The organism is Sporosarcina sp. 179-K 3D1 HS, from assembly GCF_047228905.1.
Lineage (GTDB): Bacteria > Bacillota > Bacilli > Bacillales_A > Planococcaceae > Sporosarcina.
In genome coordinates this window covers 1-49,911 of record NZ_JBFEGI010000019.1, presented here as the reverse complement: position 1 = coordinate 49,911, position 49,911 = coordinate 1, and the positions used below count along the sequence as shown (strand labels likewise).

Here is a 49,911-nt window from a genome sequence, read left to right as displayed (position 1 = left end):
TTTCCGGATTAAAATCTATCCCCATTATTTCACGAGGCAGACATAGAAAGGAGGTGTTGTTCTATTGACGCTTACGAGTTATAAGCGCTCGCGGGAAGTTATGAGCGGTTCTCCGGAGTTATGAGCGCCAGCGGGAAGTTATGGGCGGTTCTCCGGAGTTATAAGCGCTCGCAGGAAATTATGGGCGGTGCTCCGGAGTTATGAGCGTTAGCAGGAATTTATGAGCGGTGCTCCGGAGTTATAAGCGCCCGCAGGAAATTATGGGCGGTGCTCCGGAGTTATAAGCGCACGCGGGAAGTTATGAGCGGTTCTCTAGAGTTATAAGCGCTCGCGGGAAGTTATGAGCGGTGCTCCGGAGTTATAAGCGCACGCGGGAAGTTATGGGCGTTGCTCCGGAGTTATAAGCGCACGCGGGAAGTTATGAGCGGTTCTTCACATTTATGGGCGCACGCGGAAAGTTATGAAGGGGGCTACCTTTTTTGGATAGCCCATTCACATCTTAATTTTCACTATTCTTCTAGAAAAATAAAAACCAGTCCTCGAAAGAAGACCGGTTTCGCTTTTCATTCCAATTCCATCTGTTTCGTTTCAGTTCCCAACAACACGACGGCCAAGACGCCAATGACGATAGCTCCGCAGAAGATGCCGAAGATAATGCCAAAGCCATAATCCGCCGCAAGCATCCAACCGACGAGCAGCGGTCCGAAGATACCGCCGATCCGACCGACGGCAGCCGCCATGCCGGAGCCTGTCGCACGAATAGCGGTTGGGTATTGTTCTGGAGAGTACGCATAAAGTGCGCCCCAGGCTCCCAAGTTAAAGAAGGAGAGCAATGCCCCAGACAACATTAGCATGGCGAGGGTATCCGCGTTCCCGAAAGCGAGCGCGCTCGCTGCCGTCCCAAGCAAATAAGTCGCCAAGACGAATTTCCGGCCAACTTTCTCGATAAGCCAGGCGGCGGTGAAGTAACCCGGCAACTGGGCGAGCGTCATCAGCAAGACGTAGCCGAAGCTTTTGATCATGCTGAAACCTTTTAGTACCATGACGCTTGGCAACCAGAGGAACATACCGTAATAGGAAAAAACGACCGTGAACCAGACAATCCACAGCATCAATGTCCGGCGCGCATATTTTTTCGACCAGAGACCGCGCATTTTGGAACCAATCGTTTCCTTCGGCTTCCCCTCTTGTACAAATTTAGGAGAATCGGGCAAGTTACGCCGAATATAAATGGCATAGAATGCAGGCAGGGCGGTGAGAACCAACGCAATCCGCCAACCGTAATCCGGAATGATGAAATATGCAATCAACGCAGCTAGCAGCCAGCCAGCCGCCCAAAAGCTCTCCAACAGAACGACGACACGCCCTCGCTCTTTCGCGGAGACGCTCTCTGATACTAACGTGGAAGCAACCGGCAATTCACCACCGAGTCCCGCACCTACTAAAAACCGTAAAGCAAGGAATGCGGCCAATGTGGTAGTAGCCGCTGATAATCCACTCGCTACCGAGAATAGAACGAGCGTCAGCATGAATACCTGTTTTCTTCCGATGCGGTCGGCCAGCAAGCCGAAACCGAATGCGCCGACCGCCATCCCGATTGAGTTGACACTGCCGATCCAGCCCATTTCGGAAGGCGACAATTGCCAATCCACGGCAATGGCTGCAATGACGAATGACAATATCCCGACATCCATCGCATCGAACATCCAGCCTGTCCCGGCAATGCCTAATAATTTATTTCGAGAAATCCTTTGTGTTCCTGTTGTCATATAGTATCTGCCTCTCATTGTATAGTCTGGTGTAAAGACACCCTTAACTATACGACAATTGTTGTTTTTGTACAATGATTGTTTAATATTGTCGAGGATTAATTTGGGGTGGGAAATGTTGGGAGAGAAAATGTTGTGATGTTGGGCGAGAGCGTTGAGAGTTTTATTGGAAACGTTGTGAAGTCCCTGATACTCGGGATTTAGGGGTAATGTTGTTAGGTTTGGCCAAAACGTTGGGAAGTATACCGTAAGCGCAAAGTCACGCCAAAATATTGGGAGATATCACATAACCATCGGCCTTTTTCTTCTAATGAAAAAGCGTCCGACAAATCGGACGCTTCCCACCAAATCTTATGCAACGAGCACTAGGCTGATGGCCATGACCGCCATGCCAGCCATCATCCCGTAAATGGACAAATGGGCTTCATCGTATTTTTGGGCTGCCGGCAACAATTCATCAATGGAAATAAAAACCATGATTCCCGCAACGGCTGCAAAGATGACACCGAACATAATGCCATTCAAAAAAGGCATCAATATTAGAAACGCCACAACCGCCCCAACCGGTTCCGCCAGTCCCGATAAGAAAGACAGCTTAAACGCCTGCTTTCGATTGCCGGTCGCGTAATAGATCGGGATGGCCACTGCGATTCCCTCCGGTACATTATGGATGGCGACCGCAATGGCAATCGCTACACCGAGCGTCGGATCTTGCAAGGCTGAAGTAAATGTCGCGATTCCTTCCGGAAAGTTGTGGATAGCAATCGCCAACGCTGTGAACATGCCCATCTTCTTCAGTTTGGCATATTCATCATTTGTCGGTCCGGCGTCAACATCCTCTACGCTTTTCACTTCATGGGGATTACCCATGGCTGGAATGAAATGATCAATGAGCGCAATGAGCAGCATTCCACCGAAAAAGCCGGCGATTGTCATCCAATACCCATTTGTCAATCCTAGTTCCGCAACCAGCTCATCTTTCGCTTTGACAAAGATCTCGACGAGCGAGACATAAATCATCACCCCGGCGGAAAAACCCAAGGCAACTGATAAAAACTTCGTATTCGTCCGCTTCGTAAAAAAAGCAAGCAAACTGCCGATGCCCGTCGATAACCCAGCGAACAGCGTGAGGGCGAAGGCAAAGATAATCGTTCCGTCCATACATCCAACATCCTTCTACTTCTAGATAGTATTATTGTATGCCGAAAGTTTCCTTTATACAAGATTTCGGTGACAATATTGATGTTCCTATAGTATGACCGTACCCATCCTGAAGTTCGGGTTAATCGACTACTAATTCCCCCGCTTCGTCCAGTCTTGCAAATACCCCTAATTTCGGATGCATAAAACGATGTCTTTTGACCCCTATTTGGATTTCCGTTCCGGCATATGCCGTTCCGATCGTGATACTGCCCGCTGGTCCCGTCTTAATAAGGGTTTTTACATTATTTTTGGATCCTGTCTCCAACAAGGACACTTTGCCCCGGGCATTGATTTCCCCGCCCCGGCACAGCCCTTGTACGATGACATTTCCTCCTGCCGTTACCGAGCAATGATACAGGCCTTTGGATATGACTTCGATGTCGCCATTGCAATGCAGGACACTGTTAATGGCGTAGGGAATCGTCAAAACAGAGGCCGGTTCCGGCGTTTCCCCATATAATTCCACAAGTGTCCGCGCCTCCAGAATTAGCTGCTCAAAGCCCGCCATATCCTGCACTTCCTGATTCAATGAGCTAATAAACGTGCCGTAACATTTCTGCGCAAACTCCGACCATTCCGGAGTCAGATCCTGTGTATGATTCTTTACATTTTGAATAAACGTCCGGTTTACTTCTTGAAAGGATGTGTACTTCTTCTCCAACAGCAGGCGGATGAGCAAATTCAATTCGGCTTCCGGCACTTCTTTGTCTATTTCCCCACGGACGAGAAGAACTTGCCCGATGGCGGACCGGATCTGCTCCATATAGAGTAATATTTCTTTTAACTGGGCTACAAGCTCTCCGATGATCAATTCCTGTTGACCAACGACGACGGTAGAGGAAAAGACATTCCCTTTAATAAATGTGGACTTCATGGCATGGACGGTGGCCTTTGTCACGGTCCCTCCGACGTGCAGATTGCCTGATGCCCGGACATACATGGATGGGTGGACATTGCCGTCAATCCGGACATCCCCCTCGAACCGGATATTGCCGCTCTCCAAGTTGATTTCTCCACGATGATGCAACTCATGGTTCACGTCAATGTTCACGAATTTCCCTCTCCTATCCATTGTTGGTCTTCCCGAAATGACCGCCACGATGTCCAGATCGATTTGCATCGCATTTTTTCCGGTACGAATGATCACATCCTTCACCGGCTTCACCGGTATCACTTCGCCAAAGAGGCTCTTCCCTTCCTTGCCAGGAACCGCTGCGATTTTCGTTGCGATGACTTGCCCCGCTTCCACATTTAGAATGGGGTTCGTTTCACGGAAATCGACTCGCTCCATGTCCTCCGGCACCTTTTCTTCATAGCGGATATGCACTTCCAAATCGCCATCGAGCCCGGGAACAGGGGGCTCCCCTTTCGCAATAATCGCCTCGAATGGTTCCAGCTCCTCCGTCGCTTTTTTGATCGCTGAAAAGATGAGTCCTTGCTTCACGCCCATATCCTTTAATCGATCCACGATCTTTTGGGGATCCAAATCATTATAAGGCTCTACTTCCTCCTCGGCCTCGATCCGCAGCACCGCCTCATATCCAGTATCGGCTAAAGTCCGTTTAATCTTTTTTCCAGGTGTCAGCAAAAGCAAGGCCAACATATCATGCTCGATCAACTGGATGGAGAACCTCGGCGGAATCCATTCATCATTGACCTTCACTTTCACTTCGTCACCAGGCGTTATAATAACGCGATCCGTCACCCGCTTTTCATTGACATAAAGCCGGACATTGGATGCTGGCCATAGGATGGGGTACGTACCACCAGTAAAAATCGTTTCAATCTGCTTTTGCTTAATCCGTGACGCGGATTCCGCTTTTTCAGTCGCTACGGGTATTCCGATGTGACGAGGACCTTCTTCTGATAGCAGGACTCGGTCCAGATTGTCTTCTATGTTCATGTAGGCGTTTGGAGCAGAAGGATGTTCTACAATTTGTGACACATTCACCTCCGCCAGTGTTTTCCGAAGACCAAATAGGGTTCTGCCTGGATTGGACAATACTTCAATATGTACATCCTCCATTTGCAGTTCCAAGATGGATAGCGCTAGTTGTACGGCTTCATCAATCGTTTCCGCCTTGACTATAATGGACTTCCCCATGTCTTCCCACCTCACTTAGACGCTAATCTGAACACACCTTCCATTCTTTTCTATATATCTTCATTTTATCATACCTTATGCTTTTTTCTAATTATTAGCACAACTTTCAGACTAAAAAAAGAACCATTCCGCATAGTCGCGAAATAGTTCTTTTTCCTTACTTATAGTCCAGCTTCGACTTCTTTGACCATTTCTTTCATAGATTGTAATCCACCGCCGGATAGATACCAATACTCGCCGTTCAGGTAGATCATTTTATCGTTTTGGAATGCGTTTGTTTTCTTCACTAGGTCATTTTCGATAGAATCTTTGGCACTGGCTCCTTGGCCAATTGCAGCATCCCGGTCAATAACGAATAGGACATCAGGATTTTGTTCCAAAATGTATTCAAACGAAATGTTTTGTCCGTGAGTGGAAACCTCAATTTTCTCGTCGGCCGGTTTGAATCCAAATACATCATGGATAATGCCGAAACGGGAATTCGGTCCGTACGCGCTCACTTTTCCTTCGCTGCCAAGAATGACTAATGATTTTGCATCTGTATCTTTAGCTTTGCCCTGGATCGCCTCAATTTGTTCATCGATTTCCGCAAGCTCCGCTTTCATTTCCTCTTCTTTATTAAAGATTTCACCGATCATTTCCATATTATGCTTGAACGAGTCCATATAATGCGCATAGTCAATTCCAACAAAGACTGTTGGCGCAATTTCAGCAAACTGGTCGTACAGATCGGCCTGACGCGAAGAAATGAAAATTAAATCCGGCTTCAAGGCATGGATTGCTTCAAAATCAGGCTCTTTTAAGCTGCCAAGGTTTGTATATTTGTCATCATCATATTTCGAAAGATATCCAGGAACGTTCGCTCGTGGCAAGCCAACTACTTCCACTCCAAGTTCATCCAATGTATCAAGTGTTCCAAAATCAAATACAACTACTTTTTCAGGATTTTTTGTAACCGTTGCTTCCCCAAGTTCGTGAGTGATCGTCAATGTTTCACTTTGTTCAGCAGGTTCGCTTTGTTCAGTAGATTCATTGGAAGGAGTCTCTTCTGACGTGCTTCCGGATGTTTTTTCTTCATTCGACCCACAAGCTACGAGTAAAGCCATGAGGGCGAACATCATTAAGGCGATTGAAAATTTCTTCATTCGATTTCCATCCTTTTCCTTTAAGAATTAAAATACACACAAATTCTGCAGTTGTTCATTTGCTTAATCGGAATGTCCATGTCGTAAATCTCTTTCAAGGCATCCGAGTTGATGATGTCGTTGGTCGGTCCATCTTTCACGACGCGCCCCTCTTTCAACGCGACAATCCGGTCCGAATAGACGGAAGCGAAATTGATGTCGTGAAGGACGATGACGACGGTTTTCCCGAGGTCATCGACGAGCCTTCTTAAAATCTTCATGATCTGGACGGAATGCTTCATATCCAGATTGTTGAGCGGTTCATCCAACAGGATATAATCGGTGTCCTGAGCGATTGTCATGGCGATGAATGCGCGTTGACGCTGCCCGCCCGATAATTCATCCAGATAACGGTCCTGCATATCCATCAATTCCATATAGTCCATCGCCTGCTCGACAATGCGGATATCCTCCGCCGTCAATCTCCCCTTCGAGTGTGGGAAGCGCCCGAAGGAAACGAGTTCCCGGATCGTCAGACGGACATTCATGAAGTTCGACTGCTTTAATATCGAGACCCGTTTGGAGAAGTCGTTCGATTTCATCTTGTGGACGTGATCATTGTCCACCAGTACTTCCCCAGTATCTGCATCGAGGAGGCGGCTTACCATTGATAGGAGTGTCGACTTCCCGGCACCGTTCGGCCCGATGAAAGACGTAATCTTTCCTCGGTGAATATTAACGGTCACCTTTTCAACGACCGCTTTTTTCCCATAAAACTTGGACAGTTCACGGACTTGGATCATGTGGATCGACTCTCCTTCAATAATAAGTAGATGAAATAGACACCGCCGATGAAGTTGATGATGACACTGAGCGTCGTGGAGAAGGTAAATACCCGTTCAACGACCCACTGCCCACCGACCAGGGCAATGACACTCATGACAGATGCACCGATAATCAGAATGGAATGCTTATATGTTTTGAAAAATTGATAAGATAGATTTGCGACAATCAAACCGAAAAACGTAATCGGCCCAACTAGCGCGGTGGATACCGAGATGAGCACCGCCGATAAGACAAGCATCCGCTTGACAATCTTGTCATAGGAAACGCCGAGATTAATAGCCGTATCCCTTCCAAGCGAAAGTACATCGAGTTCATCGATCGAGCGCCATCCGATAATCAGCGCGATTGCGACAAAGCCGAGCGCCCACCAGACGAGTTCCCCGCTGACGTTGTTAAAGCTGGCAAACATTTTATCTTGTACGCGCAAAAACTCATTCGGGTCGATCAATACTTGCAAGAACGTCGAGATGCTTCCGAAAAACGTTCCGACGATGATGCCGACGAGCAATAAGAAATAGATCGGCTGTTTGCCCGACTTGAACAGGAAGCGGTACAAGAGGAGCGCAAACACGACCATTGTTGCGACGGACAAGATGAAATTCACATGTTTATTGACGACCGTCACATGCCCCGAACCGAGGAAGAAGATGACCATGGTCTGCAATAGCAGATAGAGCGAATCAAGACCCATGATGCTCGGAGTCAAAATCCGATTATGGGTGATCGTCTGGAAGATGACCGTCGAATAGGCAATCGCAACACCCGTAATGACCATAGCCAATACTTTGATGCCCCGACGCGGCAACGCATAGTCGAAACTTCCGTTCAATCCATGGAATAGGTACAAACCACAGAAGACGGCCGCGAGCACTGTCAGAATTAGTAATTTAGTTGAGTTACGCATACGCCTTCCTCCTAAACAACAAGTAGAGGAAGATTCCGCTGCCAATGACGCCGACCATCAAACTGATGGAGATTTCGTACGGATAAATGAGAATCCGTCCGAGAATATCGCAAACCAGCAAGAAAATCGAACCGAGCAACGCCGTATGCGGCAGTGTTTTCTGTAAATGGTCCCCTTTGAAAATTGAAACGATATTCGGGATGATCAATCCTAAAAACGGAATCATGCCGACGGTCAACACCACGGTTGTCGTAATGAGCGCCACGAGGATCAATCCGATATTGACAATCCGTTTATAGGCAAGACCGAGGTTTTTGGAGAAATCCTCCCCCATCCCCGCAACCGTAAAACGGTTTGCATACAAATAGGTAATGATTAGCACCGGTATGCTTATGTATAGAAGTTCGTAACGTCCTTTCATGATCATCGAGAAGTCACCTTGCAACCAAGCTGCCATGTTTTGGATCACGTTTGATTTGTAAGCAAAGAACGTGGTGATCGACGACAAAATATTGCCGAACATTAACCCGACGAGTGGAATGAAAATCGCGTCCTTGAACTTGATACGGTCCAAGATTTGCATGAACAAAAGCGTGCCGGCAAGCGCAAATGCAAAGGCGACAATCATTTTCTCAATTGTCGAAGCGTTCGTAAACAATAGCATCGAAACCAAAATTCCGAGCCGCGTCGCATCCAAAGTTCCTGCTGTCGTCGGTGAAACGAATTTATTCCGGCTCAACTGCTGCATAATGAGACCCGCGATGCTCATCCCCGCTCCAGCGAGCAGAATGGCAACAAGCCTCGGCAAACGGCTGATTAAAAAAATCTCCGTCTCCTCCGAACGGAAATCCAGCAGATCCATCGGTGAAATATGGCTCACTCCTACGAAAAGTGACAGGAATGATAGAATGAGTAATGCAATGACCAAATAACGTTTCTTCATAAGATCCCCGGTATCGTTTATTTGCATCCAACATTATCTAATTGAAAATGATTATCAGTTGGTTGCAAACTTATTATAGCATGTGAGAAGAGCGTGTCAATCCTTAATTGAAAATGATTATCAGTGAAGACGGCAACGATTTTGGATGTGGCGGCGGGGTGATGGAGCGAGGGTATGAGCATTGGCGGAGAGCACTGGCGGATGAAAGGTATACACCAATCCATTGAAAAACGCCGGCGCAGTTGGCTGGCGTTCCTTCATTCATTTATTGATTCATACCTTGTTCATTCATCGCGTTTGTGATGTCTACGGCGTTATCCAAAACGTCTTGTGGGACTTCAATTTCTTCAATTTCATTGATTTTGCTAATGATTGATTTCATTTTTTGGATAATGTGCATTTCCTGACCTTCCACAGCCATGGTCATATCCATATCCATGTTGAACGCATTTGTTTGGAAGGTTTCTTTATCAATGAAAATCTCGAACTTTAGGCTTTTAACGTTCATGTTTTCCATCATTTCGGCTTCTTCCTCGCCCATTTCCATTCCTGCTGGCATATTGTCCGCAATCGCTTGTTTCATTAAGCTATTGAACTTTTCACCCTCTGCCGTCAATGTGAGGATGAACTCATCATCGGTCTGCTCGAATTGGAAGTCATCCGCGAACTCTTTGAACATCTCCATATCTGGCGTCGGATCCGCACCGCCACCCATTTGAGCCATCATATCGTCCGACATTTCTTGCGGGAATTTCAACCATTGTTCAGATTCCGGATCAAACATGAAAAATCCATCTTCTGTCATGTAGATCTCCGTATCCATGGAACCCTGCTCTCCCATATCCATGTTCATCTTTTGATACATGGCGACCGGTTCTATGATCATGTCCAAATCCATTTTAATCTTGCTATCCATCTTCATGTCTTCACTCGGTACTTCGATTTTTTGCTGGATGTCCATCTTGGCATGCATGCTCTTCATATCTTCCGAAGCTTCCATCGCCTTCTGGTACACTTCCATTGCCGTCAAGTCACTCTGCTGATCGACCTCTTCATTTTTCGTGTCAGTTTCCTCATTTGTATTCGGCTCCGAATCCGCAGGGGTCTCCGTTTTCGGCGTCGCAGTCGAATTACATGCACTTAAAGCTAGAGCCAACATGACGATGGCTAGCCCTTTCAACCAATTTTTCAAATCTACTCCACCCTTTCAAAACTATTTACAGCTCACTCATTCATACGGTCCAGCCGGCAAAGAGTTCCATCTTTTTAGTCGATTTTCATTTTTGAACCAAATGTCTTATCTCTATTTCTTAAGCCATTCGGCATGCTTAATCATTTAATTGGAAAGATTGGTTTAATTCCAAAAAGAGCAGGGTATACTTCTAACATCCCACCACCTTTCTCTTAAATTGAAAACTGCACCCCATCCAGAATGGGGTGCAGCTTTTTTTAATGACTGACGATGAACTCCTCGAATCGATCTCGTTCCACAATATCCATCTCCACTGTCAATAATGTGCCGTTTTCTTCATATTCCGTGTTTTTCACATTCGCTTTATCATTCAAATAGGCGACGATATCTCCCCGATCGAAAGGGACGAGCAATTTACACGTGACATATTGTTCGAAAATCTTTTTCTTGATCAACCCGACCAGTTCGTCGAGGCCGGCTTCCTCTTTCGCAGAGATCCACACACTATTGTCCCGGACGGCTGGATAAGGAATGCCGGCCAGATCCGCTTTATTATACACGTTCAGCGTTTCCACATTTTCTACTCCAACGTCATGAAGTGTGTCGTTGGTCACATCCATCATGAATTGGTACTCCTCATTCGAGACATCAACCACATGTAATAGCAAGTCGGCGTTCCGGGCTTCTTCCAACGTTGAACGGAACGCTTTCACTAGATGGGTGGGCAACTTCGATACAAAACCGACCGTGTCCGTCAAGATGAATTCTTTATTATCAATCAGCTTCACTTTCCGGATGGACGTATCCAATGTAGCGAAGAGCATATCTTCCTCGAATACTTGTTTCGCATGATCCGGATCCATCTTGGCAAGCAATTTATTCATCAGCGTGGATTTCCCCGCGTTCGTATAGCCAACAATAGAAACAACCGGTGTTCCGCTCTTTTTCCGTTGCTTGCGCTGTGTTTCGCGCTGATCCTTCACCTGTTCCAAATCCCGGCGTAGCTTGGCAATCTGGTCTTCAATTTTCCTGCGGTCGAGCTCGAGTTTCGTTTCCCCGGCCCCTTTGTTTTGGAAACCGCCGCCCGTTCCGCCTCCTTGACGGCTTAGAGAAGCGCGTAATCCAACCAACCGTGGCAATGTGTATTGCAATTGTGCCAGTTCCACCTGCATCCGGGCTTCCCGTGTCCGTGCCCGTCGCGCGAAAATATCCAGAATGAGCATCGTCCGGTCAATCACTTTACATTCCAGTTCCTGCTCCATATTGCGGATTTGGGACGGCGTCAGTTCATCGTTGAAGATGACGAGATTGGCATCCGTTTCCTCATACATTCGACGAATTTCCTCGACTTTCCCTTTCCCAACGTACGTAGAAGGATGACGTCTCTCCAAGTTTTGGATGACCATTCCAACCACTTCCACATCAATCGCTTCCGCCAAGCTTTTCAATTCTTCCATTGTATAATCGAAATGCTCGTCCGTTTGTTCATGAACACCAACAAGTACGGCATGTTCCACTAAAATATCCATTCAACGACCCCTTTCGAAAAAACCACTTATTTAATATCTTACCATATAGGCACTTCTCTCCTAGCCGTATACGACCTCTCTCAAGCGCTCTTTGCCTTCCGTTTGTTCGACAAACTTCAGCACAGCGTTTGGCAAGCGGATGTCATGAGCATCCCCGACTTTTCGGGATAATAAAATCGCCCATTCGCCCGTCTCTTTCAAAGGGTCTCTCACGCCAAAGACACATTCCTTAATTTCCAATTCCTCATTTGGCGGAGCGATCGTTCCATCTTTCCGCAGCTTGGCGAAACGGATATCTTCCGGCTCTTCCCATTCAATAAAAAACGGATACGGCAATTCGTCTGAAATCGGTTGGTCGATAAACAGCATTTTCCATTTCCGCAATTGCCCGTCTGTCGTACGGCGTTCCGCGTCCAACACGCCGGATGTGGTGAACCCTTTATTTTGCACTTCTTCGTTAAACGCCTCAATACCTTCAACCGATAGGCATAGCGTCCCCCAACCTTCCCCTTTCTCCAAATCATGGAGCATCAGTTTCGTCAGCGGATGATTGACCGATGATGCAATGTCCATCCGATTGACGGAAAGCCATTCCACATAGGCATTTCTTACATACCGTAGCGCGTTATGGGTCCCCCATTTTTCATGTCGGCCACCGACAACAGCCGGGCGACCCGTCTCTGCTTGTTCCTCCACGACTTGTTCCGGGGGTTTATTTGTAAAATACACGACGTGGTCCAATTTCATGAGATGGAAACCTCCTAAATAATTAGAATTCTAATGACTCAAATGATAGCATGATTCTAATCTAAACGCTTTCAAATGAAAGAAGAGGCCACCCGGATTTCCGGATGACCTCTTTTACTTATGATCTTTCCTTCTCCAACAATTCCATCGTCTCATTGAACTCCCTTTCAATTTCGGGGTCAGGGCGATACGTTGCCAAACTAACTAGGTAGGTGACGACAAGACAGACGAGAAACCCTGGGACAATTTCATACAGATTATCGGTTAAAACTTTAATATTACCCCACACACCGACCGTGACGGCGCCTGCCACCATTCCCCAAAGGGCTCCTTTGGCCGTGATTTTATTCCAGTACAGAGAAAGGAGGATGATAGGTCCAAACGCGCCGCCGAATCCAGCCCAAGCAAAGGAAACCAATTTCAAGATAGATTCTTTATTCGGCCAAGCCAAGATGAGCGCAACAATGGAAACAATCAGCACGGCCATCCTCCCTAAAAAGACGTACTGCTGGTCCGATGCGTCTGACTTATAAATCGCTTTGTATAAGTCTTCAATCAAAGCGGACGAGGTGACGATCAACTGGGAAGAAATCGTACTCATAACGGCTGCCAAGACAGCTGCCAACATGATTCCCGCGATGAACGGGTGGAAAATGATTTGGCCGAGCGCGATGAATACCGTCTCGCTATCCACTAATGTCGCACCTGGATTTTGGCGGTAATAGGCGATACCAACAAGCGCTGTCGCAATCGCTCCGGCAAGACTGAGGAACATCCAGCCAATGCCGATTCGACGTGCACTCTTCGTCTCTTTAACGGAACTGATCGCCATGAAACGGACGATGATATGTGGTTGTCCAAAATACCCGAGCCCCCAGGCAACTGAAGATAAAATACCGAAAAACGTTGCTCCGGACACCAGATTTAATAATTGCGGGTTCACTTCCCGAATAGTGGCTGCCGTTTCCGAAAGGCCACCTGTTATAAAGACTCCGACAATCGGAACGAGTATTAATGCAAAAAACATGATGAATCCTTGAACAGCATCGGTATAACTGACCGCCAAAAACCCTCCGAACAGCGTATAAGCGATTACAACAGCTGATACGATCAGGACCCCTGCATGATAGCTCAAACCGAAAGAACTAAGAAAAAATTTCCCGCCCGCCACCATGCCGGATGATACATAGAACGTAAAGAAAACGAGGATAATAATGCCTGAAGCTATGCGCAATAAACGCGATTTGTCCTTAAGTCGATTCTCCAAAAAACTTGGTATTGTGATGGAGTCATTGGACACTTGCGTATAGACACGGAGTCGTGGTGCAACAAGCAACCAGTTTAAATAGGCTCCGACCGTCAGCCCGATTGCAATCCAAGCTCCGACCAGGCCCTTAGCATAAATGGCCCCCGGCAGCCCCATCAATAGCCAGCCCGACATATCCGCTGCCCCTGCACTAAGTGCCGTGACGGCAGGACCGAGTGAACGTCCTCCCAGCATGTAGTCCGTCAAGTTGGATGTTTGTCTAAAAGCATACCAACCGATGAGTAGCATTAAGGCCATGTATAAAATAATAGCAATTAATTGATATAAATCGTCATTCAAAGTTTGTCTCCTCCTTTAGCTATCTAATCATAACAATCTATACCCCAATCGACTATACCAGAATTACATTTATCTTTTAACATGTTGTATGATGGACACGAAGCGACAAATTGATTCCCACCCTATTATATTTCCCGGGAAATGAACCTTATTCGACAAGGAGGAGATGTCGTTGAATCATGAAAATTTTTTAAACGAAACAATTGAAATGGCTTTGGATAATGTGCAGAAAGGTGGTGGTCCTTTTGCGGCGATTGTTGTGAAAAAAGGACAAATCATTGGCCGGGGAACCAATCGGGTCCATATTGATAACGACCCATCAGCTCATGCCGAACTGCTCGCAATCCGGGAGGCCTGTTCTTTTCTCGGCACCATCGACTTATCCGACTGTGTCCTATATGCCAGCGGCGAGCCATGCCCGATGTGTCTCGGAGCCGCTTACTGGTCCACCGTCGGCACCATTTATTATGCATGCAGCAAAGCGGAAGCATTAGAGGAAGCCCAATTCACGAATCCACTCGCCGCTTATTTTCCTGATCAATCAAAAGCACCGGAAGACCGCCAAGTCCCGTTTATCCAAATAAAAACTAGCGATGCCCTCTCCCCATTTCATGAATGGAATCGACTTCACGAGAATTTGGACGTTTAATTTGGAAAGGCGAGGGGAAATAGAACGGTAAGGAGGCGATGCGGCATGCCTTGGAACAAACAGGACTATCCGGCTTCCTTGAAAAACCTGGAATCGGAAGTCAGGGAAAAGGCCATAGAAATTGCCAATGCCTTGTTAGAGGAAAATTATGAGGATAGCCGCGCAATCGCGATTGCCACGGCCAAAGCTAGAGAATATGTTCACGGCGAAAATGGCGACCGTCCAGAATACGAAGTGAAACCACGGCAAAATGAATGGATTTTAATGAAAGCCGACGGGGAACGTGCCATTTTCAAAGAGGACACCAAGCACGAGTTATTGGAAAAAGCGAAGCCATACGTCAATGATCAGAATGGCGTGTTATCCATTTACCATGAAGACGGCTCATTCGAAAATAGGCTATATGAATGAGAAAGAGCGTATTCCTTGAGGTTGGCAAGGAATACGCTACTTTATCGTTATGATTGATGTTGTACCGCTTTTTCTTCGGACATCTCCCGAAGCTTGAACTTCTGGATTTTTCCCGAAGCGGTCATTGGATAGGCGTCAGTAAATTCAATGTATCTCGGGATTTTGTGGTAGGAAATATTCCCTTTACAGAACTCGCGGACAGATTCTTCATCAATGTCTGCACCTTCTTTTGGAATAATCCACGCCATCATTTCCTCCCCGTACTTCGGATCTGGCACGCCGACGATTTGGACGTCCAAAATGCCTGGGTGCTTATAGAGGAACTCTTCTACTTCACGCGGGTAGATGTTTTCCCCTCCCCGGATGACCATGTCTTTAATCCGACCGGTAATATCGATATAGCCGTCTTCGTCCAAGATGGCGATATCGCCCGTATGGAGCCAACCTTCCGAATCAATCGCCTGGCGTGTCGCTTCTTCGTTATTGTAATAGCCCTTCATGACATGATAGCCACGTGTGCACAGTTCGCCTGGTTCTCCAACAGGTACTTCCTCTCCCGTTTCCGGATCGATGATTTTCACTTCCACGTGAGGATGCGGCTTTCCAACAGTTGAAGTCCGTTTTTCAATGGAATCATCGGTACGAGTTTGCGTAATAACGGGAGATGACTCGGTCTGACCATAACAGATGGTGATTTCATCTGCCCCCATCTCTTCCATGACACTCTTCATCACTTCAATCGGACAAGTCGTTCCTGCCATGATGCCAGTCCGCAATGTGGAAGTGTCGAAGTTTTTGAATTCCGGATGGTTTAATTCTGCGATAAACATCGTCGGTACGCCGAGAAGAGCCGTACATTTCTCGTCCTGAACCGCCCGGAGAACACGTAGCGCTTCAAACTGCTCCACTAAGACCATTGTCGATGCGTGGGTAACGGCTGAAAGCGTTCCCAAAACACAACCGAAACAATGGAAGAACGGTACTGGAATACAGACCCGGTCCTTTTCAGTTAATTTTTGGAAGTCACCGATCAGCTTTCCGTTGTTCACCACGTTATTATGTGTCAGCATGACACCTTTCGGAAAACCGGTCGTACCGGAAGTATATTGGATATTGATGACATCTTCGGGATCCAGGGAGTTAAATCGCTCCTCTAACTGCTCATCCGTCACGGCTTCCCCATGCGCCATGAATTCCGACCATTTGTACATTCCTTTTTCTTCTTTTTCGGTCATCAGGATAACCCGTTTAAAATGCGGAAGTTTTTCACAGGAGATCTCTCCGCCTTGCGCATTCACTAACTCCGGGCAAACTTTTTGTATGATATCTATATAACTAGTACCTTTAAATCCTTCATCTAAAATAAGCGTTGTCGAATCGGATTGTTTTAGCAAATACTCCAATTCAGCAGCCTGATAATTCGTATTGACGGTTACAAGGACAGCCCCCATTTTCCCTGTTGCATATTGGCTTAAGAGCCATTGTCTTTTATTATCCGACCAAATGGCGACATGTTCCCCTTTTTGAATGCCCATTCCCATGAATGCTTTTGCCAATTGATCCGTCTCTTCGTCAAACTCTTTGTACGTTTTTCGGATGCCGTGTTCCGGGTAGACGTAGGCTTCTATTTCAGGAAAACGTGATGCCTGCTCTCTTACTATTTCCCCAACTGTTTTGTTCAGTAATGCCATTTCACAAATCCCCTTCCCCTGAAAATTCATACTCTCCAAACTATTTTATCATAAAATTCAAAACAACGTACAGTAGTTTTTAATTTTTCTGGAGAAAAAGCCCAGTTAATTAGCAATTATTTCACAATTTTTTCATAGATTAAGCATGCTATTAGTGACCGTTCTCTAAAATTTGGTACGCTGAAGTTAGTTGTTATTTCATAAAGGAGGATTTCATGGTAATCGAATTATTGACATCGCATGCTTCCGTCCGGAAATACAAGGATGTCCAAATCTCAAAAGAAGCGGTGCACGAACTAATTCGTGCCGGGCAACATGCAGCGAGCTCCCATTTTGTTCAAGCCTATTCCGTCATTCACGTCACAGATGAAGAAAAACGGAAGAAATTGGCCGAGCTCACGAAAAATCCAAAGCAATTTTCGACAGCAGGCGCGGCGCTTGTCTTTTGCACGGATTATTGCCGACTTGAAAAAGCGGCTGCATTGGCAGGTAAGGAAATCGAATATGCCTATGCAGAAAACATGCTGGTTGGCGCCATTGACGTCGCTCTTTTTGCGCAAAATGTTGTCATTGCCGCCGAGTCCAAAGGCTATGGTATTTGCTATATCGGCGGAGTCCGTAATGCTCCCCAGGAAATCAGCGAGCTGCTCGAATTGCCGGCTGGCGTTGCCCCGCTGTTCGCTGTCACGATCGGCGTACCCGACGAAGCCAATGAAGTTAAACCACGCTTGCCCGTCGAAGCAATCATTCATGAAAATGCGTATGATGCTGGTAAATACGACGAGCTGCTCCCCGCTTATGATGAGACGATGAATGAGTATTACCAACACCGCGGGTCCAACCAAAAAGACGTCAAATGGTCTAACCAAATGGCCGACTTTCTATCCACCCCTCGACGTACGTACATGAAAGGCTTTTTGGAGAAACGCGGGTTCAAGTTTAATTAAATCTGTACTTTGGAAGCCAGCCGGTACGCTGGCTTCTTTTTCATGCCAAAATCGGGAGCTTTTTGATATATTATAAGGAACACAAAAAGGAGCGATTGTCATGCAATTTGAAGAATTAGTGGACGAACTGGCGCGGCGGATGACCGATAGTTCATTCATCAGCGGGACGATTAGCCAATCCCGCACGAAATCGGATGAAGTCAAGCGAGTCAAGGTAAAGCCGATTGAGTTAAAAGGCCATCTGCATTTACAGTTTGAATATCAATTTGAACGCATCTTGCAGCATGAAAACGTGCCCGCGAGCGAAGTTCACGGCAAGCTCTCCGAACTGCTGGAACGGTATAAACAAGTCCATGCCGAGTTCGCGGATGAAAAAATACATGTGCAACTTTCCAAGAAGTTCAAGGTGATGTGGAAGTCCGATCAAATTCATTCCAAAAAAGTTGTCGATTTGTCCCATAATCGAAAAAAACAATATTTGCTTGATGACACCACACCGTACCCTTTCCTCATCCGGTTAGGCGTCCAGTCCCCCGACGGCAAAGTGAAAAAGCAGAAGTATGACAAGTTTCGGCAAATCAATCGGTTCATCGAATTCATCGACGATTCGCTTACCCACTTGCCAAAAGACCGGACCATCCGCATTCTGGACTTCGGTTCCGGGAAGTCCTATTTGACGTTTGCCCTCTATCATTATTTGCGGATTGAAAAAGGGCTGGACATTAATGTGACCGGACTTGATTTAAAAAAAGAAGTCATTGAGGAATGCAGGCAAATCGCACAGGACTTGAACTATGACAACTTGGAATTTCTCGTCGGGGACATCAATGATTATAATGAGGAAACGGCTGTTGACATGGTCGTCACTCTTCACGCTTGTGACGTTGCAACCGACATGGCGCTCGCCCGTGCGGTTCGATGGGGAGCCCGCGTAATCTTGAGTGTGCCTTGCTGCCAGCATGAACTGTTCGGCCAAATTCAATCACCTGAACTACAAGTTCTATTGAAACATGGGTTGATCAAAGAACGCTTCTCCGCTCTTGCGACAGATTCAATCCGGGCAGAGTTGCTATCACTTGTCGGATACGAAAGCCAGTTATTGGAATTTATAGATATGGAACATACCCCGAAGAATATTTTAATCCGAGCGTACCGAACGGAAAAGCGACATTCAACGGAAACCATTCAACAATATAAAGCCTTTCGGGACATGCTCGGTGCGAAGCCTTTTTTGGAGAAGGAACTTTTGCAAAGTAATCACTTGTTTCTTAGCGAATAAACCGGTAATCCTACAGGCTTTCTAACATATTTTTAATTTCATATAAATTTAGTATGTATTATCAGGATTGTATCTGTTATAATCAATTCATCGCAATTACGTCGAGGCGTAATGGATTAGGAAAGGATGAAACGTTTTGCGTGTAGTGAACAACATTGCGGACCTGATCGGTGACACGCCGTTAGTGAAGATAAATCGGTTAGCTGATTCGAACGGTGCGCAAGTTTATGTGAAACTTGAATATTTCAACCCCAGCCGGAGTGTAAAAGACCGTGCTGCTTATAATATGATCGTCGAAGCGGAGAAAGCGGGTTTGTTGAGTCCAGGGGCTACAATCATTGAGCCGACATCCGGCAATACAGGGATCGGCTTAGCAATGACTGCTGCAGCCCGTGGCTATCAAACAATCATCGTCATGCCGGATTCTTCTACAATGGAACGGATCAATGTTTTAAAAGCATATGGAGCGGAAGTCGTGCTGACGCCGAGCGACGAGAAAATGCCCGGTGCCATTCAAAAAGCAGAAGAAATCGCGAAGGAAATCCCCAATAGTTTCATACCGATGCAGTTTGAAAATGAAGCCAATTCGGACATCCACCGGACAACGACTGCACCAGAAATCATTTCAGCCTTGGAATCTATCGGCCGGAAACTTTCCGCATTCGTGGGAACGGCGGGAACGGGCGGAACGATAACGGGAACAGGTGAAACGTTGAAGGAATATGATGAAACCATAACGGTTCATGTTGTCGAACCCGCAGGCTCCCCTGTCCTATCGGGCGGAAAACCTGGAAAGCACAAACTGGTCGGCACAAGTCCCGGATTCATTCCTCCGATTTTAAATACTTCCGTCTACGATGAGATATTTAAAATAGAAGATGAAGAAGCTTATGAAACTGTTCGAAATTTAGCTGCTCGTGAAGGAATCCTGCTTGGACCAAGTGGCGGGGCTTCAGTCTACGCAGCATTACAAGTAGCGAAACGACTAACTCCGGAACAAACAGTTGTCTGTATTGCGCCAGATACCGGGGAACGCTATTTATCCAGTGACTTATTTAACTATTGACGGGGTGGTACAAACGCTGTACTTCCCTTAAATGAATTCCGACTAAATTGATTAGAAAAGTTTGAGGTGAGGAAATGTATTTAGAAATTGACGGCATCGAAAAAAGCTTTATGAACGAAAGCAAAGAACGAGTCAAAGTACTTGATCATATTGACCTTGAAATTGAAAAAGGAAGTTTTGTCTCGATCGTCGGACCTTCGGGATGCGGGAAATCGACCCTTCTATATATGATTGCAGGGTTGGAAAAACCGGATGCAGGCAGTATCCGCATTTCAGGGAAACCAGTTGAAAAACCGGGACCTGACCGTGTCGTTGTGTTCCAGGAAGCCGGTTTATTCCCTTGGCTGACCGTCTTGGAAAACGTCACCTATGGTTTGTTGCTTAAAAAGATGCCGAAACAAGAGGCCGAAGCAAAAGCGATCGATATTTTGAAGATGGTCCATCTCAGCAAGTATATTCACTCCTATCCACATCAGCTTTCAGGAGGAATGAAGCAAAGGGTGTCCATTGCTAGAGCCTTGGTGATGGAGCCAGATATTTTATTAATGGATGAACCTTTCTCTGCATTGGATGAGCAAACGAGAATGGTTCTGCATAAAGAACTAATTGAAATTTGGAAGAAAACAAAAGTAACCATTTTTTTCGTCACCCATAACATTCGGGAAGCCGTTCTTCTATCCGAAAAAGTCGTTGTTTTTGCTACAAGACCTGGGAAAATTAAAGAAATTATCCCGGTTCCGACCTCGACGGACGGAGTGTTACCGGATAGTGTGACGCTTCATACCGAACAAAAAATATTATCTATTTTAGAAGAAGAAATTGAGAAAGTGTTGAAGGAGGAGATGGGCGATGACTACAGCTTTAAGACGAATCATCTTCATCGCAATGATAGCGGCGATATGGGAAGTCACATCTAGATTTTCGGGACTGCCGGATTTCATGTTTCCTCGTTTGACACAAGTCATCGAAACATTGTTTAACGGTATCGTCAACGGACAAATTTTAGCGGCGATCGGAAAAAGTATGAGTCGTTTGCTCATCGGTTTTGCGATAGCCATTGTGTTAGGTTTGATCATGGGCTATCTCATTTGGCGGTTTAAACTGGTGGAAGATACGCTCGGTTTCTTGGTCACTGCCTTGCAATCTATTCCAAGTATCGTCTGGTTCCCTCTTGCGATTATTTGGTTTGGTTTAAATGATTTTTCCATTCTATTCATTGTTACGATCGGAGCCACTTGGACGATGACCGTCAGCGCAACGAGCGGTTTCCGGAATGTGCCGACGCTTTACCAGCGGGTCGCGAAGACATTCGGTTCAACGGGACTGCACTTCATTCGCACCGTCATATTACCGGCGTCCGTCCCACAATTGCTTTCCGGATTACGCATCGCTTGGGCATTTTCATGGCGCGCGTTGATGGCAGGGGAACTTTTAGGTTCCGGCGGCGGGCTTGGGCAGCTGTTGGAAACCGGAAGATCACTTGGACAAATGGACCTTGTCATTTCCGTCATGATTATTATTGCGATCATCGGAACGATTATGGATAACGTTGTATTTTTACGCTTGGAGCGGTCGGTTCAGAAAAAATGGGGTCTCGCTTGATCCACAAAAAAGGAGAATTTCAAATGAAAAAAACATGGATTTTCACAATCATTTCCGTTTTATTGCTAGGCGTCTTAAGTGCTTGCTCGGGTGGCGGGGAGAAATCCTCCTCTTCGTCTAATGCCAACACGGTGAAAATCGGGTACTTCCCGAACTTGACTCATATCGCTACGATTGTCGGACTTGAACAAGGCTATTTCCAAGAAGAATTTGGCGATGATATCACAATTGAAACGAAAACAGTCAGCAATGGCGGCCTCTTCATGGAAGCGATGACGACGAAATCGATTGATGTTGGAACAGTTGGGCCGGGTCCGTTGCTAAACTTCTACGTGAAGAATCCGACATTCCGCCTAATTTCGGGCGCGGTCAATGGAGGCGCGGTGCTCGTTGCAAGTGAAGGAGGCGGCGTATCCGAGCTGGCCGATCTAGATGGCAAAAAAGTAGCAATCCCCGTAATCGGTAGTACACAAGATGTCATGCTTCGAAAAGCGTTGCAAGAAGTAAACTTAAAAACAACGAATAACGGCGGAACAGTTGAATTATTTGCGGCAGCTCCAGCCGATACCGCTACCCTATTCGTTCAAAACTCCGTGGACGCCGCAGCCACTCAGGAACCTTGGGGCAATATTTTGGAATCACAAGCCAACGGCAAACTGATTCTCGACTGGGATGAATTTGCTTGGGGTAAAGACTCCACGAATACTGTGGTAGCAGCTAGCGATGAGTTTCTGAAAAACAAAGAATTGGCGGCAGCCTACTTGCAAGCTCATAAAAAAGCAGTTGAATTCATCCAGCAAAACCCGGAAGAAGCACAAGATTTGGTCATCAAACATATTAAAGATTTGACTGGCAAGGAAATCAATAAAGATGAAACAGCCGCTGCGTTCCAACGTCTGGAAGTCACGACAGAGGTGAACGAACAAGTCATTCAGGAGATGGCTGATATTAGTAAAGAAGCGGGTTATATCGACAGCAATGATATCGATGGATTGATCGACCTTTCCTTACTTCAATAATAGAACGAGTTGCATTCCCCCACGCTGCCCATCGTAATAACGGGATTACCGGCACGTGGGTTTTTTCTTCTAATTGTAATTCAGAAAATAGGGACAATGGAGAGGGCAAATGTTATGAAAAAACTAAAACTGGTTGTTTTAATTCTACTGATCACCGTAGTCGGGGCCTGCTCCAATGAATCCAAAGCAAGCGGAAATTCAACTGTAAAAATCGGATACTTCCCAAACTTAACCCATCTCCCCACCATAGTCGGGCTAGAAAAGGGCTATTTCCAAGAGGCTTTCGGAGATGAAGTGACAATTGAAACGAAAACGGTCAGCTTTGGAGGATTGTTCATGGAAGCGATGGCCACCAAAGCTATTGATATTGGAACAGTCGGCCCTAGCCCCGTCCTTAATTTTTATGTCAAAAACCCCGCCTACCATATACTCTCCGGTGCAGTTAATGGAGGTTCCGTAGTTGTCGCTAGAGAAGATAGCGGCATTGCAACGTTCCGTGATCTGGACGGTAAGAAAGTTGCCATTCCGGGAATCGGGGGTACCCAAGACATCATGATCCGAAAAGCGCTTAAAGATGCCAATTTAGGAACGACAACGAATGGCGGTACCGTTGAACTGTTTGCATCCGCCCCGGCAGAGACCACCACCTTGTTTGTCCAAAAGTCTGTGGATGCCGCCGCTTCCCCTGAACCATGGGGTCATATTTTGGAATCACAAGTAAACGGCAAACTGATTCTCGACTGGGACGAATTTGCTTGGGGCAAAGACTCGACGAATACGGTGGTTGCGGCGAGTGACGAGTTTCTGAAAAACAAAGAATTAGTGGCGGCCTACTTGCAAGCCCATAAAAAAGCAGTCGAATTCATCCAGCAAAACCCGGAAGAAGCACAAGCACTGGTTATTAAACATATTAAAGATCTGACAGGTATGGAGCTCAACAACGAAGAAATAGCAGCCGCGTTCCAGAGACTGGTAGTCACGACAGACGTCAACGAACAAGTAATTCAGGAAATGGCGGATATTAGCAAAGAGGCTGGCTATATTAATAGTAATGACATCGAAGGTTTGATTGATTTGTCGTTATTGAAATGAGAAAAGCACGTGGCGGAAGACTTTTGGCCTTCCGTCACGTGCTTATTATCTTTCACAAGCGATTAAGTCTTTATCCCGATCGCTCTTTGCATTAGCCTTGTATAATGCCTCAGATACAAATGGCTTGTATTTCGTTTTACCGCCTTTATTTTTCACGGAAGCAGATTTCGCTACGCCTCCCCGATACACCTTATTGAGCTCTTTGCAGTTCGCGAATTCTACAATTTTTGGTCCGGCCGCCTCTACATCTGCAGCACTGAATGAAAAACTGATGGCTAGGCAAAAAGCGATCACCAGAACCCCTACTTTTCTCATACACTCACCTCTATGTGAATCATAAACCGCTTTTCCAAACTTTTCAAGGTTAAATTTGGGCAATCAGGTAAATACGGTTAAACGGCCTGACGATGATGAGTTGTTCCTTTGCGAGCAATTAAACAGGGCTTATGCGACTGAACAGCGAGGGACTGCCCCTCTTCGGGCGATTAAACACTCGTTATATGCCCGAACAGCGAGGGACTGCTACTCTTCGGACGATTAAACACTCGTTATATGCCCGAACAGCGAGGAACCACTTCGCTTCGGGCGATTAAACACCCGTTATGCGACCAAACAGCGAGGGACTGCTACTCTTCGGGCGATTAAACACTCGTTATATGCCCGAACAGCGAGGGACCGCTCCACTTCGGGCGATTAAACACCCGTCATACGACCAAACAGCGAGATACCGCTCCGCTGCGTACGATTAAACGGTGATTATAGCTTCTTCACAAACTCCGATTTCAGCTGCATGGCGCCAAACCCGTCGATTTTGCAATCGATGTCATGGTCGCCTTCCACCAACTTGATATTTTTCACTCTTGTCCCCATTTTGACGGGATTCGAGCTACCTTTCACTTTCAAGTCTTTGATAACTGTAACCGTATCCCCATCACTTAATATATTGCCGTTCGCGTCAATCCAGACTCTCTCCTCTTCGACCGCTTCCTCCTGTGGATTCCACTCATGCGCACACTCTGGGCACACGAGCATATTCCCGTCTTCATACGTATATTCTGAATTACATTTTGGGCAATTTGGTAGTGCCATTGTTCCATTTCCTCCTTTTTATTTCATCCAATAGTTAGCTACTCTCCGCCTCTATACTGGCATAGTCTTGCATTATTGACAAGTCGGCCTAATTTTCTTCCGGTGTGTAGATGGCCAGTAAGCTTACAGTAAGGCAGGCATTCTACAATGAAATCGTTAACAGTTGTTAACCAATTAAAAGGAGGGAATAGTACATGTCTGAATTAACAAACAGCGCAAAACAATTTTCACCTGTCTTCTGGATGAAAAATCCTGGCCTCACGCCAAAAATGAATGAAAACCGTCGTGATTTTATTAATCCCGATTGGATTGAATGGACCGATTGGTTGATGCCTGGAACTTATTTTAAACTGTTGTACTGCGATCTGGTCTCCGGAAACTTCACTTTGCTACTTAAAGTGGATCCGAACACGAAAGCAGCCGTCCATTGGCATCTCCAAAATTCGGAAGCCTATATCATAGACGGGACTTTCTACTATGATGAAGAAGGTGATGATCGTGGACATCCTGGGTATTATACTTGTGAACCTGCAGGGCATGTCCATGAACCGTTCACTTCACCTGAAGGATGCACGATGCTCGCGATTTCGCATGGTCCGATAGGCGGTTACGACGATGACGGAAATCTTGCTGTGATGGCTGATGCCCGACTGCACTATTATATGGCGAAAGAAAACAATGCACTCCAACATACGACGGTAGTCGATTACACCTTTGGGACGACCGAATTGCAAGATTGAATCTCCTTGTTCTTAGGCTATTCAGAAAGTGCTTCCCGCTTTCTGAACAGCCTTTTACTTAATGCAAAAAACACTCCCGTATCGCTCTTTAGAGTTGTACGAGGAGTGTTTTTTGCTGTTTTTATTCAGTCGCCGCCGTCGCAGCTACCATATCAATCATGACCTTGTCCATTTCATTCACAAGCCTAAAGCCACCATCCACGATGATCGAAATTCCTGTTAGGAAACCGCTATCAGGCGAGGCTAGAAATGCCGCAGCTGCAGCTACATCGTCCGGCGAACCGACTGTCCCGGTCGGTGTCGAAGTTGCCAGTCTTTCTTCTGCCACATCCAGAAGATCACCCGTCAATGCGGATCGGATAATGCCAGGCTTTAATGCGTTTACCGTAATCCCGAATAACCCTAATTCTTTTGCGCTACTTTCGGTCAGTCCGAGCAACGCATATTTGGCCGTCGCATAATGGGCAAAATATTGAAGCGCCGTTTCCGATGCCAAGGAAGACATATTAATAATCCTCCCGTATCTCTGTTTTTTCATATGAGACGCAGCTGCACGTAAACAATAAAATGATCCATTCACGTGAATGTCTAACATTGTTTGCCATTCCACATCGCTCATCTGCTCAATAGGCGCTGGATTTCCAGGTATTCCCGCATTGTTAACGAGAATTTCCAAAGTTCCATTTTGTGCAACTATATGGTCAATCACGCTCGTCACATTTTCCGCAGAGCGAACATCCAGCGGAAGAAATTCCGCTTTGCCACCCTCTTGCCTAATCTCTTGAGCTGCAGCCTGTCCCGCCTTTTCGTTAATATCCGTAATCCAAACAAATGCACCCTCGCACCCCAACTTTTTGGCAATCGCTTTTCCGATACCGCTGGCTGCTCCTGTCACTAGTGCAGTCTGACCTGTAAACTTTTTCATACACTTCTCCCCCTCCCCAATGTAGTGATTGTAACGCTTTCATTGTAAGGAGAGAATCTTACTGGAACCTTACATCGACAACACTTTACTAAATTCGGGCCTAATGTTTATTCCCAATTCTTTTTTAAATAAATCTACCGCCCATTCTATCGCTTTATGTGCCTTTCCACTTTTTCCAGTTTTGTGAAGAAGCAGAGCATAATCCAAATGGATCTGTTCTTCTAATGGCTCCAACTTTAAAACAATCTCCAATATCTCAATCGCTTCTTCAAATTTTTCATTCTGCCGGCACTGGACAGCCCACTGTCGAAGGGCACGTAAATAACTTTCCCGAAGAGACAATCGACTTTCAAACAGCCATTCCTCGTGAGGATATTCGGTCAATAAATCACCCTGATATAATGTAATTGCTTTTCGAAGTAATTCGTAACTATACGGCTGCTCCAATACTCTTTTTAAACATTCCGTATCCATCTCGACCTCTTCGAAATGGAAATAGTAATGCGAACCGTCGTATGTGATATAGTTCGACATTCTCCCACTCTTGAGGTCCGGCTCCAAATGCTTCCGTAAGACAGACAGCGCAACATATAGTTGGTTTGACGCTGCATCTTCCTCTTCTTCGGGAAATAAAGCACCAATCAATTCATTTTTCGACCACCTTCTTCCTGGATTGGTCGCTAATAATAGCAAGAGATGCAGGCTTGCCCGCCGCTTAACCTGAATTTTGTTATCCCCCAATTGAATCGACAAAGGACCTAGCAAATTGATACACAGTTTTGGTGTGTTACTAATTGGTAATTCCTCGAGCAGCCATGAATATCCTAATTCCGAAGCAGTTTGATGTATCTTTCCTTGCAGTCGCTCCGACTCCTCGATATTACCCTGGTCCCTTAATATAAGAACATGCTTTTGTCGTATAACGCAAAGATGATGGCGGAACTGCCGAAAAAAGCCAGCAGCCTCTTCTATTCTTTGATTCGCTTCATTGAACTGCCCGTTAGCATGGAAACATAGAGCTGATTCTACGAGCGCCCAGCCCTTATCGACTTGCACCCCAATACGATTCGCTTGATCGATTGCTTGATTGGCCCAATGGAATGCCTCCGCCATTTGCCCGCTCTTCCGATGATAGCGACTCATTGTACATAATGGGTATACGATTGATGTTTCATCGATTTCCTGCGAAACATTCATCGCTTGTTCTGCAAATCTTTTGGCTTTGGACAAGTCACCTTCTTCAATTAGCAGCTCGGCCATCGTCCAAAGGGCATGCATCTGTGAGTGCTTAAACCCTTTTATTTCGGACATGGCTAAAGCCCGACGACAAAGCACTAACGCGGTTTCCATATCATTCATAAAGCGGTGGGTTTGGGCGAGCATGCTCATATTGAGCGCAGTCAGGGATTCGATTTCATTCAACTCTGAGTAATGAAGGCTTTTTTCATAATCCTTTACCGCTTGCTTCAACTCTCCTTGGTAAAATGAAATATTCGCCAGACGATGAAAAAAGTCTGCACATACAGGTGCACTTTCTTCCTCATAGCGTTCTGCAATTGATCGCAATGGCTTTCTTAACTGGCTTGCCAGTTCAACAGGGATGCAACGAAACAAAAATAAGCTCATACTCGATAATTCAAGTGACGGAGAAAGCTGTTCTAACCATCCATCCAGCAGACGAAGGAATTCAATCGGTTCATACCGCTCTAATAATTCTACAAAAATCTCAGTAATGAATTCCTCATCCCAGGCGGCAAAAGCTTGTGACAATGATTCAAAAAATTGATATTGTCCCTTATATAAATGGGCAATTTTCAGGTGGTTAGCTCGCATCGTCTCGCTGCCCCATCTTTGCTCGGCAAGTTTATAAAAATATTTTCGGAATAAAGGATGCAGCTGAAGGGCATCCCCTGGCTTTGTTGATAACAATAAATGAGTGCGTTCCATTTCTTTTATATATTCATCTATCGGGATTTCAGGTAAATAACTTTGCAGGAAAGACGCTTGTAAGGTACGGAATAACGATATCCGCATAAGAAATAATTGAAAATCCTCCGGCATGTTACGATTAACTTCAGTAGTTACATAATGATATAGATCAGATGCCGTGTCTTCAATCGCAAACGATAAACCTTTCATTTTACTTTCATGAAATAAAGTAAATCCAGCAGGCCAGCCTTCTAAATCAGCATGTAATTTTTCAATTTCATAGCGGCTGAGCGATATTTGATAAAATTGCCTCAACACTTCTTCCGCTTCTTCAACTGTGTATGCCAATTCATTTTTATATATCGTTGAAGCAAAACGTTGCACTTTCCACCGGCTTACCGGAAGATCCTCGGGAAGTTTTCGACCAGATAAAATAATGGAATAAACAGAAGGTAATTGTTCAATCCACGCAATAAACTTTCCCGTTTCCTCCGCATCGAACAACAGATTTTCCGACTGATCTACAACAATCCAGGAAGACTGTTCTATAGAACCTACTGGTATAAGCTGCTGAAACGAAGCAAAGTCGGATATTGGTTCCGATAAATTTACCCAGCAGACCTGTTGGGGATATTCATGAAAAAAAGAGACTAGTAAAGATGTTTTCCCGTACCCGGCTCCCGCCGTAAGGAGAAAAATATGTTTCGAAGAGCGCGACGATAGCAATGAAAATAATTGATTCCGTGGCAAAAGCTGATCGCCGTGCAATGCGTTCGTTGCTACCTGGTACATGACTCTCTCCCCCTAAACTAATTTTTCTAACTATATTTTTAATGTTAGCAATAGACAGATAAAATCGCAATGTAGCAAAACGAATGGTCTGGTATGTATTTCAAATAAATAGTTGAATCGTTTCACGCTCCTATTTGCTCTAATAGGTGAGCGGGAAAGGAGGAGGGTCGATTGACCACGAAGTTGAAGTTGGTGGCACGGGCGAAGAAAGGCGATACAGAGGCTTTTCAGGCAATCATTCATGAAGAGAAAGAGAAGTTGTACAAGATGGCGTACGTGTATATGAAAAATGAGGAAGATGCGCTGGAAGTATTCCAGGAGACGGTTTATAAATCATTGACGGCCATAGCTTCATTAAAACAGGATGAGTATTTCTCGACTTGGATCACCCGGATTTTGATTAACACAGCGCTTGCTTCATTGAAAAAGAAGCAAAAAGTTGTTCCGTTGAGTTCAGAGATTTTGGAGAACTGGGAAGAGGCCGATGAGGTGGCTCACGAAGATCAGTTGGACTTGCTGCAAGCGATGGAGGAAATCGAGGAGAAATATAAAACCGTGTTGCTCTTGCGATATTATCAGGATTATACGATCGGCCAGATTGCAGCGTTTCTCAGTTGTCCGGAAGGAACGGTGAAAACGAATATTCGGCGCGGACTTGCCATATTGCGGACGAAGTTGAAAGGGGCGTATTTGGATGACAGACAACATTCCAACATTTAAAGAGGAAATCGACGAAATTCCAGTGCCTATGGATAAATTGGATGCAATCATCGCTACGACGATTGCAGAACATGCGCCAAAGCGGAAGCGATCGATCCGAAAGAAAATGGGCTATGCAGTTGGAGCCGCCGCTGTGGCGTTTGGTCTGTTGATCGGCTCTGCCTCCGTCTCGCCGGTCATGGCTAATTTTGTTTCGCAAATTCCAATCATCGGTTCCATTTTTAGCGAATCGGGTGATGCTGGGTTAGTGCAAGTGAGCAATCTGGGAATGACCCAAATGGTCGGGGCATCCAAGACGTCACGAGGCGATACGCTGACAATTAACGAGGTGTTTTATGATGAGACCCGATTGACCGTCAGTTATTCGCTTGAAACGAAAGAGCCGTTGGGCGAGCTTTATTTTACAAGAGGGTTTCCTGATGTGTCGATAAACGGAAAGAGTCCTAGCAGTTATGGTGGCAGTTTGCAGGAAACGGATGTCACACCTAATTACCGGACCGGGCTATTCAGCATCGATGCAAGCACCGACTTGCCCGATGAATTCACATTGGGGTTGAGATTTGAAGGTACGGACGGTCAACGATGGAAATTCAAAATCCCAGTCAAAGCCCAAACGAATGTAGATGTAGTGACACTCGACGAAACGCAGCAGGCAGGAGACATCAGCTTAGCCGTCACCGAATTGAAAATCAGTCCGGCGGGTTTGCTTATCCGGTTTAACGCGGAAGCAGAGGAGAATTTTTTCCTGACGAGCAACATTGATTTCAAAGTGGTTGACGATTTGGGTATTAAACTCGGCTCCCACTCCGGTGGCAGCCAAGGGACATTGAAAGATGGAAGAGAGTTCTTCGAAGGCAACCGGTTATTCGATCCGGTCTCTGCAGACGCGAGGAAATTGACGATCACGCCGGTTGCGCAGCATGCTTCAGGAGGCGGCGGGGTCGAAATTGCAGAGGACGGCTCTGAGACGAAATTGGAGTTCACGCCCTACACAGGTGAACCGATTGAATTTAAAAGCTTTACTGTAGAGTTGCCGTAAATTTGCTGGTTGCTTGAATTCAGACCCCTTTTGCTTGCACTCGGAACCAGGTTGCTTGCATTCAGGCCTAGTTTGCTTGCACTCAGCGCCGGGTTCCTTGCACCTGATCAGTTGGTTGCACTCACAACCCCTTTGCTTGCACTGCAGTCCGGGTTGCTTGCGTTCAGACCCCGTTTGCTTGCACTCAACCACCATTTGCTTGCAATAAAGGACTTAAGAACTAAAAAAACTGTCCTCTGTCGGACAGTTTTTTTATACGGCAACCGGCGTACTGTTGGCAGCCAGTAATCGTTGATATAAGCGCAAATCCCGTTCATAGCAAGCTTGATATGTCGAAAGACTATGCGCTTTCACATTATAAAAATCATTCCAGTCCACGATGCCGTGGAGACGGTTCATCTTTTCGGCGTTGTCCCATGCCGTTTCCTCGAAGGCGATATTCATCTCATGCTCTTCGATCAGCATGGTAAATGTGCCGAGATCCCTACGTTGTTCCGCAGCGGAATAGGTTTTTTTCATCTTGAAAATTTCAACCGTCCGATCAAATGAGGCGAGCAATGCCTCGCGGTCTACCGCATGGCCCAGTTCGTGCATCGTCAATGTTCGAACATAGGCTTCTAGCGAAACCGGTTGTTTCATTTCTCGACGCGCTTTTGGCAATCGTTCCAAGTCATAGCCGACCATGTCCTGTATGAAGTCATAACTCATGTTAACCCCTGTCTGTTGACGTTTCAAGACAGTATCCATACGGACGGCATCTGCAGTGGAACGCATCCATTGCTTAATGCGCTTCATCTTTATTCTATTGTTCATTCACATTTCCCTTACTCTCTTATCTATAATTTTCACTTGGCGAGGTTTCATATTTTGAAAGACGGGTACTTAAGGGGTAAATGATAGAAGTCTGTTCTTTTCTATTTATTATTATGCAAGAAAAATAGATTGAATTCAAGAGAGAAATACTATTTCAGGCGGTCTACATAAGACTCCACATGCCGCTTCACCCGTTCTTTCTCTTCCTCGGTCAATTCCAAGCTAGTTTGTTTATATTCTGGCGATAGCAAAATGGTCGATGGTTCATTCAACTCTTCCTCTTCTTTGTCCCCGCTAATTTGATTGTGAAGCTTTTTATGTTCTCCTGACGAATGGAAAACAACCGTTTTAATATAGTTGCCATCCGTGTCATAATAATCCTCGATTGCCGACACTTCGAACTTTACTTTGTCCCGCCATTCCCGCGTATAGGTGATGCTATTAGTATTTTTATGGCCGGACAGAGTGTATGGGATAACAGGGTCCTCCGATTCGTCCATCGTTTCGATGCTGAACACCTCGATATGTTCGAATACTTCATTCTTGCTACAAGCACCGAGCAAAAGGAGAGAAATTAGCAGGAATACCTTGCCGTTCTTCATGATTTACTCCTCCCTTAACTCGGCTTTCAGTAATATGGCGCGATCGTAAGCCTTTAATTCCTCAAGATCATCTTCCGTTAGGGAATGGCCGAAACCGCGGATCCTTCCGTCTTCCGAAGCGATCCAATATGCGAGATAGACAGGAGGCTCGCCCGGCTGCAAAGCTACTTTTTCGTCAATGAAAGAATTATGGGAAGAAGCCCCTCCAATCGGTTCCAAGTTGAGTCGAAGCAATCCGCCCGGAGATCCAAAAATCAGTTCGTCGAATTGGTCTTCCCAACCTGGCTGAACGCCGAAGCCGATATTGCGGTCGCCTAAATCTTCTTTGAAAAGCCCAGGCTCATTTTCCGAAATCAATTCCCCTTTTTCATAGACTTCGATGGAGATCCCCAAAGTATGTCCTTCAGGCATGGTTCCCTTAATGACGAAATACTCCATATCGGCCCCACCCGAATTTTTCACAAGAATACGTTCATCTTCCGTCAGGGTCCTCGTTGAGATGGACAGCTCTTTAGTGGAACAAGCCGCTAAGAGAAAGACGCATAGTACCAGACCGATCGCCAGTTTCCATTTCATCTAATTGATGCCCTCCCGCAAACCGGCTTCGACAAACACATAATGGTCCCGCTCAAATGGTTCGGAAAACTCGATCGGGACCCGTTTGCTAAAAACAGGTCCATCGACGACAACGGTGTGAAATTCACCGGATTCCCCGCAGGAATCGATTCCAAGCGCTTCTAGCTCATCCATCAGCTCGATTGTGAATCGGCGGCCGACAAAACGGGCAGGCATCATCTTCGTATTGACCACGACAAGATATGCTTCAAATCCGGCTTCGATGAATTCCTCCAACAGTTTGCGCCGGGACTCCTTCCAAAGCGGGTGGACCGCTTCTACCCCGACCTTGGCACATGCTGTTCGGACCCAGTCCAAATGGTCTTCCAAATCGATATCTCCGAACACACCAATGTCTATGCCCGCTTCCTTGCACTCTTTCATCGCATCTAGAAATTGTTCCTCGTAACCGGACCAATTCGCCCCTCGGGTCATCAAAGGAACTCCTAGGCTGTTGGCCTGCGCTTCGACCACTTCTATTGGCAACGCATGCGATTTTGAAACTTCTTCTCCTACTTCGAACATCGTCCACAGCCTTACCGGGCGTGCGCCGGATTGCACCGCCCGGTAATAAGCCAGCGCGGAATCTTTGCCTCCACTCCAAGAGGCCACGAATGGTTTCTGTTTCATCATTGATTCCCATGCGCCCAGGAAATTCGGGAATCTACCGTTCGCACCATCCGGATCATGTACGATTGGAAGCCTAATTTGGGCCAGAAATAGGATGACAAATGGTTAGGAGTATGCCAATCCGTCAAAATGTATTGATAGCCGAGTTTGCGCATTTCCAGGAAACAATGATCGGCTATAGCCTTCCCGATCCCCCTGCCGCGCAGTTCCATATTGGTGGAAGCGGAGACTAGGTACGCTGCATTGTCCGAAGCGACCATCGTGTTTGCCTTCTGCGGCTTGTAGAAATGGAAAGCAGCCGGGATGCCATTTTGCTCTGCAATCCATAGTTGAATCCCTTGATTTTCAGCTAGCTCCGCGTAGCTTTTCCGCTCTTCATCAAGGTTCTCTTTTGTGATCGGTTTCCAAGCAGGGGCAGTTGCCTGGTGAAGGCTGTTCCAATGGGCCATCTTTTGCAGGATGGCAGGGTCTCCTTCAATCTTCTGAAATTCCACTGACTGGGATGCATCGCCTAGGGATTCATGGTCTTCAAGCGACAGCACAGCATAACGTTGATCGAAACGGAACGACTGCTCCAGCCACTCCAGGATGATGGCGTCGTTTCCGACCGGCACATAAAGGACATGCTCAAAATAACCATTCCGCACCCATTCAGCTCCCGCTTCCGCGTACAAAAGGCGGACGAGTCGCGGATGCTCCCCTTTCTTGACGGCGAGAGACGGATACCCGATGGATACGTAACGTCCTCTCGCTGCGTTTTGTTTAAATTCGTACAGCATATATCCGATCACTTCATCGTGCCGGAGCGCCACGACACCCGCGGCAAATGGTCTTGCCGCTTCCTCGATCAGCCGCTCAGCGGCAGCAATCGGACTTTCAAAACGCTCAGGTAAAAACGGAAAGCGTTTGCGTTCTTCCGCATGCCGTTCTGCAAGCAATTCCGCCATTTGCGGTATGTACGTTTCATCGAATTGAACAAATCGGATCATCGTCTATCCCTCCGTTCAGTATTACTGAAATTGTACCATATTTCAGTTGTCCTGGTCGCAATTTTCTGAAAGGACTGACTGCGTTGGATGAAGGTATAAGCGGTTTTACGGAAGTATGGGCGCTGAAGCAAAGTTATGGGCGGTCCTACGGAAATATGGGCGTTTATAGAGAGTTATGGGCGACCCTTTGGAAATATAAGCGCTAGCACAAAGTTATGGGCGGTTCTTCGAAATTATGGGCGGTTCTTCGAAATTATGGGCGCCGGGCAAAGGTTATGGGCTGTGCTACAGACTATTAATGGGGATTACGAAGCCCTCAACAAAAAACAGACACCCGTGAACGAGTGTCTGTCTATGTTACGCCGGCATTGGCGTATCAGTAGGTGGCGCGTAGCCTTTATTGTACGTTTCATCAATGAAATCCCGGATTTCTTTCAATGACTTGCCTTCCTGTTTCAACTGCACAGATTTCACTGCGGTTTCCAGGCAGACGAGGCAGCGTGTGCCATGGTCGTCCCAGACAACCGAACCGTCTTCCCGTATTTCATCGACAAAACAATTCCAGTTATTGCCGTGACCCGCGCTTTCTCCGCAGCCGCAATAGCATGGCATCCATTCTAAAATATCCGCTGACTTTCCAGCCAATTGGTAAACTAGCCGCATATCTTCCGGCTTGTCATCCAAAAACGCAGGCAATACATCTGCTGACGCGGTCACTTCTTGTAAATCACCATTTGGCAATTGATGCTGTTCGCCATGCGCCAGTTCTTGAGCTTCCTGGCTTGTCCCCGATTTGGAGCCGCAAGCCCCCAATAGGAGCATGAATGAAAACAATACGAGGATTGCTGATTTTTTCAACGTGATGTCCACTCCTTCATCTGCACTCTTTCCTCCATGTTACCTGAATTTCCAGCTTGGATGGGTTACAGATTTGTGGACAATCCCTTATTTACCGATCATTTTCGAAGGATCGACGTATTCGTCAAACTGCTCCTCCGTCAATAATCCGGTCGCCAAGGCAGCCTCTTTCAAAGTTGTCCCTTCCGCATGTGCCTTCTTGGCAATTTTCGCGGCATTTTCATACCCGATGTACGGATTCAGTGCCGTTACCAGCATGAGGGAGTTCTTCACTTTATTGTCAATTTCTTCGCGGTTCGGTTCAATTCCGACAGCACAATTATCATTGAAGCTGATCATTGCGTCGCTTAGCAATGTGACGGATTGAAGGAAGTTGTAAATGATGACCGGCTTGAAGACGTTCAACTCGAAATTCCCCTGGCTCGCCGCAAATCCGATGGTCGCGTCATTCCCCATCACTTGGGTTACAACCATTGTCAACGCTTCACTCTGAGTCGGATTCACTTTTCCGGGCATGATGGAACTGCCGGGTTCATTTTCCGGAATCGAGATTTCCCCGATGCCTGAGCGTGGACCGCTTGCCAGCCAGCGTACATCGTTGGCGATTTTCATCAAATCGGCCGCCAATGCTTTCAATGCGCCATGTGTGTAGACGACTTCATCGTAACTCGTCAAGGCGTGGAATTTATTCGACGCCGACTTGAAGTTGATGCCGACGGATTTGGATATTTCCTCCGCGACTTGATCGCCGAATCCTTTTGGGGCATTCAAGCCGGTTCCGACCGCAGTTCCCCCGATTGCGAGCTCTTTCATCGATTCGACGCTCGCCAAGATCATCGCTTCGGTTTTCTCCAGCATGCGATGCCATCCACTGATTTCCTGACCGAGCGTCAAAGGCGTTGCATCTTGCAAATGGGTACGGCCGATTTTGATTATATCCTTGAAAGCTTGGGCTTTTTCTTCAAATGTCGACTTTAATTTTGCAAGTGCCGGCAATAGTTGCTGCTCGACAGCCGTAACGCCTGCCACATGCAGTGCCGTCGGGAATGTGTCATTTGAACTTTGCGATTTATTGACATCATCATTCGGATGAAGGCGTTCCGTTTCACCCCACTCCTCCAGCAATTGATTGCCACGATTGGCCAGGACTTCGTTCATATTCATATTGGATTGGGTCCCGCTGCCCGTCTGCCAGACGACAAGCGGAAAATGATCATCCCATTTTCCTTCCAGTACTTCATCGGCCGCCGCAGAAATGGCTTTCATCTTCGCTTCGGATAAATTCCCGTATCCATGGCTTGCAATGGCTGCGGATTTCTTCAAGTGGGCAAATGCGCGAACCACTCCGATGGGCATCCGTTCGCCGCCGATATCGAAGTTCTGCTTGCTCCGCTGCGTCTGGGCACCCCATAGCTTGTCAGCGGGGACCTTAATTTCCCCGAAAGTGTCATGTTCAATACGATAGTCCATTTGTTAGCCACCTTTTCTAAAGATTTTTAACCTCTATTATCTATCATGCACCTTCCAGGCGGAGAAATAAAATAAAAAGCCCTTCGTACCACGTTTCTACCCGGTTCATGCTCTACCAAACTTCAAGTAGATACAGAGGGCTGACAGACTGCAGATCAGAATGGCGATTCCCATCGGCAACGCATTTTGATCTCCCGCTATTCCGATGAAAGGCGCAACGACAGCTCCTCCGATAAAGGGCAATAACCCAAGAAATGCCGAGGCGCTGCCCGCGACTTTTCCTTGGCTTTCCATGGCCAGCGAAAAGGCAGTTGCCGAGACCATTCCGACACTGGACACCACCAAAAACAGGGCTGTCGCAATGATTGACAATGGTAACTTGAGAAGGATGCCGAGCATCAATAAGCCGCTGCCCGTCAACGATATGAACAAACCGGTTAGCAGTAAAGTACTCTCCCGTATTTTGCCCGAAAGCCTTCCCGTCGTCTGGGAAGCGATAATGATACCGAGGCCATTCAATGCAAACAGCATGGAGAATTGCTGGGGCGTGATATGGTAGATCTTTTGCAGGACGAATGGAGAGCCTGCGATATAGGCAAACATGCTTGTCATGACCAAAGCCTGCGTGAGAGCGATTCCCATGAAGGTTCGATTGCCCAACAGGCCTTTAAACGTCTTTAAGACTGCCAGGATGCTGCCCTCCGACCTATTTTCTTCAGGTAAGGTTTCCGGAAGGAAGAAATAGACGGAAATGAACATGATTAAGCCATACACTCCCAATAGGACGAAGATAGCATTCCAGGAGGCGAAATTTAGTACGATCCCTCCCGAAATAGGGGCGAGAATCGGGGCAGCCCCCATCACCAAAGCCAACATCGCCATGAATTTGGTCAAATCTGTGCCCGAGTACAGATCGCGAGCAGATGCCCGCGCAATAACAATTCCGGCTGCACCCGTCAGCCCTTGGATAAAACGGAAGAGGATGAATATGGTAATGGTCGGGCTCCAAGCGCAAAGCACCGACACGATGGCATATGTAATAAGCGTCCAGATGAGCGGCTTGCGCCTTCCACGTATATCGCTGAGCGGGCCGAATATCAACTGCCCTGCGGCAAGCCCCAGGAGGCAGGCCGTCAAACTGAGCTGAACGAGCGAAGTGGTTGTCGTCAAGTCAGATGCCACGACCGGTAAAGCGGGCAAATACATATCCATTGAAAGCGGACCGAACGCTGTCAACGAGCCAAGCAGAAGGACAATCCACCCTTTGCTCAGCGATTTTGCCCCTTCCAGCTTACTTTCTACTTGTTTCATGAACGACTCTCACTTCCTATTATTCTTTTTTAAATATTCTATAAAATACGCTTGCATTATACCATTTCGCTTGAATATAGGGAAAGGTAACCGCTTTGCGGGATCGCTCGGTCGATAGTATGAGCGCGTGACACAAGTTATGGGCGCCTGCACGGATTTATGATCACTTGTTTGGATATATGAGCGCTTTGACGGGCTTATGAGCATATAGCGAGAGTTATCGGCGCTTGCTTGGAAATATGAGCGGTTGGCCGGATTTATGAGTGCGTGGCCCAGGCGGGAGAGAATGGGCAAGAGTTTCAACACAGGGCTGAAGTCCAACAAAAAGAGCCCCCGGAATTCATCCGAATTCCATGGGGCCCCTTCTTACACTTCCTCGTATACAACTGTTTCTTCGCTGTTTTGCGACTCTTTCTTTCCAACCCGCACTTCCTGTGCCAGCTGGTCAATGCTTGGACGCAAGTTGTTTTTTCCTGCGTAGTTTTCGAGCATTTCCTTGACGTCGATGCCCGATGATGCCTTCAATGTTTCCTGGAGGGAGGACATCAGATTCGTGGCGTACGATGTCACTTTATTCGCACCGCCGCCTTCGCCTCCACCGGTGTCGACGACAGTGATCTTATCGATATTCGACAGCGGGCTGGCAATCTGTTTTGCGTATTCCGGCATCATACGGACGATCATGTCGAGGACAGCCGCTTGGCCGTACTGCTCGAATGCTTCCGCGATTTTCCGTTTCGCTTCGGCTTCGGCGAGACCTTTCAGTCGGATGATGTCGGCTTCCGATTCCCCTTGTGCACGCTGGGACTCGGCCTTTGCCAGACCGTCAAGCCGGACTTTTTCAGCATCCGCTTTCGCCCGTGCCTCAATCCGGTATTTCTCCGCATCGGCTTCCGCAAGTTGACGCGACTTTTCAGCTGCCGCGGTTTGCTCGATCGCATAGCGGTCCGCATCCGCTTTTTTCTTCACTTCCGAATCATACTGCTTTTCCCGACGCAAAATCTCTTTCTCTTCCAACTCGATCTGCTTCTGCCGTTCGATGATTTGGATCTGCATTTCCTGCTCCATGACTTCCTGTTTGGAACGCGCAGTCTGCAATTCATACGCTTGGTCTGCACGGGCTCTCGCCACGTCTTGTTCCAATCGGAATTCCGCCACTTTCAGCTGGTTTTCCTTTTCTGCTTCCGCAATTTCCGTGGCCCGCTCCAATTCCGCTTTCTGCGCTTCTTTGGATGCCTCGGCATTTTTGATGCGGGTCTCTTTTTCTGCTTCCGCCGTCGCGATATCGGCGTCCCGTCTCACTTGCGCAATCCGTGGCTTCCCGAGGGAATCGAGATAGCCGTTTTTATCGCGCACGTCTTTAATGGTGAATGACACAATGACAAGCCCCATTTTCGCCAAGTCCTGAGAGGCGACACGCTGCACTTCCTGAGAGAATTTATCCCGATTTTTATAGATCTCTTCCACCGTCATGGAACCGAGGATCGAGCGGAGATGGCCTTCCAGCACTTCTTTCGCTTCGTTTTCACGGTCTTCTTTTGATTTGCCTAAAAACTGCTCGGCCGCCGTGGCGATTTCAGAAATCGAACCGCCAATCTTAATAATTGCCGTTCCATCGGCCATCACCGGAACGCCTTGCTCCGTGTACACTTCCGGCGTCGTCACTTCCAACTTGCTGGACAATAAACTAAGCGGCTGCGCCTGCTGGAACACCGGAAACACGAATGTTCCACCGCCCCGAATGATTTTAACCCGATTGCCAGAGTCATCCGTGTGCACGTTTTTCGTGCCTAAGTAACTGCCCGTCACGATCAACGCCTCATCCGGTCCAACCGTGCGATACTTCGAAATGTAGACGAGAACGATCGCCAATAAAACGAAGGCAACGACCCCGATTGCTATCCAAATACCCATTTCAATTCCCCCTCTTTTTTATTTGAACCGGAATGGTTCATACTCTTTGACAAGGAACGTACCGTCCCGCACTTCCATGATCAACACTTCCTTGTCATACTCGATCGGCTCATTCTCATATCCCGCGGCCCGTTTTGAAATGAGCCCGTTCACCGTTTCAATGACGATTTCACCGAAACCGTCGCTTGGAACAGGCACGATGACTTTGCCGACCTGCCCGACAAGCGACTCATCTGTGTAAGCAAGCGACACTTCGGCGGACTTCAGCGGGAGCAGAACGAAGAAGTACAGCAAAAAATCAAGTATGGTTGCAATGAGTAATGCAATGCTAATAATGAGGCCGCTATGCCAGGACGTGAGCAGCTCCAATATATAACCGACAGCGGAAACGAAGGTGATGAATGCCAGTAGAACGGCCGGATCCAACAGCGCACTCCCCTCGCCAATCCCTTCCACCATATCGCTGAAGAACACATAGAGCAATGTGGCCAGACCAGATATGATGAGCACGACGAGATACAATTGCACAAGCGGCATGCCGAAAATCTCCAAACCCTCACCTCCCTCACTCCTTACTCTATTTACGTTCCAACTTTCCAGAAGTTTCAGTCTGATAAAATTTGTTATAAAAAATTGTCGAAACTTGCAATAATCTGGGTTAGATTTGTTATGATGGATAAGATTAAAAACAATTCCGGAAACGGATGGAGGCACAAAAATGTTCAATCCACGAAAACCCGATCCTTTTTTCACAGCCTTGCTGACAATCGCCCGGCACGTCCAGGAGGCGATGCACTACGCACATGACTTCAAGGTGCACTCGGTGGCAGATTTAAAAGAAGTGACGGTCAAATTAAAAGAATACGAAACGGAAGGCGATGACAAGATCCATGATCTGATCGCCAAACTGAATAAATCATTCATGACACCGATTGAACGGGAGGATATTTTACAACTCTCTATTAAAATGGATGACATCTTGGACGGAATAGAGCACTTTGCCGCCCACTTGGAAATGTTCTCCCTGACCGAAATTGACGAATACATCCAAAGCTTCATGGAAAATATCGTGAAGAGTACGGATGAAATCGTCAAAGCGATGGAGCTATTAGCCCGCAAAAAACTGGTCGAAATGCGTGACCATGCCGTACAAATCAAGGAATACGAGCGGATTTGCGATGAAGTGCATCGGACATCCATCAAACAGCTGTTCATCCGGGAAAAAGACCCGATCCTCATCATTCAATACAAAGATATTTATGAACAGTTGGAAGAGATCGCCGACCATTGCCAAGACGTTGCCAACACAATCGAAACGATTATCATGCGTAATGCGTAAGGAGGAGCAGGAGTGGATACGTTACTCTTCCTGACCATATTGGTCGTCATTTTCGCGCTTGCGTTCGATTTCATCAACGGCTTTCACGACACAGCAAATGCCATTGCAACTTCAGTTTCTACCCGGGCGCTTAAACCACGGACCGCCGTCTATATGGCAGCTATCATGAACTTCATCGGGGCACTCACTTTTACAGGTGTCGCGAAGACTATTTCAAAAGACATAGTCGATCCTTTCGTGCTGGAAAACGGTTCTCTAGTCATTTTGGCTGCTTTGACAGCTGCGATTGCCTGGAATTTGATCACTTGGTATTACGGAATCCCGTCCAGTTCGTCGCATGCGCTCATTGGCTCCATTGCGGGGGCGGCTATTTCGGCGGCTGGTTTTGGTATCTTGAATTACGGCGGTTTCCTGAAAATCATGCAGGCTCTGATCTTTTCTCCTTTCATCGCATTGGCAGGCGGATTCCTGATGATGACGCTGTTTAAGATCGTCATGAAAAACCGGAATTTATTTAAACAAAATAAGAGGATTCGCTATTTGCAGATCGGGACGGCCGCTTTACAAGCGTTCACCCACGGGACGAACGACGCGCAAAAGGCGATGGGAATTATTACGATGGCCTTGATAGCTGCAGAGTTGCAGACTTCGGATGATATCCAATTATGGGTCCGGGTCTCCGCTGCCTTAGCAATGGGAATTGGAACTTCGGTCGGAGGCTATAAGATCATTAAAACCGTTGGCGGAAAGATTATGAAGATTCGTCCGGTCAACGGGGCCGCGGCCGATCTGACATCCGCCATGATCATTTTCGGAGCAACGCTTATTCACTTGCCGGTCAGTACAACACATGTTATTTCGTCCTCAATTATGGGGGTGGGATCTGCGCAGCGTGTTCGGGGGGTCAAATGGGGCGTAGCCAAGAAAATTGTTCTCACTTGGATTATCACCTTGCCGATTTCCGCAACGATTGCGGCAATTGTCTACCAAGTGCTTGCCTTGTTTTTCTAACATCGACCACACCGCTGCCCCAATTAAGTTAAATCATTTTGCTTGCATTGTGTAAATGCCTCTGTTATGATAAGAGAGAATTATTTTTGTTCGGCATGATGGTCTCGACTTCATCTAGACCGCTTCAAGACTTGAGCAAGGATAGTAACACAATGTGTGCTAAGCACACGAGGAGGAAACAAACATGGAACAAGGTAAAGTAAAATGGTTTAACGCAGAAAAAGGTTTTGGATTCATCGAACGTGAAGACGGAGACGACGTATTCGTACACTTCTCAGCTATCCAAGGTGACGGCTTCAAGACTCTTGAAGAAGGTCAAGACGTAACGTTTGAAATCGAGCAAGGCCAACGCGGTCTTCAAGCTACAAACGTAAACAAAAACTAATTTTACAAATTATAGAGCCATTTCCTTTTGGAGATGGCTTTTTTTTGTGATTAAAAACAGAAGAGGCCGGTCTTGGAGTTAAAACAGTGTGCCAGAAATGGCTGGACATCATCATTCGATTGTTGCAAATCTCCCCGGATTTGTCGAATAGCTCCTTCCGTTATTTGGACAACCCGGAAATTTCGGGAAACCTCCCCTTACACTCATTAATTCGACAAATCTCCCGCCGCTAACCGTTGTAAATCGAAAGACATTCTACTTCGTTTCCTTTATTATAGAAATATAGAATTGATGGACATAGGAAGGATGACAGATATGCGCTCACTTGCGCGCTTTGTAACGAAAGGATATAAGGCGATCATCATCGCTTGGGTTGCCTTTTTTCTAATTATGGCGGTGTTGGCCATCCGTTTGCCCAGTATGCTGGAAGGCGATGGATTTCGCATAGATGGTGAGCATTCAGATGTGATGGACATCGTGTCCGACACGTTCGATATGCCTGCGGAAACCATGTTTTTGGTGTTTGATCAGACGTCCGATGAACAGATTAGAACGGCGCTCGATAAAGTCCAGAAACTCGGCGTTACTTCAGATATCACCTCCCCCCTGGATCATCCGGAACAAGCGGATAAGGAGGCAAAAGTGTCATATGCCATGCTTCATTTTGATGGAGATGCGGAAGATATGTCTGGCGTTGTCACCGATATCCGGTCCGCCATTGGCGACGAATCCGGCATCACGTTAACGGGCGCGTCAGCTATCTCAAAGGACATCAATACGGCGAGCCAGCGGGATTTAATGACCGCGGAAGCGATCGGCTTGCCGATTGCCATCGTCGTTCTTCTATTTGCGTTCGGCACTGTCGTCGCCTCATTCGTCCCGCTTATTATCGGAATCGTGACGGTTGTCTCCGCATTCGGGATTTTGACCATTCTTGGCGGGCAATTCGATTTATCCATCTTCGTCATGAATATTATTCCGATGCTGGGGCTTGCACTGAGCATCGATTTCGCTTTATTGTTCATCAGTCGGTATCGGGAGGAACGAAAGAACCATCCTATTGCAGATTCCGTTACGACAACGATCCGGACAGCCGGCCGATCGGTCATTTTCTCTGCATTCTGCGTATTTATCGGGCTGGGTGCCATGTTGCTTATACGCGTTGAGATTTTCCAAAACATTGCAGTTGGCGGCATGATTGTCGTCGGCATGGCTGTGCTCAGCTCCATCACACTATTGCCCTCCGTCCTGCTCGCTCTTGGTGATAAAATCGACAAATGGCAATTGATCAAGCCGAAATCGAGCGGTGAAGACGGTTGGCGCAAGTTTGCCAAACAAGTCATCAAGCGGCCGATCCTTATTACAATAGTAGCGCTCGTCCTACTCGGCATCGCTTTGATTCCGGTAAAAAATATGGAGCTGAGCATTCCGCAAATCGACTCCTTGCCGAAATCATATGATACTCGATCTGCTTACGAATTGATGGATGAAACGTTCGGGTTCGCTGACAAATCGTCCGTCTATGTCATTGCGGAACGCAAAGGGGGCTGGGCGGATGAAGAAGGTCTCGCTTCCATGAAATCCCTAGAGGAGACATTGCTCGATGATCCATTGGTCGCTGAAGTGACAACCCTCTTCACGGCAAGCGGCATTTCGTCTCCCGAAGAATGGGCACAAGCGAATCTTGTGCCGGAAATGAAAGCCCAACTCGAACCGGTGCAGGAAACATTCGTACAAGGTGAAAAACTGATGGTCCCAGTCACACTGGCAGCTAAAGGAACGTCCGATGAAGCGCAAGAATGGGCACGGGATTGGTCCGAAAAAGAGACAGAATGGAACCTGTTGATCGGCGGCCAGCCGAAATTCAACCAGGAGATCTTCGACGAGATTTGGGATAAAATCGGATTAGCTTTAGCAGTCATCCTCATCTCGACGTTTTTTATCCTAATGTTCGCATTCCGTTCCCTCCTCATCCCGCTCAAAGCGATCGCCATGAATGTCATTGGTCTGGCCGCCACGTTTGGAATACTCGTCTACATTTTCCAATACGGGCATTTCGGTCTTCCTGAAGGGACGATTGCGCTCATCATTCCGGTGCTCGTCTTTAGCCTCGTGTTCGGGTTGAGCATGGACTATGAGGTGTTCTTGATCTCGCGGATGCAGGAGGAATATTCCAAGTCCTTCAACAATGACAAGGCGACAGTCGAAGGGTTGGCGACGACGAGTAAAGTCATCACTTCAGCGGCTTTGATCATGATCGTGCTGACGGGCGCCTTCGCCTTTACGGACGTCTTGCCCGTCAAGCAGATTGGTGTCGGCATCGCGATTGCCGTGGCCATCGACGCGACGATCATCCGCCTTCTTCTCGTGCCGAGCTTGATGAAACTGTTCGGCAAATGGAATTGGTGGCTGCCTTTCGGCAAAGGACTGTACCGATCGGGCAATAAACATTTGGAAGAGAAATAAATAAAACAAAGCAAAAAAGCGCCTGCAAATCAACCCTGATCTGCATGCGCTTTTGTTATTACCATCTCTTCGATTAAAACGGTCGATTCCATTCCGTTCTCATCCTTTTTAAAGGTGGCTGTCATCGTCAGGTACAAAACGGCTACCACGGCCAGGACGAGCACAATAAGGCCGATGACGATATGTTGGCCCTTCATTCTCCCTCACCTCCATGTGCTGCAAGCGTGAATTGCTCCTCTTCCAAGAAAGCCAATGCTTCCGTCAGATCCCCGAAGCTCTCTTCCAAATTCAAGCCGTGGTACAGGTTCCAAAAGCCCATTTCTTCCTTGAGCAGCAACTTCTCTCCTGCACCGTTCACCCATATCTGCTCGAGCGGCAAAGCCTCATCCGGTTGCTCGGAAAGGGCATGGATTGCATCGCTTATCGTCTTACGGAGCTCCTCTTCCGTTGCTTCCCGAATATTGACGAGCCCCCGGTCATCCGGATCATATCCAGGAATGCCTGCTACATAAACGAAGCCATTGCCGTTCGGATGGAGATGTTGAACAACAATGGTTTTATCGAAAAGACTGTCTTCAAAATGATAGTTCACCCGCTTCATCGACACATCTTTCCGTGTCAATTCGGGAAATGATTCAATAATCGCTTGTTTTTGTTCGAAAGTTAACATAGATTTGTCACTCTTTTCCAATCAGATTTCGATTCTAGTATAGCACTATTCTTCCACGACTGATATGCCATTATCTCGTCCGCCATTCGATGAAAATGACCAACAATAAAATGACTGCGATGGCTACAATGAAAAACCAAGAAGGCGTGACGCCCGTTCCAAACATCCTACATCTCCCCTTCCCTCTTACGCCCAATCATAACGTTATAATCAATCGTAATGGATGAAAGTCCACTTTCCAACGCTTCCGCCACTTTTCCTTCGCTGGCTCCCCAAGTCAATGGCGTCATGCGAATCAGTGAAGCCAACAATTCCCGATCCAACGGGAATGGATACGTAATCCGCTCCGCCCACACATCTGTCACCTGGTCTGAAAAGCGCAAGACTGGATCCGTTTCCTCCTTGGCTTCCTTCCCTTCATAAAAGATCTCACGTAGCTCTTGCAAATACCGCTTTTCAGGCACCACTTTCACGATCCATCCGCCTGGTCGCAAAAGCCGGGTGAATTCCGCATAATTCGCAGGCGATAAAATATTCAGGATAACATCGAAACGGGCGTCGTGGAACGGACAATTCGCTAGGTCCGCGACAGTCCAAATGGTACCCGAATAGGCTTTGGCCGCAGCCATAATCCCCTCTTTCGCAAGGTCGACCCCGACACCGACTCCACCAAGTTCGCCAAGGATGTTCATCAGATGGGTCCCTTCCCCGCATCCTGCATCCAATATGGTCAGCTTGCTTTTTTCACCAAGCTTTGCCCGAATAGCCTTGGCTATGAACTCGATGGTCGGATCAAAAAAACCTGCCCCCATCACATGGCTCCGGGCTATAAAAAGTTCTTTATCATATTTCGTCTCATGAGCCTGCGGTGCCAAATTGACGTATCCCTGTTTGGCCAAGTCGAAGGAATGCCGCTCTTGGCAAACGAACCGTGTCTTGTCCACCAATGCCAGATCCGTCGAGCAAATCGGACAACGGAAGAGCCTCTCATTCTTCTCCAATATTTCAGCCGCCATCATTTTTTTCGATACTGTCATGCAAGGGCCCCTCTCCACTTCATTCCTGCTTAGTGCTACCAGTATACCGTTTTTCCATTAGATTCGAAACCTTGGCAAGCTGCCAGAAATTCCACAGTGCCGCCTGCCAGGTTATCCAATTTATCCCTCACCAATAGTTCTAGCTGTATTCCCACCGCCCGAAAAGGTTACAATATGGCCAGGAGGCGATCTGATGAAGCGATTATTTCTATTCATCCTTTTCATAGTCGCACTATATTTTTCAAAGCCTTTATGGGAAGAACCCGTTTCAAAAGTTGTCGATCTATCTTTTCTCGATCCAATAGACGAAAAAGTGGAAACTGTTATTAATAAAGAAGCACTTGCGCATGCAATACAATATATCGGGGATGTCACGGATAAGGCGATCTTGTACTTGAAAACCCGATCGTTCGAAGAGACAGAACCCACCCCTGAAGTGGAAAAACCGGTGTTGAATAAACCGGAGCATGCCACTTTATCTATTCATAATCTCGAATTGGGCGACCCGCTGGAAAAAGTGTCTGCGCAACTCGGCGAACCGAAAAGCCAAACGAAAAATGAATACGGGACCGATTGGCTGACCTACCATGAGCATTATCAAAATTTCGTTATGCTATCGTTAGATGCGGACCAGCGGATAAACGCCATTTACACGAATGATGACCTCATATCTTCGACGAACGGCATCCGGTATGGCTCCCCGAAGTCCAAGGTGCGGGAAGTGTACGGAGAGCCGTTGAAAGAAATTCGCAAAGGATTTAATATTTATATTTTGCAAGAGAGCGAAGGATATGATGTGTTTAAAATGGGAGATGTGTACACGTATGTGTTTTATGACTTGCATCAGGGCGAAACCGTGACAGCCATCCAATTGATCGCGGCTTCATTGGAACAGCAAAAGAACGGCCTCTATGCGGTCGGGGATAAAACCTTGCGGAACGGGTTCGAGCAACAATTATTCGATTTAACGAATGCAGCGAGAGTCCGGCATGGCTTGAATGCTCTAAAATGGGAGCCGGCCGTGGCCGGGACCGCCCGGAAACATAGTGTCGATATGGCCGATCACGATTATTTCAGCCATGAAAACCGCCATGGGAAATCGCCATTTGACCGGATGGCGGATGACGGCGTCCACTTCCGAGGCGCGGGTGAAAACTTGGCATACGGACAATCAAGCAGCATCTTCGCCCATGAAGGCCTCATGAATTCAAAAGGCCACCGGGAAAATATCTTATTGGACGGCTATAGCCATCTCGGCACAGGTGTCGCGTTCAATGAAAAATCGCAGCCTTATTTCACAGAGAATTTCTTGCTGAAATAAAATCGGATAAGGTTAGTCCCCCCTCGGAATGGGAACGGTAATTATGAACTCAATCGAGGAGGGATTTCATGAAAGCCGTGACATTTCAAGGTGTGAAAGACATCCAGGTGAAAAACGTAGAGGCACCGCGGATTGAAAAAGAGGATGACATTATTATTAAAGTGACCTCTACAGCTATTTGTGGCTCTGATTTGCATATTTATCTTGGGGCTATGCCGACACATCCCGGTTATGTGATTGGCCATGAACCAATGGGGATTGTGGAGGAAGTCGGCCCTGCCGTGACGAAGGTGAAGAAGGGCGATCGGGTTGTCATCCCGTTCAACTTGTCATGCGGCCACTGTTTTTATTGCGAACATGAGATGGAAAGCCAGTGCGACAATTCAAATCGAAATCCGCATATCGACACAGGAGGCTATCTTGGTTTTACGGAGCGCTATGGAAATTATCCAGGCGGACAAGCGGAATACTTGCGCGTCCCTTACGGCAACTTCACTCCATTCGTCATTCCGGAGTCATGCGAGCTGCCGGATGAGGCATTGCTCTTCCTATCGGATGTCTTGCCGACCGCTTACTGGAGCGTCGAACATGCAGGAGTGAAAAGCGGGGACACCGTAGCTGTCCTTGGTTGTGGGCCGGTCGGGCTGATGGCCCAGAAATTCGCCTGGATGAAAGGCGCCAAACGGGTGCTGGCCGTCGACCATGTCCCCTACCGTCTCGAACGCGCCGTCAAGATGAATCACGTGGAGGCGCTGAACTTTGAAGATTTCAATGATGTCGGGAGCCATATCAAAGAGCTGACGAGCGGCGGCGTAGACATCGTCATTGATTGTGTCGGGATGGACGGAAAAAAGAATATGTTTGAAAAAGTAGGCCAGAAGATGAAACTCCAAGGTGGGACCCTGAGTGCCATCGATATCGCTCACAATTCTGTCCGGAAATTCGGGACCATCCATTTAACCGGGGTATACGGGCTGCTGTACAATATGTTCCCACTCGGCGATCTGTTTGAGCGCAACATTACGTTGAAAATGGGACAGGCGCCTGTCATCCATTACATGCCATTGCTATTTGACAAAATTACCAAAGGCGAATTCAACCCGACGGAAATCATTATCCACGTCGTGCCGATGGAAGAAGCGCCACTTGCCTATAAACATTTCTACGAGCATGGCGATGAGTGCATTAAAGTCGTGCTGAAACCGTAGTGGTGGAAATGAAACCAGCCCGGGTCAGACGCTCCTGCCCGGGCTGGTTTTTTGGTTGATTCAGGGGGCGTTAGGAATACGGGCGGGACATGACAGTTCTGGAGATTGCCCTGACAGTTCCCGGATTTGCCATGACAGTTTCTCCGCCCCATGACAGTTTTAGCCCGGGACATGACAGTTCTGGAGGTTGCCATGACAGTTCCCGGATTTGCCATGACAGTTTCTTCGCCCCATGACAGTTTGTAAGCGTCAAAAGATCCACACCTTCATAAGAAGACGTGGATCAGATAAGATAAGTTTATTCTTTTGGAAGCC

The 49,911-nt window shown here is 47.0% G+C and carries 47 protein-coding genes; 18 read left to right on the top strand and 29 right to left on the bottom strand.

All coding sequences use genetic code 11. The features are described 5' to 3' along the window. Window positions 1-563: 563 nt before the first annotated feature. The 11 genes from AB1K83_RS17510 to putP form a co-directional block, all read right to left on the bottom strand. Window positions 564-1,769 carry an MFS transporter gene (locus AB1K83_RS17510; RefSeq protein WP_413059497.1) on the bottom strand — a complete coding sequence of 402 codons (1,206 nt, stop codon included), beginning with the start codon at window positions 1,767-1,769 and terminating at the stop codon, window positions 564-566. Between the two features lie 351 nt (window positions 1,770-2,120). Then, entirely contained in the window at window positions 2,121-2,930 is an 810-nt protein-coding gene (zupT, locus tag AB1K83_RS17505; protein WP_413059496.1) for a zinc transporter ZupT, read from the bottom strand. 121 nt (window positions 2,931-3,051) lie between these two features. After that, window positions 3,052-5,076 (bottom strand): flagellar assembly protein A, encoded by a 2,025-nt coding sequence (locus tag AB1K83_RS17500; RefSeq protein ID WP_413059495.1) that lies wholly within the window; start codon window positions 5,074-5,076, stop codon window positions 3,052-3,054. Between the two features lie 161 nt (window positions 5,077-5,237). Continuing rightward, the gene (locus tag AB1K83_RS17495) at window positions 5,238-6,221 is read right to left on the bottom strand and encodes a siderophore ABC transporter substrate-binding protein (protein WP_413059494.1); all 984 of its coding nucleotides are present in this window, start codon (window positions 6,219-6,221) and stop codon (window positions 5,238-5,240) included. Between the two features lie 20 nt (window positions 6,222-6,241). After that, the gene (locus tag AB1K83_RS17490; RefSeq protein ID WP_413059493.1) at window positions 6,242-7,003 is read right to left on the bottom strand and encodes an ABC transporter ATP-binding protein; all 762 of its coding nucleotides are present in this window, start codon (window positions 7,001-7,003) and stop codon (window positions 6,242-6,244) included. Continuing rightward, window positions 7,000-7,950 carry an iron chelate uptake ABC transporter family permease subunit gene (locus AB1K83_RS17485; RefSeq protein WP_413059492.1) on the bottom strand — a complete coding sequence of 317 codons (951 nt, stop codon included), beginning with the start codon at window positions 7,948-7,950 and terminating at the stop codon, window positions 7,000-7,002. Before AB1K83_RS17485 ends, AB1K83_RS17490 begins: the two co-directional genes overlap by 4 nt. After that, window positions 7,943-8,893, bottom strand: coding sequence for an ABC transporter permease (locus AB1K83_RS17480; RefSeq protein WP_413059491.1), 951 nt, complete (start codon window positions 8,891-8,893; stop codon window positions 7,943-7,945). Before AB1K83_RS17480 ends, AB1K83_RS17485 begins: the two co-directional genes overlap by 8 nt. Window positions 8,894-9,158: 265 nt before the next feature. Beyond that, window positions 9,159-10,085 (bottom strand): DUF6612 family protein, encoded by a 927-nt coding sequence (locus AB1K83_RS17475; protein WP_413059490.1) that lies wholly within the window; start codon window positions 10,083-10,085, stop codon window positions 9,159-9,161. 257 nt (window positions 10,086-10,342) lie between these two features. Beyond that, window positions 10,343-11,614, bottom strand: a complete 1,272-nt coding sequence (gene hflX / locus AB1K83_RS17470; RefSeq protein ID WP_413059489.1) for a GTPase HflX — start codon at window positions 11,612-11,614, stop codon at window positions 10,343-10,345. Window positions 11,615-11,674: 60 nt separating this feature from the next. Next, window positions 11,675-12,361 (bottom strand): VOC family protein, encoded by a 687-nt coding sequence (locus AB1K83_RS17465; protein WP_413059488.1) that lies wholly within the window; start codon window positions 12,359-12,361, stop codon window positions 11,675-11,677. Window positions 12,362-12,479: 118 nt separating this feature from the next. Continuing rightward, window positions 12,480-13,967 carry a sodium/proline symporter PutP gene (putP, locus tag AB1K83_RS17460; protein WP_413059487.1) on the bottom strand — a complete coding sequence of 496 codons (1,488 nt, stop codon included), beginning with the start codon at window positions 13,965-13,967 and terminating at the stop codon, window positions 12,480-12,482. Window positions 13,968-14,139: 172 nt separating this feature from the next. Here putP and AB1K83_RS17455 point away from each other — a divergent pair, with 172 nt between their 5' ends. Together AB1K83_RS17455 and AB1K83_RS17450 are read left to right on the top strand one after the other, a co-directional pair. Further along, window positions 14,140-14,616, top strand: coding sequence for a nucleoside deaminase (locus AB1K83_RS17455; RefSeq protein ID WP_413059486.1), 477 nt, complete (start codon window positions 14,140-14,142; stop codon window positions 14,614-14,616). 45 nt (window positions 14,617-14,661) lie between these two features. Beyond that, complete coding sequence (locus AB1K83_RS17450; RefSeq protein ID WP_413059485.1) at window positions 14,662-15,027, top strand: hypothetical protein; 366 nt, start codon at window positions 14,662-14,664, stop codon at window positions 15,025-15,027. 47 nt (window positions 15,028-15,074) lie between these two features. Here AB1K83_RS17450 and AB1K83_RS17445 read toward each other — a convergent pair whose 3' ends face one another. Continuing rightward, window positions 15,075-16,718, bottom strand: coding sequence for an AMP-binding protein (locus AB1K83_RS17445; protein ID WP_413059484.1), 1,644 nt, complete (start codon window positions 16,716-16,718; stop codon window positions 15,075-15,077). 215 nt (window positions 16,719-16,933) lie between these two features. On the opposite strand from AB1K83_RS17445, the gene nfsA reads away from it, so the two are divergent. From nfsA to AB1K83_RS17410, 7 genes are all read left to right on the top strand, one after another. Then, window positions 16,934-17,665, top strand: a complete 732-nt coding sequence (nfsA, locus tag AB1K83_RS17440) for an oxygen-insensitive NADPH nitroreductase (RefSeq protein WP_413059483.1) — start codon at window positions 16,934-16,936, stop codon at window positions 17,663-17,665. Window positions 17,666-17,765: 100 nt separating this feature from the next. Continuing rightward, the gene (locus AB1K83_RS17435) at window positions 17,766-18,944 is read left to right on the top strand and encodes a class I SAM-dependent methyltransferase (RefSeq protein WP_413059482.1); all 1,179 of its coding nucleotides are present in this window, start codon (window positions 17,766-17,768) and stop codon (window positions 18,942-18,944) included. A gap of 136 nt (window positions 18,945-19,080) precedes the next feature. Next, window positions 19,081-20,010: a cysteine synthase A gene (gene cysK / locus AB1K83_RS17430; RefSeq protein ID WP_413059481.1), complete on the top strand. Its 930-nt coding sequence runs from the start codon at window positions 19,081-19,083 to the stop codon at window positions 20,008-20,010. 74 nt (window positions 20,011-20,084) lie between these two features. Beyond that, window positions 20,085-20,927, top strand: coding sequence for an ABC transporter ATP-binding protein (locus AB1K83_RS17425; RefSeq protein WP_413059480.1), 843 nt, complete (start codon window positions 20,085-20,087; stop codon window positions 20,925-20,927). After that, window positions 20,860-21,612, top strand: a complete 753-nt coding sequence (locus AB1K83_RS17420) for an ABC transporter permease (RefSeq protein WP_413059479.1) — start codon at window positions 20,860-20,862, stop codon at window positions 21,610-21,612. Before AB1K83_RS17425 ends, AB1K83_RS17420 begins: the two co-directional genes overlap by 68 nt. Window positions 21,613-21,635: 23 nt before the next feature. Further along, window positions 21,636-22,631 (top strand): ABC transporter substrate-binding protein, encoded by a 996-nt coding sequence (locus AB1K83_RS17415; protein WP_413059478.1) that lies wholly within the window; start codon window positions 21,636-21,638, stop codon window positions 22,629-22,631. A gap of 114 nt (window positions 22,632-22,745) precedes the next feature. Continuing rightward, complete coding sequence (locus tag AB1K83_RS17410) at window positions 22,746-23,723, top strand: aliphatic sulfonate ABC transporter substrate-binding protein (protein WP_413059477.1); 978 nt, start codon at window positions 22,746-22,748, stop codon at window positions 23,721-23,723. A gap of 45 nt (window positions 23,724-23,768) precedes the next feature. Here AB1K83_RS17410 and AB1K83_RS17405 read toward each other — a convergent pair whose 3' ends face one another. Together AB1K83_RS17405 and AB1K83_RS17400 are read right to left on the bottom strand one after the other, a co-directional pair. Next, the gene (locus AB1K83_RS17405; protein WP_413059476.1) at window positions 23,769-24,038 is read right to left on the bottom strand and encodes an excalibur calcium-binding domain-containing protein; all 270 of its coding nucleotides are present in this window, start codon (window positions 24,036-24,038) and stop codon (window positions 23,769-23,771) included. Between the two features lie 441 nt (window positions 24,039-24,479). Further along, window positions 24,480-24,812 carry a zinc ribbon domain-containing protein YjdM gene (locus tag AB1K83_RS17400; protein ID WP_413059475.1) on the bottom strand — a complete coding sequence of 111 codons (333 nt, stop codon included), beginning with the start codon at window positions 24,810-24,812 and terminating at the stop codon, window positions 24,480-24,482. A 194-nt stretch (window positions 24,813-25,006) separates the two neighbouring features. On the opposite strand from AB1K83_RS17400, the gene AB1K83_RS17395 reads away from it, so the two are divergent. Then, complete coding sequence (locus tag AB1K83_RS17395) at window positions 25,007-25,552, top strand: 2,4'-dihydroxyacetophenone dioxygenase family protein (protein WP_413059474.1); 546 nt, start codon at window positions 25,007-25,009, stop codon at window positions 25,550-25,552. A gap of 121 nt (window positions 25,553-25,673) precedes the next feature. Here AB1K83_RS17395 and AB1K83_RS17390 read toward each other — a convergent pair whose 3' ends face one another. After that, window positions 25,674-26,477: an SDR family NAD(P)-dependent oxidoreductase gene (locus AB1K83_RS17390; protein WP_413059473.1), complete on the bottom strand. Its 804-nt coding sequence runs from the start codon at window positions 26,475-26,477 to the stop codon at window positions 25,674-25,676. Between the two features lie 69 nt (window positions 26,478-26,546). Further along, window positions 26,547-29,198, bottom strand: a complete 2,652-nt coding sequence (locus AB1K83_RS17385; RefSeq protein ID WP_413059472.1) for a BTAD domain-containing putative transcriptional regulator — start codon at window positions 29,196-29,198, stop codon at window positions 26,547-26,549. 171 nt (window positions 29,199-29,369) lie between these two features. Between AB1K83_RS17385 and AB1K83_RS17380 the strand changes: the two genes are divergently transcribed. Both AB1K83_RS17380 and AB1K83_RS17375 read left to right on the top strand, forming a co-directional pair. After that, complete coding sequence (locus AB1K83_RS17380; protein ID WP_413059471.1) at window positions 29,370-29,918, top strand: sigma-70 family RNA polymerase sigma factor; 549 nt, start codon at window positions 29,370-29,372, stop codon at window positions 29,916-29,918. Beyond that, complete coding sequence (locus AB1K83_RS17375; protein ID WP_413059470.1) at window positions 29,893-30,957, top strand: DUF4179 domain-containing protein; 1,065 nt, start codon at window positions 29,893-29,895, stop codon at window positions 30,955-30,957. The genes AB1K83_RS17380 and AB1K83_RS17375 overlap by 26 nt, the downstream gene beginning before the upstream one ends. A gap of 252 nt (window positions 30,958-31,209) precedes the next feature. On the opposite strand, the gene AB1K83_RS17370 is transcribed toward AB1K83_RS17375, so the two are convergent. The 10 genes from AB1K83_RS17370 to AB1K83_RS17325 form a co-directional block, all read right to left on the bottom strand. Then, a complete protein-coding gene (locus AB1K83_RS17370) occupies window positions 31,210-31,770 on the bottom strand; it encodes an integrase (RefSeq protein ID WP_413059469.1) in 561 nt (186 codons plus the stop codon). A gap of 149 nt (window positions 31,771-31,919) precedes the next feature. Then, entirely contained in the window at window positions 31,920-32,372 is a 453-nt protein-coding gene (locus tag AB1K83_RS17365; protein ID WP_413059468.1) for a hypothetical protein, read from the bottom strand. Window positions 32,373-32,375: 3 nt separating this feature from the next. Continuing rightward, window positions 32,376-32,948, bottom strand: coding sequence for a hypothetical protein (locus AB1K83_RS17360; protein ID WP_413059467.1), 573 nt, complete (start codon window positions 32,946-32,948; stop codon window positions 32,376-32,378). Then, complete coding sequence (locus AB1K83_RS17355) at window positions 32,949-33,620, bottom strand: diphthine--ammonia ligase (RefSeq protein ID WP_413059466.1); 672 nt, start codon at window positions 33,618-33,620, stop codon at window positions 32,949-32,951. Next, window positions 33,617-34,606 (bottom strand): GNAT family N-acetyltransferase, encoded by a 990-nt coding sequence (locus tag AB1K83_RS17350; RefSeq protein WP_413059465.1) that lies wholly within the window; start codon window positions 34,604-34,606, stop codon window positions 33,617-33,619. Before AB1K83_RS17350 ends, AB1K83_RS17355 begins: the two co-directional genes overlap by 4 nt. Window positions 34,607-34,963: 357 nt before the next feature. Next, entirely contained in the window at window positions 34,964-35,464 is a 501-nt protein-coding gene (locus AB1K83_RS17345) for a PCYCGC motif-containing (lipo)protein (RefSeq protein ID WP_413059464.1), read from the bottom strand. Between the two features lie 87 nt (window positions 35,465-35,551). Continuing rightward, a complete protein-coding gene (gene fumC, locus AB1K83_RS17340) occupies window positions 35,552-36,934 on the bottom strand; it encodes a class II fumarate hydratase (protein ID WP_413059463.1) in 1,383 nt (460 codons plus the stop codon). 105 nt (window positions 36,935-37,039) lie between these two features. Then, window positions 37,040-38,245 carry a multidrug effflux MFS transporter gene (locus tag AB1K83_RS17335; RefSeq protein ID WP_413059462.1) on the bottom strand — a complete coding sequence of 402 codons (1,206 nt, stop codon included), beginning with the start codon at window positions 38,243-38,245 and terminating at the stop codon, window positions 37,040-37,042. A gap of 366 nt (window positions 38,246-38,611) precedes the next feature. Then, window positions 38,612-40,159, bottom strand: a complete 1,548-nt coding sequence (locus AB1K83_RS17330) for an SPFH domain-containing protein (RefSeq protein WP_413059461.1) — start codon at window positions 40,157-40,159, stop codon at window positions 38,612-38,614. 18 nt (window positions 40,160-40,177) lie between these two features. Continuing rightward, entirely contained in the window at window positions 40,178-40,711 is a 534-nt protein-coding gene (locus AB1K83_RS17325) for a hypothetical protein (RefSeq protein ID WP_413059460.1), read from the bottom strand. Between the two features lie 166 nt (window positions 40,712-40,877). Here AB1K83_RS17325 and AB1K83_RS17320 point away from each other — a divergent pair, with 166 nt between their 5' ends. The 4 genes from AB1K83_RS17320 to AB1K83_RS17305 all read left to right on the top strand — a co-directional run bounded on the left by AB1K83_RS17320 (window position 40,878) and on the right by AB1K83_RS17305 (window position 45,360). Next, on the top strand, window positions 40,878-41,498 hold the full coding sequence (locus AB1K83_RS17320; RefSeq protein WP_413059459.1) for a DUF47 domain-containing protein: 621 nt from the start codon (window positions 40,878-40,880) through the stop codon (window positions 41,496-41,498). A gap of 12 nt (window positions 41,499-41,510) precedes the next feature. Then, window positions 41,511-42,509, top strand: a complete 999-nt coding sequence (locus AB1K83_RS17315) for an inorganic phosphate transporter (RefSeq protein ID WP_413059458.1) — start codon at window positions 41,511-41,513, stop codon at window positions 42,507-42,509. Window positions 42,510-42,693: 184 nt separating this feature from the next. Further along, complete coding sequence (locus AB1K83_RS17310; protein WP_413059457.1) at window positions 42,694-42,894, top strand: cold-shock protein; 201 nt, start codon at window positions 42,694-42,696, stop codon at window positions 42,892-42,894. 315 nt (window positions 42,895-43,209) lie between these two features. Beyond that, window positions 43,210-45,360 (top strand): MMPL family transporter, encoded by a 2,151-nt coding sequence (locus tag AB1K83_RS17305; RefSeq protein ID WP_413059456.1) that lies wholly within the window; start codon window positions 43,210-43,212, stop codon window positions 45,358-45,360. Between the two features lie 29 nt (window positions 45,361-45,389). Here AB1K83_RS17305 and AB1K83_RS17300 read toward each other — a convergent pair whose 3' ends face one another. The 3 genes from AB1K83_RS17300 to AB1K83_RS17290 form a co-directional block, all read right to left on the bottom strand. Further along, window positions 45,390-45,557 (bottom strand): hypothetical protein, encoded by a 168-nt coding sequence (locus AB1K83_RS17300; protein WP_413059455.1) that lies wholly within the window; start codon window positions 45,555-45,557, stop codon window positions 45,390-45,392. Beyond that, window positions 45,554-46,030, bottom strand: coding sequence for a hypothetical protein (locus tag AB1K83_RS17295; protein ID WP_413059454.1), 477 nt, complete (start codon window positions 46,028-46,030; stop codon window positions 45,554-45,556). The genes AB1K83_RS17300 and AB1K83_RS17295 overlap by 4 nt, the downstream gene beginning before the upstream one ends. A 167-nt stretch (window positions 46,031-46,197) precedes the next feature. Beyond that, a complete protein-coding gene (locus AB1K83_RS17290) occupies window positions 46,198-47,067 on the bottom strand; it encodes a putative RNA methyltransferase (RefSeq protein ID WP_413059453.1) in 870 nt (289 codons plus the stop codon). Window positions 47,068-47,260: 193 nt separating this feature from the next. On the opposite strand from AB1K83_RS17290, the gene AB1K83_RS17285 reads away from it, so the two are divergent. Together AB1K83_RS17285 and AB1K83_RS17280 are read left to right on the top strand one after the other, a co-directional pair. After that, the gene (locus AB1K83_RS17285) at window positions 47,261-48,388 is read left to right on the top strand and encodes a CAP-associated domain-containing protein (protein ID WP_413059452.1); all 1,128 of its coding nucleotides are present in this window, start codon (window positions 47,261-47,263) and stop codon (window positions 48,386-48,388) included. A gap of 68 nt (window positions 48,389-48,456) precedes the next feature. Further along, on the top strand, window positions 48,457-49,596 hold the full coding sequence (locus tag AB1K83_RS17280) for a zinc-dependent alcohol dehydrogenase (protein WP_413059451.1): 1,140 nt from the start codon (window positions 48,457-48,459) through the stop codon (window positions 49,594-49,596). The last annotated feature ends 315 nt before the right edge of the window (window positions 49,597-49,911 follow it).

Excerpts from the sequence above, each read along its gene's own strand:
- AB1K83_RS17510 (WP_413059497.1), bottom strand. The coding sequence starts at position 1,769 with ATGACAACAGGAACACAAAGGATTTCTCGAAATAAATTATTAGGCATT.
- zupT (WP_413059496.1), bottom strand. The coding sequence starts at position 2,930 with ATGGACGGAACGATTATCTTTGCCTTCGCCCTCACGCTGTTCGCTGGG.
- AB1K83_RS17500 (WP_413059495.1), bottom strand. The coding sequence starts at position 5,076 with ATGGGGAAGTCCATTATAGTCAAGGCGGAAACGATTGATGAAGCCGTA.
- AB1K83_RS17495 (WP_413059494.1), bottom strand. The coding sequence starts at position 6,221 with ATGAAGAAATTTTCAATCGCCTTAATGATGTTCGCCCTCATGGCTTTA.
- AB1K83_RS17490 (WP_413059493.1), bottom strand. The coding sequence starts at position 7,003 with ATGATCCAAGTCCGTGAACTGTCCAAGTTTTATGGGAAAAAAGCGGTC.
- AB1K83_RS17485 (WP_413059492.1), bottom strand. The coding sequence starts at position 7,950 with ATGCGTAACTCAACTAAATTACTAATTCTGACAGTGCTCGCGGCCGTC.
- AB1K83_RS17480 (WP_413059491.1), bottom strand. The coding sequence starts at position 8,893 with ATGAAGAAACGTTATTTGGTCATTGCATTACTCATTCTATCATTCCTG.
- hflX (WP_413059489.1), bottom strand. The coding sequence starts at position 11,614 with ATGGATATTTTAGTGGAACATGCCGTACTTGTTGGTGTTCATGAACAA.
- AB1K83_RS17465 (WP_413059488.1), bottom strand. The coding sequence starts at position 12,361 with ATGAAATTGGACCACGTCGTGTATTTTACAAATAAACCCCCGGAACAA.
- AB1K83_RS17450 (WP_413059485.1), top strand. The coding sequence starts at position 14,662 with ATGCCTTGGAACAAACAGGACTATCCGGCTTCCTTGAAAAACCTGGAA.
- AB1K83_RS17445 (WP_413059484.1), bottom strand. The coding sequence starts at position 16,718 with ATGGCATTACTGAACAAAACAGTTGGGGAAATAGTAAGAGAGCAGGCA.
- nfsA (WP_413059483.1), top strand. The coding sequence starts at position 16,934 with ATGGTAATCGAATTATTGACATCGCATGCTTCCGTCCGGAAATACAAG.
- AB1K83_RS17435 (WP_413059482.1), top strand. The coding sequence starts at position 17,766 with ATGCAATTTGAAGAATTAGTGGACGAACTGGCGCGGCGGATGACCGAT.
- AB1K83_RS17425 (WP_413059480.1), top strand. The coding sequence starts at position 20,085 with ATGTATTTAGAAATTGACGGCATCGAAAAAAGCTTTATGAACGAAAGC.
- AB1K83_RS17420 (WP_413059479.1), top strand. The coding sequence starts at position 20,860 with ATGACTACAGCTTTAAGACGAATCATCTTCATCGCAATGATAGCGGCG.
- AB1K83_RS17415 (WP_413059478.1), top strand. The coding sequence starts at position 21,636 with ATGAAAAAAACATGGATTTTCACAATCATTTCCGTTTTATTGCTAGGC.
- AB1K83_RS17410 (WP_413059477.1), top strand. The coding sequence starts at position 22,746 with ATGAAAAAACTAAAACTGGTTGTTTTAATTCTACTGATCACCGTAGTC.
- AB1K83_RS17405 (WP_413059476.1), bottom strand. The coding sequence starts at position 24,038 with ATGAGAAAAGTAGGGGTTCTGGTGATCGCTTTTTGCCTAGCCATCAGT.
- AB1K83_RS17400 (WP_413059475.1), bottom strand. The coding sequence starts at position 24,812 with ATGGCACTACCAAATTGCCCAAAATGTAATTCAGAATATACGTATGAA.
- AB1K83_RS17395 (WP_413059474.1), top strand. The coding sequence starts at position 25,007 with ATGTCTGAATTAACAAACAGCGCAAAACAATTTTCACCTGTCTTCTGG.
- AB1K83_RS17390 (WP_413059473.1), bottom strand. The coding sequence starts at position 26,477 with ATGAAAAAGTTTACAGGTCAGACTGCACTAGTGACAGGAGCAGCCAGC.
- AB1K83_RS17385 (WP_413059472.1), bottom strand. The coding sequence starts at position 29,198 with ATGTACCAGGTAGCAACGAACGCATTGCACGGCGATCAGCTTTTGCCA.
- AB1K83_RS17375 (WP_413059470.1), top strand. The coding sequence starts at position 29,893 with ATGACAGACAACATTCCAACATTTAAAGAGGAAATCGACGAAATTCCA.
- AB1K83_RS17370 (WP_413059469.1), bottom strand. The coding sequence starts at position 31,770 with ATGAACAATAGAATAAAGATGAAGCGCATTAAGCAATGGATGCGTTCC.
- AB1K83_RS17365 (WP_413059468.1), bottom strand. The coding sequence starts at position 32,372 with ATGAAGAACGGCAAGGTATTCCTGCTAATTTCTCTCCTTTTGCTCGGT.
- AB1K83_RS17360 (WP_413059467.1), bottom strand. The coding sequence starts at position 32,948 with ATGAAATGGAAACTGGCGATCGGTCTGGTACTATGCGTCTTTCTCTTA.
- AB1K83_RS17355 (WP_413059466.1), bottom strand. The coding sequence starts at position 33,620 with ATGATGAAACAGAAACCATTCGTGGCCTCTTGGAGTGGAGGCAAAGAT.
- AB1K83_RS17350 (WP_413059465.1), bottom strand. The coding sequence starts at position 34,606 with ATGATCCGATTTGTTCAATTCGATGAAACGTACATACCGCAAATGGCG.
- fumC (WP_413059463.1), bottom strand. The coding sequence starts at position 36,934 with ATGGACTATCGTATTGAACATGACACTTTCGGGGAAATTAAGGTCCCC.
- AB1K83_RS17335 (WP_413059462.1), bottom strand. The coding sequence starts at position 38,245 with ATGAAACAAGTAGAAAGTAAGCTGGAAGGGGCAAAATCGCTGAGCAAA.
- AB1K83_RS17330 (WP_413059461.1), bottom strand. The coding sequence starts at position 40,159 with ATGGGTATTTGGATAGCAATCGGGGTCGTTGCCTTCGTTTTATTGGCG.
- AB1K83_RS17320 (WP_413059459.1), top strand. The coding sequence starts at position 40,878 with ATGTTCAATCCACGAAAACCCGATCCTTTTTTCACAGCCTTGCTGACA.
- AB1K83_RS17310 (WP_413059457.1), top strand. The coding sequence starts at position 42,694 with ATGGAACAAGGTAAAGTAAAATGGTTTAACGCAGAAAAAGGTTTTGGA.
- AB1K83_RS17305 (WP_413059456.1), top strand. The coding sequence starts at position 43,210 with ATGCGCTCACTTGCGCGCTTTGTAACGAAAGGATATAAGGCGATCATC.
- AB1K83_RS17300 (WP_413059455.1), bottom strand. The coding sequence starts at position 45,557 with ATGAAGGGCCAACATATCGTCATCGGCCTTATTGTGCTCGTCCTGGCC.
- AB1K83_RS17295 (WP_413059454.1), bottom strand. The coding sequence starts at position 46,030 with ATGTTAACTTTCGAACAAAAACAAGCGATTATTGAATCATTTCCCGAA.
- AB1K83_RS17290 (WP_413059453.1), bottom strand. The coding sequence starts at position 47,067 with ATGACAGTATCGAAAAAAATGATGGCGGCTGAAATATTGGAGAAGAAT.
- AB1K83_RS17285 (WP_413059452.1), top strand. The coding sequence starts at position 47,261 with ATGAAGCGATTATTTCTATTCATCCTTTTCATAGTCGCACTATATTTT.
- AB1K83_RS17280 (WP_413059451.1), top strand. The coding sequence starts at position 48,457 with ATGAAAGCCGTGACATTTCAAGGTGTGAAAGACATCCAGGTGAAAAAC.